Source organism: Aquimarina algiphila (genome assembly GCF_007489275.1).
GTDB classification, from domain to species: Bacteria; Bacteroidota; Bacteroidia; order Flavobacteriales; family Flavobacteriaceae; genus Aquimarina; species Aquimarina algiphila.
Genome location: NZ_VLNR01000059.1, coordinates 1 through 42,632, shown reverse-complemented (window position 1 = coordinate 42,632; position 42,632 = coordinate 1). Strand labels below are relative to the sequence as shown.

Sequence of the window (42,632 nt, the reverse complement as noted above, 5' to 3'; positions counted from 1 at the left end):
TTTCAACTTGGGCAACTATTGCCAATTTAAAGCCTAAATTGTAATCTCGTTGTGTACGCTTCTTCCTTGGTTGTTCTGAATGTTTCATAAATAAGTCAATTTTGTGTCAACTTATTTTAGGACAAGACATTATATCATATTCAAAAGCCTTTCCATTCGGAAAGGCTTTTTTTTGAATAAAAAAGTTGGCTGCAATAAAATTCACGTCAGTCAGAGATATCCAATAAAAATTTTATCCAGCATATAGATTTGACGTAATAAGCTTGCTATGGCCTATCAAAAAGAACTTTGAAAATCAAGGCAGCAGCGAGGGCTTGGGGATGAAAAACTGTTTGAGCGATAGCGAGTTTTTTTCATCCGTGGTTGGGGGTGGCGTAGAATTTTGTTAAGTTCTTTTTGTAAGCCTAGACTTTTTTATTTCTTTTTTTGGCGATGAAAAAAAGAAAAGATGCTCAATCAAAGTGAATTAGATGAAATTTTAATTCATTATATCACTTTGAAAAACAGTATTATATAAAATCCGTCAATGGTAGTGATTTTCGATAGAAAATTTTATATATACAGGCTCAGCAGAACTATCGAAGACAAGTGAATTTTTAATAGAAAGCCTAATTTTGACAGCTTCAATCAAGTTGAAGGAAGGCTAATTTTTCGTCTGTCGTGTCGAGTGGGTAGAGAGGTTGTTGTGAAAAATCATTCAATTTGACAACTTTCTCGTAAATTGGATCCTGAATCAAGTTCAGGATGACATACATACTATGATGAACTATGAACATTTGATATTTTTTATTTTACAAATAAATTAGCTAAACAGCATGATTTTTATCATGAACGTCTTTATTTTTGCACCAGTTCAACGTATTAATTTTTTTGAAATCAAATCATGAATTATATTCTTTTTGATGGTGCTTCACGCAATGCATTACTACCATTTACCTATACACGCCCTGTGGCCGAGATTCGAATTGGGATACTCACTATTCGAGAAAAATGGGAGAAATATTTAGGGTATACTACGTCTACAGTTACAGAAGAGTATCTAAACGAAAAATACCCTATGGTAGAGTTAGAAGAGAATATAATGATCAATGCCTCTTATCTTCCATCAGAAAACCTGGTAGTGGCTATACAAGGTTTACAGCCTAAACAGGCTATTTTTTATAACGAAGAACCCATTGCCTTTTACGTAGAAGAAGATCAAGAGGTCGATTTTGATGACTATGAGATTACTCATTATGATGCAGAGATTTTTACTGTACAGCATACCTGGGATATTTTTTCTAAGAATGAACAAGCGATCAAAGAAGATTTTAAATTATTAACGAAAGACAGAGAAAGTCAGCCTATTCCCAGCAGCAATAATGTCATTGCACCAGAACATATTTTTATTGAAGAAGGAGCAGTTGTAGAATTTGCAAGCCTTAACGCGAGTAAAGGTTCGATTTATATCGGAAAAGATGCAGAAATCATGGAGGGTAGTCTGATCAGAGGGCCTTTTGCACTTTGTGATCAAGCAGTGATTAAGATGGGAGCAAAGATTTATGGGGGTACAACCGTTGGTCCTTATTCTAAGGTTGGCGGAGAAGTAAATAATTCTGTGATCTTTGGTTGTTCTAATAAAGGGCATGATGGTTTTTTAGGAAACTCAGTGTTAGGGGAGTGGTGTAATCTAGGAGCAGATACTAATACATCTAATCTGAAGAATAATTATGCACCAGTAAGACTTTGGAGTTATGAGACAGAGAGTTTTGCGAAAACAGGATTACAGTTTTGTGGATTAATGATGGGAGATCATTCTAAATGTGGAATTAATACGATGTTTAATACTGGTACTGTGGTTGGAGTGAATGCTAATATTTTTGGAACTGGATTTCCTCGTAATTTTGTGCCGAGTTATAGTTGGGGAGGAAGTGGAGGCTTTACAACTTATCTCACTAAAAAAGCTTTTGAAGTAGCTAAAGTAGTGATGTCAAGGCGCAATATAGAATTTACCGAGCAGGATGAGAAAATTCTAGAACATATTTTTGAAGAAACAAAGATATGGCGAAAGAGTTATGAAAAATAGTTCTCATGTGTTTGTATAGTACAACAATTATCACGCTAAATAAGTAGATTTTGTAGAGATGGATGTTTACTATTGTGTCATCCCAGCGTAGGCTGGGATCCATTTTATGTCGTTGTTGTTTAATAGATTCCGTTCTTCAACGGAATGACAAATTAACTCATTTCTTTGTTCTGTAAATTGCTATCGAATTATCTTACTTCTTTTTCTCTTTCCAAACTCGTTTTAAGACCAGAAAATTTTGTGGATTTGTAGTCATGCCTTTCACATTTTTCTGTATAAAATGTGTGACTTGGTCATAATATAAAGGAACAATAGGAGCGTGGGCGATTATTATAGAGTCCATTTTTGCATAATGTTGCTCTCGTACTTTGGTGTCGGTGATCAAGAAACTTTCTTCATATAGTCTATCAAAGGTCTCATTTTTAAAGTGAGTATAGTTTGGACCATTTGGAGTATGGTTTTTGCTGTAATAAGGAGAAAGGAAATTTTCTGCATCAGGATAGTCTGCGATCCAACTTGCTCTAAATGTATCTAGTTTTCCTGCCCATTTCTTTTGACGTATTGTGGAAGAAGGCATAACATCTACTATAATGGTAAGCCCTATTTTTTGAAGCTCTCGTTGTATAAATTCACAAATACTTTGATAATTTGAGTCGGTCGCAATCCTGATAACGGGATCTGTATCTCCTGTTTGTTTGATGTAAGTCTCGACAAGTTTACGAGCTTTCTCTGGATTATATTCAAATCCTTTACTATTACTAAAACCAGGAATTCCTTTAGGAATAAAACCATTAATTGCGGGAGTTCCGATACCATTTTTCAGATACGTTATCATTTTTTTTCTATCAAAACCATAATTAATAGCTTTCCTGATCAATACAGATTGTACTTCCTGACTATCTCCATCTAGATAAAATCCTAGATATTCAGAATTTAGATAAGGGCCTTTAGAAATATGAATACGATCTTTGTAACGTTCTCTTAGCTTTCCTGTAGGGGTAAGTAGTTCGTCTTTGTAAGATGCATCAAGGCTGTTAAGAAAGTCAATATTCCCTTTTGCAAATTGAAGAAATTCACTTTGTTTTTCAGGTAAAAAAGTAATAGCTACAGCTTCGAGGTAGGGGAGTTGTTCTCCTTTCTCATCCTTTTCAAAATATAATTCGTTTTTACGAAGTACTAATTTTACATTCTCTTCCCATAATTTAAACTTAAATGGACCTGTACCTATTGGATTGGATCTAAATTGGTTGCCATAAAATTCTACAATTTCTTTTGGAACAACAGAACAATATCGCATGCTCATTAGTCCTAAAAAAGCAGGAAAAGGTTTCTTCAATTTAATTTCAAAAATAGTGTCATTGATAGCAGTGTATTTCTGCACATTTTTTAAAACCCAGTTTCCTGGAGATGCTACTTTGGGATCAATTAACCTGTTAAAACTATACACAAAATCCTTCGCGGTTACCACTCTGGTACTGTCTTTGGTTTTAAATTGCTCGTGCTTATGAAATTTTACATCATTTCTAAGGATAAAAGTGTAATTCAACATATTTTCTGAAATCTCCCATCTTTTAGCAATGTCAGGTTTGATATGAAGAGAGTCATCAAGCTGTACCAGACTATTAAATAATTGATTTGTAGACCAGATATTGGCAATGTCCCTGGCAAATGTAGGGTCTAATGAACTAACATTTTCATATTGATTATAGCGAAATACTAAATGATCTCTGTTTTCGTGAGAGGATTCCTTACAAGATAATAATACAAGTAAAGAGTAAAGTGTTGTTAAGTAGTGAATTATGGATTTGTTGTGTGCTATTTTCAATTTTAGTAAACGAATTATTGTTGGTATATTTGCACCCTAAAAAAATATCCTAGAACGACTCAATGTTTTTGAGTATAGTTAAGGGTAAATATAAAGAGATTTTCGCCTTTGCGGAAATGACACTTATATTTTATGAGAAAAAAAGTAGCTTTTTATACATTAGGTTGTAAACTGAATTTTTCTGAAACCTCCACGATCGCAAGAAATTTTGTTGATGAAGGTTTTGATCGTGTGGATTTTTCTGAAAATGCAGATATTTATGTTATTAATACATGTTCTGTTACAGAAAATGCAGATAAAAGATTCAAAACTATAGTAAAACAGGCTCAAAAAGTAAATCCAGATGCTTTTGTTGCCGCAGTGGGTTGTTATGCACAATTAAAACCTGAAGAACTTGTAGAGGTTGACGGAGTGGATTTGGTTTTAGGAGCTACAGAGAAATTTAAGATTACAGATTATATCAATGATCTTTCTAAAAATGAATTTGGAGAAGTGCATTCTTGTGAGATTGAAGAAGCAGATTTTTATGTGGGTAGTTATTCTATAGGAGATCGAACTCGTGCATTTTTAAAAGTACAAGATGGCTGTGATTATAAATGTACCTATTGTACAATACCTTTGGCAAGAGGGATTTCAAGAAGTGATACATTAGATAATGTATTAAAAAACGCTAAAGAAATTTCGGAAAAAGGAATCAAAGAAATTGTGCTTACCGGAGTTAATATTGGAGACTATGGTAAAGGAGAGTTTGGCAATAAAAAGCATGAGCATACATTTTATGAGTTGGTAACAGCTCTTGATCAGGTAGATGGTATAGAAAGATTGCGAATTTCATCTATAGAACCAAATTTACTTAAGAATGAAACTATTGATTTTGTTGCAAAATCAAGAACTTTCGTTCCGCATTTTCATATTCCTTTACAGTCAGGTAATGATGAGATCTTAAAATTGATGCGTAGAAGATATCTTACGAATCTGTATGTGGATAGAGTGATAAAAATTAAAGAAGTGATGCCTCATGCCTGTATTGGTGTTGATGTTATTGTTGGTTTCCCGGGAGAAACCGATGATCACTTTTTGGATACTTATAATTTCTTATCTCAATTAGATATATCATATCTACATGTATTTACATATTCTGAGAGAGATAATACGGTTGCAGCAAAATTAGATGATGCTGTTCCTCAAAATGTGCGTAAGAAGAGAAGTAAAATGTTACGAGGATTATCAGCTAAAAAAAGAAGAGCGTTTTACGAAAGCCAGTTGGGAACAGAAAGAACAGTTTTGTTTGAGTCAGAGAACAAAGAAGGATATATTCATGGGTTTACAGAGAATTATGTGAAGGTGAAAATGCCATGGAATCCATCATACGTTAACACCATGCACGATGTGCTACTGAAAGATATTGATGAAGACGGGATGGTGAGATTTGATTTTGTTTAAGAGTAACATTGTAAATATTTGAAAATAAAAAAAATCTGCTCTCAAGCAGATTTTTTTTATTTTTTGGACGAAATAGAGACTATATATTTATTCCTACTGGAAGTAAATCTTTGTATTTCCTTCGGTTTTTACGCATAAATTTAGCGATAATCGGACTTGTAGGTACTAATCTAATGTTGCGTTCCTGAATAACGTTAAATACAGCAACAATAAAATCTTCTCCATGTCCTTTTTCAAGGTGTTCCTCACTCATTACAAGTTTAGTTAGGAAAATTTTTCTTTCCTGTTGAGCGTACTCGATCTTTGCTTTTTGATCTTCAATTGTAGTTTCGAATTGTCTTAGAAATTCATTGTCAATGATTTCTAATTCAACAGCACTCATGTTCTCCATAGTTTTTTTTAATTATGAGATGTATAATCAAGCATATACCAAGGTCTTATGCCTTGCTATTAAAATATAATCTTTGAGGAAGTAAGTATTTTAGGATCTAAATGACAATGATTGACTATCAAAAAAAAGATTCAATTTTACTTTTCCTAACTAAGATTTGTTAGTTCAAAATTTACTTTTATAAAAATTTAACATAGTGTTTCCTTTTTTCTAACATGGGAAAACTATAATTTTGAGATGCAAAGATAAGAAAATTAGAGTTTTAAACTTAACCCTCACTGTTAAAATACCTATGTCGCAGGAAGTTAGCTATGTTTATTTCGTTCCGGGGTTGGCCGCGGATGTCTCTATTTTTGAATATATCAAGTTACCAGAAGATAAATTTGTAACTAAAATGCTTCCTTGGAAAATTCCTTTCAAAGAAGAATCGATCGAAGATTATGCAAAACGAATGTGTGATGATGTAGAGCATAAAAAATGTGTTTTAATTGGAGTTTCTTTTGGAGGTATTATTGTTCAGGAAATGAGTAAATATTTAGAGGTAGAAAAACTAATTATTGTTTCTAGTGTAAAGAATAAGTTTGAGTTACCAAAGCGAATGAAGCTTGCAAGAAAAACAAAAGTGTATAAGTTATTACCCACAAGCTTGGTTTCAAAAATTGATGATTGGGAAAAATTGGCTTTTGGTGATTTTGCAAAAAAAAGAGCGGCAATGTATCAAAAATATTTATCAGTAAGTGATAAAGAGTATTTGGATTGGGCTATTGAAAAAATGGTGTGTTGGGACCAGGAAGAAACTATAGAAGGATTAATTCATATTCATGGGGATAAAGATATTGTTTTTCCTATTACAAATATAGAAAACTGCATAACTGTAGATAAAGGAACTCATGTAATGATTGTGAATAGGGCAAGATGGTTTAATAAACATCTACCCGAAATTATCAATGATAACTTGCATTAGTCTAAGTTTTTATGTTATATTGTATAAATTAAAATTTTATTCCCCAATAAAATCTACTGAAGTAATGAAAACGATTAAGAAATTTTTAGTCCTTCTAGGTGTATTATTTACATTTGGAATTTTAGTTAACGCTACGCAAGAAGCACCCGAAAAGCCGGTTGCGCAGGAAGTCCTCGAAGAAAAGCTGGTAAATGATTACAATGTTTATGCTATCCCAATGCCAGATAATCTCAATTTCTCAGGTGAACTTGTGCCGATAGAGAATCCGGATATAAGAGAAAGAATGGATAGAGAGCTATTGGTCAATACCTACTGGCAATCTAATGGTTTGCTCCTTTTTAAAAGAGCAAATAAGTATTTTCCTATTATAGAACCTATACTTAAAGAACAAGGTGTCCCTGATGATTTTAAATATCTGGCAGTTATAGAAAGTAGTCTTACTCAAGCGGTATCTCCCGCTAAAGCGACTGGCTTTTGGCAAATATTGAAAGGAACAGCAAAAGAACATGGTCTAGAGGTAAATCAAAATATAGATGAACGCTATCATATAGAGAAATCTACACTTGTGGCTTGTAAATACTTGAAAAAAGCTAAAGAACGTTTTGGATCTTGGACACTAGCTGCAGCTGCTTACAATGCAGGTAGAGCTGGTATAAATAAACAATTGGTAAAGCAAAATGCTTCTTCATATTATGATTTGTTATTAGGCCAAGAAACTGGAAGATATGTTTTTAGAATTGTTGCAGTTAAAGAGATTTTAAGTAATCCAAAGCGATACGGCTTTAATTTTAGTAACGATGATTTGTATACACATATTCCTACATTTAATGTATTAGTGGACGAGCCAATTGCGGATTTTAATAAATTTGCTAAGCAGTATGATATAAATTATAAAATTTTAAAGCTTCATAATCCATGGCTTAGAGAAGCACATTTAAATAATACAACAGGTAAAGAATATTTAATTAAAATTCCAAGAGAGGGGTATTATAAAACTGGAGTAGGACAATAAAACTATTCGTGGATTTAATATTTTTGCCTAAGTTAGCTGCTTATTTAAAAAGGCAGTATGAATACTTCAGTACTTATTTCGCTAATCTTAATAGGATTACTTGCAGGTTTTTTTAGCGGCACTTTGGGTATAGGAGGGAGTGTAATTATGATTCCTCTTCTTATCTTATGGGTGAATTTTTCTCAGCATCAAGCTCAGGGAACCAGTTTAGCTGTGTTGGCAGTTCCTGTAACTTTACTTGCTGCATATAACTATTATCAGGAAGGATTTGTAAATTGGAAATATGCCGTAATTATTGCAGTTACATTTATCATAGGAGGATATTTGGGGAGTAAGCTTGCAATTTCTATAAATCAAGCATTGCTTAAAAAGATTTTTGGCGGAGTATTATTGCTAGTTGCTATAAAGATGATATTTGGTAAATAAGTATATATCTAATATGCTACAATAGGCATGAGCTTACCATTTTTCTTCATATATAGTATTTTCCATTCCCATATATAACTATCTTCAGTCCTTTTAAAACTTGTGTAATAAGGCTTGTTTTTATGAGTTATGGTTGCTAGTTTTTTAGAATTAGAAATATGAAACATTACCTCGTCTTTTAGGATGTTTATTGGGATGTATTCTTTTCCTTTTTGAATGGCTTTAAAAGAATCTTTAAGATCATTTTCTATGCTTTTAAAAGAAAACGATAAATGGCCCATAGCATTCATTGTTTTTGCATATTCTTGTATTTCAATTTTGTGAAGGTCAATATACTTTTTTGTTAATCCTTTTTTGATAATCCGATCTCTTTCTACTACAAGAGCTGTAAGTTTTTTGTAATCAGAAGCTTTAAAATCTTCGCCATCATCCCATATGTGAGAGGGAATGTCATTTGTTTCAAAAGTAAAGAAACCGGGTTCATTTTCTTTGAGTTCAATCTTTATGTCTTCATCAGAGAGTTGTCCATGTTCAAGAATTTCATTTTGGTAAACTCCTATTTCATATTTGTTTTTTTGAAAATTTCCAATAAGCTTTATTGTATTGGTACCATTTACTAAAAGTTCATTAATAGGACGTGATTTGGATTTGGAACCTGATAAAGTGTCTGCTGCAGGTCTATGAATAACAGGTATTCCATTTATAAATATACTACCATGAGATTGATAATTAAAATGAATAACAAAGTTATAATTTATCGCTTTGATTTTTTCTGCTTCTGTTTTGCTGTCATTTAACTCTATATCTTTATTTTCTAAGAGAGTTTCTTCTTTTTTTGAAGAAGTAGAAAAGTTTATCAAAATCAGAAACGATAAAATCTTTAATAAATTCATAGTATTGCTATTGGAAATTCAGATATAGGTAATGATCTCTTATTGTAATTTTTGAAGTTAGTTACATTGATTTTTTGTATCTAACTTTCATGGAGAGTTCGTAATAAGGTGATCGGATGGGTAAAGAAAAAGAATAGTGATTAACGATTATCCCTTTTTTTGCCATTTAGAGAATCCTTTTCTCTTTTGTATCGCTCATATTCTTCATCAATATCTCTTTCTTCATCAGTACGTTGATCTTCGTTTTCTTCTGCATTAGCTTCAGGAGAAATCTCTGAGTTTAAATCCAAATCCGCAATCAGAAGAGAAACACCTTTAGATAAGGAGTTAAAGTGAATATTGTAAGAGTTGCTTAAGGTTTCACTAGAGTGATGCGTAACAATTTTTCTGATATCAAGAATTTTTTTATTGTTATCCATAAAATACATCATAGGAAAACCCAATGCATGTTTTAATTTATTTATGATATATGAATCCTGATTGGTTTTTTCATCAATATGAACTAATTGTATATTCTCAGTATATTCTTTTGCTTTTTCTTTTAAGCTTTCTTTGTTGTCCCAGAACAGAACTACAAAATCAATTTGATCATGAAATTTATCTACTAAATCATTTAAAGCTGGAATTTCTCCAATTCCTGGAACGCACCAGGATGCATATGTTATTAAAAATACTGGTTTTTCATATTCTTCTAGTGATATGGGGTCACCTTTTAGTGGATAAACACTAAAATCATCCATATATGTGCCGCTTAAATGATTTGTAACCAAGGAGTCGAATAAAAATTGAGCACGTTCCAAATCCTGATCCTGATATGCAGCGTCGATTCTTTGATTATACTTTGTAATATGAGCTGAAATAGCAACTGAGAAAGGTATTTTTCTTTCTTCTTGCGCAAAAGAACTGCTAAAATATAAAGAGAGTATTCCTAATACTAAAAATTTCTTCATCATAAATAGATTACGGTAGCTAATGTAATATAAAGCCATTAAAAAAAACATTTTTAGGTGTAAAACTTATCCCTTACTCTGATTACAATTGTCTTAATGGCAATACAAAACTATCATTAAACGTAATTTTCTATACAATTAGTATGCCTAGATTTTCTTCATCTGTTGTTTCATCATTGTAATCTGATCTTTCAGCATATTATGTTTATCTAATTTTTTAGCCTCTGTTAATAGCATTTGTGCTTCTCTTTTACGACGTTTGGTCATTGCAATACCTGCTAGGTTTAGTTTGGCAACGGCTAAATCCTGATTCATAGATAATCCTAGCTTAATGGCCTTTTTTAAATATTTTTCTGCCTGCGTAATATTGGTTTGAGATAGCATAATACCAAGAAGGTAGTTGTAGTATCCTTGCTGCTTTGTTGTAAGCGCACTTTCAGGATTTTTAATTCTATCAAGCCATTTTCTAGCTCCATCAAAATCTTGTTTACGAAGCCTCAGAAAAGCAAGAAGAATTAATTCATTTTTAAAATATAAAAAAACGAAAATTGCAGATAGTAAAATAAGCATAATTCCATTACCTATATATCCTTCAATCATTTGCCAAACTGCCACACCAATAATGATTGCTGCGATTATTAATTTTATATTTTTGTTGTACATTGAAATGTTTAATTATTAAGTCCGCGCAAAGGTAATAAAAACAATTAAAAATAATTTGATAATTAGGTTTGTCAAAGTAAAAACTCTTCGTATATTTGCCCGCAGTTTTGGGGAGAGTAAAAAAAACCCGAAAAAATCAAATTTAGATATTTCAAGAAGATTTATAAAGATAGATAGCAATGAAAAGAACGTTTCAACCATCGAAGAGAAAGAGAAAAAACAAACACGGTTTCAGAGAGCGTATGGCTTCTGCAAATGGTAGAAAGGTATTGGCTCGTAGAAGAGCAAAAGGAAGAAAGAAGCTATCTGTTTCATCAGAATTAAGACACAAGCACTAATGTTGATGTGTGTTGAAAAATATTAAGGTGTTACTTTTATCGGTAACGCCTTTTTTTATATCTAATACATAAATTTTTAAGTAAAAACGTCAATACTTTTATTACATGCCTAAAAGAGAAAAACTAAAGAGTATACTAATTATAGGGTCAGGACCAATTGTGATTGGACAAGCGTGTGAATTTGACTATTCGGGAACTCAAGCATTGCGCTCGCTTAGAGAGGATGGAATTGAAACTATTTTGATCAATTCAAATCCGGCAACGATAATGACAGATCCTTCTATGGCTGATCATGTATATCTTAAACCACTAAACACAAAATCAATCATTCAAATTTTAAAGGAACATCCTCAGATCGATGCTGTATTGCCAACTATGGGAGGGCAAACTGCATTAAATTTATGTATAGAGGCTGACGAAAAAGGAATTTGGGATGATTTTGATGTAGAAATTATAGGTGTTGATATTGATGCTATTAATATCACAGAAGATAGAGAACAGTTTAGAGAGCTAATGCTGAAAATAGGAATTGGGATGGCTCCTCAAGCCACTGCAAATTCATATTTAAAAGGAAAAGAAATTGCTCAGGAATTTGGATTTCCATTAGTAATAAGAGCATCGTATACTTTGGGAGGTGCAGGAGCATCTTTTGTGTATAAAGAAGAAGATTTTGATGAATTACTAACCCGTGGACTTGAAGTTTCTCCTATTCATGAGGTGATGATTGATAAGGCACTAATTGGATGGAAAGAATATGAATTAGAGCTGTTGAGGGATAATAATGATAATGTTGTTATTATCTGTGCTATAGAGAATATGGATCCTATGGGGATTCATACAGGAGATTCTATTACTGTCGCTCCGGCTATGACGTTAAGTGATAAGACTTACCAACGTATGCGTGATATGGCAATTCATATGATGCGCAGTATTGGGGATTTTGCAGGAGGTTGCAATGTGCAATTTGCAGTGAGTCCAGATGAAAATGAAGATATTATAGCAATAGAAATTAATCCAAGGGTTTCTCGTTCTTCTGCTTTAGCGTCTAAAGCAACAGGATATCCAATTGCTAAAATAGCAGCAAAATTGGCGATAGGATATAATTTGGACGAATTAGACAACCAAATTACTAAATCTACATCTGCATTATTCGAACCTACATTAGATTATGTGATTGTTAAAATACCGAGATGGAATTTTGATAAATTCGAAGGAGCAGATCGCAGATTGGGGCTTCAGATGAAATCTGTAGGAGAGGTAATGGCTATAGGGAGATCATTTCAAGAAGCATTACACAAAGCAACTCAGTCTTTAGAAATAAAAAGGAATGGACTAGGGGCTGATGGAAAAGGATATAAAGATTATGATCAAATCATAGAGAAACTTAGTTATGCAAGTTGGGATAGAGTATTTGTAATCTATGATGCGATTCAAATGGGTATTCCTCTGAGTAGAATTTATGAAATAACCAAGATAGATATGTGGTTCCTTAAGCAATATGAGGAATTATATAATCTGGAAAAAGAAATTTCGACATATACTATCCAATCACTTACCAAAGATCTCATATTAGAAGCTAAGCAAAAAGGTTTTGCTGATAGACAGATTGCCCATATGGTTGGGTGTTATGAGAGTGAAGTGTATAATAAGAGAGATGAGTTAGGAATTAATAGAGTATATAAGTTAGTAGATACTTGTGCTGCGGAATTTAACGCGGAGACGCCGTACTTTTATTCTACATTCGAGGCCGAAGTAGAAACTCCTCAGGGAGAGGTTTATGTATCAAATGAAAGTGAAGTTACCGATAAGAAGAAAATAGTTGTTTTGGGTTCTGGACCTAATCGAATCGGGCAGGGAATTGAATTTGATTACTGTTGTGTACATGGGGTTTTAGCTGCTGCAGAATGCGGGTATGAAACTATCATGATTAATTGTAATCCAGAAACGGTTTCAACTGATTTTGATACTGCAGATAAGCTATATTTTGAACCAGTATTCTGGGAACATATTTATGATATCATAAGGCACGAAAAACCAGAAGGGGTTATTGTGCAATTAGGAGGACAAACAGCCTTAAAACTTGCCGAAAAACTAGATCGTTATGGAATCAAAATTATAGGTACTAGTTTTCAATCTCTTGATCTTGCAGAAGATAGGGGTAGTTTTTCTAAATTATTACAAGAAAACAATATTCCATATCCAGAATTTGATACAGCAGAGACTGCTGATGAAGCACTTGAGGTTGCAGATCGTCTCGATTTCCCTATTCTGGTAAGACCATCTTATGTCTTAGGAGGTCAGGGGATGAAAATTGTAATTAATAAGCAAGAATTAGAAGAGCATGTTGTAGATCTTTTGCGTAAAATACCAAATAATAAGCTACTTCTGGATCACTATCTTGATGGTGCTATCGAAGCTGAAGCTGATGCGATTTGTGATGGAGAGAATGTCTATATTATTGGTATTATGGAACATATAGAGCCTTGTGGAATTCATTCAGGAGATTCTAATGCAACGTTACCTCCATTTAATCTTGGTGAATTTGTAATGCAACAAATAAAAGATCACACATATAAAATTGCATTAGAATTAAATACGGTGGGACTAATCAATATTCAGTTTGCTATCAAGGATGATATGGTTTATATAATAGAAGCGAACCCAAGAGCTTCTAGAACGGTTCCATTTATAGCAAAAGCTTATGGGGAGCCTTATGTAAATTATGCTACCAAAGTGATGTTAGGAGAAAAGAAGGTGACAGATTTTGATTTTAAACCGCATCTCGAAGGGTATGCGATTAAACAGCCAGTGTTTTCTTTTAATAAATTCCCTAGCGTAAATAAAAAATTAGGACCAGAAATGAAAAGTACAGGAGAAAGTATTCTTTTTATTGATGATCTTAAAGATGATCAGTTTTACGACTTGTATTCTAGGCGTAAAATGTACTTAAGTAAGTAATATAAACATATTAGTAATAACAGAAATATTGAAAAACAGAATAGTGAAAGCTATTCTGTTTTTTTCTTATAAATATTAAAAAAATGAAGCATTATTTTCATTAGAACACTAAAAAAAGCAAAAGTATTGTGTCTACGTTTGGTTGGTTTTTGACTCTTTAAAAACAGAGTATCTGAAATTAATAATACACAATCAATTATGAAAATTAGTGCAATTGTCACTATGCTGTTAAGTGTAGTTTTGTTATCGTCATGTTCTTTTAAAAAACAAGAAATTGAGACTTCTGATCCCATAGATGCGAAAGTTGCAGCACTACTGTCAAGTATGACACTGGAAGAGAAAATTGGTCAAATGACTCAGATCACAGTTACTGCATTGGAGCAAGATGGTAAACCTGGTGTGTTAGATAAAAATAAGTTAAAGAAAGCTATTCATAAATATAAAATAGGGTCAATACTTAATGTCCCAAATCCTGGAGCTCCAAGCCCAGAAAGATGGAACGAAGTGCTGAATGAAATTTTAGAAGAAACAAATCAGACAGATAAAAAGATTCCAATTATTTATGGTATAGATGCTATTCATGGAGCCAGTTATACTGCTGGTGCGGTTTTGTTTCCGCAACAGATTGGCATGGCAGCAACATGGGATTCTGAATTGGTTAAGAAATGTACGGCTATTTCGGCTTATGAAACTAGGGCATCTTCAATCCCTTGGGTTTTTTCTCCAGATTTAGATTTACCAAGAAACCCCGCATGGTCTAGACTTTGGGAATCTTTTGGTGAGGATACATATTTGTCATCTCAGATGGGGGTAGCAATGGTAGAAGGTTTTCAGGGAGATGATATAGGTGAGTCGGATAAAGTTGCTGCTTGTATTAAGCATTATATAGGATATGGTAGTACGACAACAGGAAAAGATAGAACACCAAGTATAATCCCCGAAAGAATTCTTAGACAATATGATTTGCCAATATATGAGAAAAGTATAGAAGCAGATGCCAAAAGTATAATGATTAGTTCTGGCGAAATTAATGGAGTTCCTGTTCATGCAAGTAAGAAGATAATAAATGATCTTTTGAAAGAAGAACTTGGATTTAAAGGCTTTGTAGTTACTGATTGGCAAGATATTATTTACCTGCATACACGTCATAAAATTGCATCTACTATGCGAGAAGCAGTTAAAAAATCTGTCCTGGCAGGTATCGATATGAGTATGGTACCAGATAATTATACGTTTTTTGAAGATTTATTGTCTTTAGTAAATGATGGCGAGGTTCCTATGTCTAGAATTGATGATGCGGTAAGTAGAATTTTAAGAGTAAAATACGAATTGGATTTATTTAGAACACCAGTTACTGATCCAAAAGATTATCCTGATTTTGGTTCTTCATCTTCAATAGCGATGTCTTATATAGCTGCTTCTGAATCTATTACATTGTTAAAAAATACTGATAAAACGCTCCCTATATCAAAAGAAAGTAAAGTCTTGATTACAGGTCCTACAGCAAATAGTATGAAATACCTAAATGGAGGTTGGTCATATACATGGCAAGGAGAAAAAAGTGATCAATACGCAAAAGATAAATTTACAATTTTAGAGGCTTTCCAAAGTAAGATTGGGAAGCAAAATGTAGAATATGCTCCCGGGGTTTCAATTTTTGAGGAAATAGATATTGCTAAATCTGTTTCTTTAGCTAAAAATGTTGATTATATTGTTTTATGTTTAGGAGAGCATAATTATACAGAAACTCCTGGTGATATCAATGATTTGTTAATTACAGAACCTCAGGTTAAATTAGCAAAAGCACTTATGGATCTAAATAAACCAATTATATTGGTTTTAAACGAAGGGAGACCAAGAATTATAAGTCAATTTGAAAAAGGCATGGATGCTGTGTTGCAATGTTACTTACCTGGAAATGAAGGATCCAGGGCATTAGTAGATATCGTTTACGGAGATGTAAATCCAAGTGGTAAACTTCCATACAATTATCCAAGGTATGCTAATTCATTGCAAAAGTATAATAGAAAGTATACAGAGAGTTTAGGTGATGAAGAGCAGAATGATGATGCAGATTATCAAAAAAGTTATTCTCCGCAATATGAGTTTGGACATGGATTGTCTTATACTACTTTTGGATATAAAAATTTAAATTTTGATAAAGTGTTTATCAAAAAAGGAGATGCTATTAATGTGACAGTAGAGGTCCAAAATACGGGTACACGAACGGGTAAAGAAGTAGTGCAATTATATATTAAAGATTTATATGCGAGTATTACACCAGAGGTGAAAACACTTAAAAGGTTTAAAAAAATAGAACTTCAACCGGGAGAAAATAAAAAAGTTTCTTTTACTATTGATACAGACGACTTAAAGTTTGTAAATGAGGATAATAAGTGGGTTGTTGAGTATGGTGAATTTGAGATAATAATAGGAAATCTTAACAAAAAATTTGCATTAGAAAAAGAGTTATAAGTGTTTTTGGTTATATTTATAACCAATATTAATGTTAATTTAATATAAAACACACAATTTTAGAACATCTTTTTTAAGAATTCATAAATATGCAAATTACCTCACATGCAATCTATTAGATCTATTGATTCAATATTATGGACAAAGGTCAAATTGGGAGATTTGAACGCTTTTAATGAGCTATATGACAAATATATAGATTCACTATATGCGTTTGGTATTCAATATACAAATGATACAGGTTACGTTAAGGATTGCATTCACGATCTTTTTTTGGATATTTATAAATATCGAAAGAAACTTTCTGATGTTGATAATGTTAAATATTATCTTTTTACTTCCCTTAAAAGAAAAATTAATAAAAAATTTAAATCTAAACTAAAGTTATTTTCTGCAGATGATAAAAAAGATGAAATTGTTTCTTCATCAAAATCTGCAGAAGAATCGATTATTCAGTCTGAAAACTCCCTAGAAATTAGTGCTAAACTCTCTGTAGCAATGACTTCGCTTTCTAGTAAGCAAAGAAAGGGGCTGTCATTAAAATTTGATGAAAAGAAATCTTATGAAGAAATTGCTGCCATTTTAGGGATTTCGATAGAATCGGTTAGAACTTTAATCTACAGAGCAGTAAAAAAACTACGAAATGAAATAGAAATCGAATAAAATTAAAAAAAAAGTGTTTTTTTTTGTCTATGTTTTTGATTTCACTGCTTTTATATAATAGTAAGGCAATACACGTAACACTTGGTGTATAAAAACCTTACCATAAATATGGTATAATCATATGTTAAAAAGAAGAGTACAAAATATTGTAATGGATAGTAAACTCCCCAAAAAATGTTAACCAAAGAAGAAAAGGACCTTTTAAAATCCAGGATAGGTACATCTATTCTAGAATATCGCAATAAGAGGAGAAAGAGAAGACTTGGCTATATTGTCAGTACGGCAGCAGCTATTGCTATTTTAGTGATTTCGATTAATTATACTAGTGGTTTTTATAATAATTCTTCAAAAATTAAGGATTATGTACATACTACAGATTTAGATATTCATAATAATGGAGATGTAAAATTAGTTTTAAACGAAAAAGAAGAGATAAAAATTACCGAAAGTTCATCAAGTATTACATATTCTAGTACTGGTGATGAGTTAGATATTAATAGTTCAAAAAAAGTTGCTCAGTCATCAAAAAATACATTTAATACTATTATTGTTCCTTATGGTAAAAGGACAAAAATTACACTTTCTGAGGGGACAAAAGTTTGGCTTAATTCAGGGTCAAAGTTAACATATCCAGTAACATTTAATGGAGATAAAAGAGAAGTCCATCTTATAGGAGAAGCAATTTTTGATGTAAGGCACAATGCAGAACAACCATTTTATGTTGTAACTAATGACTATGATATTAAGGTTTTAGGTACCGTTTTTAATGTAAGTAGTTATGAAGATGATTCGTATACTAGTACAGCACTAGAGAGAGGTAGTGTAGAAATTAAATATCAGGGAAATTCTATTTTCGGGAAATCTAGAATTAAAATAAAACCAGGAACTCTAGCTGTGTATAACAGTAAAGTAAAAGGCATGAAAACCAGTAAAGTAGATGTTGCAAAATATATGGCATGGCGTGACGGTAAATTCATATTTAAGAAACAGAGAATGGATTTAATTATCAAGAAGCTTTCTCGATATTATAATGTAAATATTTCAATTGAAAGTGAAGAGCTTAAAAGTCAAACTTTTTCTGGACATCTTGATTTGAAAGAAAGTATAGAAAAAGTAATCGAAGTTATTAAACAATCTACAGATTTAAAATATAAGATAGAAAATGGAAAATTTGTAATTAATTAAAACAATCAACTATATGATATAAAAACATCACACAACCTTTTATAATAAAAAAGTCAGAAAATGCGGCAACATTTTCTGACCTAAATCAAAATATTGCGATATCGCAATACTTAATACGTAAAAAACAAAATTATGAATAAAAAAGCTAACGGGCTTTCTTTTTTATCCAAAAAGAAGAAAATCAATTTTTTATTGACTATTATGAGAGTTTTTATTTTATTCCTGTTCTTCGGATTAACTAGCGTTTATGCTAACAACTCTTATTCACAAACTAAACTCAATATCAATCTTAAAAATGCAACTTTTGAAGAATTGTTTGATCAAATTCATTCTCAAAGTGAATTTATATTCTTTTATAAAGATGATATTATAAAAACAAACAATACAATTACCCTTAGTCTTAAGGAATCTACCATAAATGAGATTCTAAATAGAGCATTTGTAAAAACAGATCTTACTTATAAAATATTGGATAGACAAATAGTAATATCCAAACAAAAAAAAGAAGCAATTACGAAAACGTTTTCAGACGTAGAAGTACCAGTTCAGGATGCTGTTACAGGTAAAGTTACCACAGCAGATGGAGGTCCACTTCCAGGAGCGAGTGTTATTGTAAAAGGAACCAATAGAGGAACTCAAACAGATTTTGATGGGAACTATCAGTTAGAAGTTGCTAGTGGAGAAACGATAGTATTTTCTTATGTAGGGTTTACTACAAAAGAAGTGGTATATTCTGGTCAAACCCCTATAGAAGTAGTTTTGGCTGAAGATGCGAGTGAGCTAAGTGAAGTTGTTGTTACTGGTTATACAAGACAGAATACCAGAAATATTACAGGGTCGGTTACAGTTGTACAATCCGAAGCAATAGCAGCAACGACTCCTACTAGTTTAGAACAAGCTTTACAGGGTCAGGCAGCTGGTGTAACTGTTGGTGTTGAAGGAGGACCTGGTGGGAATTCTGCAGTACGTATTAGAGGGTATGGAACAATTAATGGAAATGATCCATTATATGTAATTGACGGAGTACAAACTGGTCAAGGTCTTAGTGACCTTAACCCTGATGATATTGCATCCATACAAATACTTAAAGATGCTGCCGCAGCATCTATTTATGGAATTGGAGCTGCTAATGGGGTAATTGTAATAACAACAAAAAGTGGTAAAAAGAACAATAAGGTAACTTTTAGTTATAGTGGTTTAACTGGAGTCGATTTTATACCAGAATCCGTATTTCCTGAATTTGCAACACCACAACAGATAGCAGATGCTTATTGGCAAGCTTTGGCAAATGATGGGCAAGCACTTTCTCATCCTCAATATGGTTCAGGAACTAGCCCTGTATTACCAGATTATATTTTACCAGCAGGGGTTTCAGGAACTGTAGATGAAAGTACCTATAGTTTTCCGGATAATAGAATTACAAGAGCAAATAAAGGTGGAACAGACTGGTTTGGTGCATTTTTTGATCCTGCTTTTGTACAACAACATAATATTTCTGCAAGAGGAGGAGGAGAAAATTCTAAATTATATGTAGGTCTGGGAGTACTAGATCAAGAAGGAGTTGGTATTGCAACTAGCTTTGAACGTTATAATTTAAGAGTAAATTCAGAATTTAACATTACCGATAGATTTAGATTAGGAGAATCTGTAAATGTTTCATATTCAGAAAGAATTGGATTTATTGATCCAGTAGGAAGTTCAAGTAATCAGAATAATGAGGGGCAAATTGCTGCACTTTATAGAAGTAATCCTCTTATCCCAGTTACCGATATTGCTGGTAACTTTGCTGGTACAGCTACCATAGGTGGTGTAGGTAATGCTTCAAATGCAATAGGTGCAGCTCGAAGAAATGCTAATAATCCTACAGAAACGATTAGAGCGTTAGGATCTATTTATGCAGAATTTGATATTATGGACGGGTTATTGATTAAGTCTACATTTACAGCAGATATGATTAGCTCTGAATTTTCATTTTTCAGACCAGTAGATGTTGAGAATTCTGCAGCTAGACAAGTAAATTTGTTAAGGGAAACTTCTACTAGTCAGATTAATACAAACTGGTATAATATCTTGCAATATACGAAGACCTTAGGAGATGTACATAGTATTGATGCTTTTGTAGGAACAGAATTTAAAAAGAATAGATTTGAACAATTCTTTGGTCAAATCACAAATTTCCTTGAAGATACTCCTGATTTTACATTCTTAAGTGCTGGTACGGGCGCTCAAACTGTAGGAAGTGGGCAGAATAAATCATCTAGTTTTTCTGTTTTTGGAAAAGTAGATTATGCATATGATGATAAGTATTTGGTAAGTGCAACACTTAGACAGGATAATTCTTCTCTATTTGAAGCTGGTAATCAAGATGCTATTTTTCCAGCCATTAGTTTAGGATGGAGAGTATCTGGAGAAAGTTTTCTTGAAGATTCTTCAATAGTAAGTAATTTATTACTTAAGTTGAGTTGGGGAGAGTTAGGAAATAATTCTATTCCTGCATTTAGAGGAGTAACTTCCTTTGCTTCTAATTTAGATTTTTATGATTATAATGGACAGACAGGCTTTTTCTTAGCTAATATAGGAGACCCAGGTTTAACATGGGAAACAACGACTACCACTAATTTTGGTATTTCAGCGTCTTTATTTAATAGCGCCTTAGATATAGATTTAGATGTTTATAATGCAGTGACTAAAGATATGCTACTTGCTGTACCAACAGATCCAACAGTATTTGGAAATACGATCGGTTCGATATTCAAGAATTTTGGAGAAATGACTAACACTGGTTTTGACTTAGGAATTTCATACTCAAATAATTCGACAGCTGCTTTTTCATACTCGGTTGGAGTAAATATATCTCACTATAAAAATGAAGTGGATTTCTTGGATGAAAATAATTTAGACCAAGTAATAGCGAACCCAAATTTAGGTTCTCAAACAGGTTTCGAAACTACGAATACTGTAGCAGGAGAACCTATTTCTTCATTTGTTGGTTTCACTTGGGAAGGCATTGATCCTGCTACAGGAAGGGCTATTATCACAGGAGATTCTAGAGATATCATAGGTAGCCCTCATCCGGATTTTACATATGGGATCACTTTTGACGCAGAATATAAGAATTTTGATTTGTCTTTACTTTTTCAAGGTTCTCAAGGGAATGATATTTATAACCTAACTAAATTCTGGACAGATTTTTCAAATTTTGAAGGAGCTAGAAGCTTAGATTATATACAAAATTCTTGGACCCCAACAAATACAGGGGGCTCATTACCGGCTTACACACTTAGTGCGAATGAAGCGGTAGGATCTTCTTACTATATTGAAGACGGTTCTTATGTTAGACTCAAAAACATCTCGGTTGGATATACACTTGGAGAAAATATCAGTTCGAAATTAAAAGCAGATAAAATAAGAATCTTTTTACAGGGTAAAAACCTATTAACGTTTACGAGTTACGATGGTTTGGATCCTGAGATCAATTTATCAAACTATACCAATCAACAACAAGCAAACTTAGAAATAGGCGTTGATAGAGGAGCATATCCGGTTTCAAGGTCAGTAAACCTAGGATTGAACGTTTCATTTTAAAAATAACTGTAATGATAAAGATATTTAAATTGTTAAAAGCTAATAAAGCACTAATAGGAATTGGTGTTTTATTACAAATTGCGGTAGTTTTTCAGTCTTGTAAAGATGAACTAGAAATTCCTTTACAAGGACAGGTAAGTGCAGATGTAATTGTATTTGATAGTAATTGGGTAACGCTTCAATTAGCTGCAGCGTATGGGATGTTGGATAGAAACCTAGATACATCTGACTCTTGGCGTTCGGCTCCATCTAATTGGATTTATGGAGAAGTATCATCTGATAATGCCTATAAAGGAAGTGATCCGGGAGATCAGCCTGTTATTGATAATGTAGAAGCGTATACAGCTACGTCTTCTGAAAACAATTATTATGGATATTTGTGGAATGCGATTTTTGAAGGAGTTGCGCGAAGTAATGAGGCTATACGCGGGGTTAAAACAGGTTTAGAAGCGGGTGATTTAACAACTGCAGAAGCTGCTCAATTTGAAGCAGAAGCAAGATTTTTGAGAGCACATTATCATTTTGAAGCTAAAAAAGTGTGGGGTAAGATTCCATTTGTAGATGAAACCGTTGAAGAATCAATAACTAATGAAAGTGTAGATTCATGGGGGCTTATAGAAGCTGATTTTCAATTTGCAATAGATAACCTTCCAGAAGCATCAAGATTTGTTGGTGCAGGGAATAGCTGGGCTGCAAAAGCATATATGGCAAAGGTACATATGTATCAATTAGACTACGATGCAGCTAGACCAATTTTGGATGATGTAATTAATGCAGGACCATATAGTTTAGTAGCTAAATACTCTGACAATTTTAATGCAGAAACAAAAAACTCTAGTGAGTCTATATTTGCAGTACAGCATACCGTAAATGATGGATCATCCCAAGATGATAATTCTAATTGGGGAGAAGCGCTTAATTTTCCAAACGGAGCACCTGTGGGAACTACTGGAGGGGCATGTTGTGGATTTTTTCAACCTTCACAGAACCTAGTGAACGCATATAAAACAGATGCTGGAGGATTACCATTATTAGACACGTTTAATGATTCTGATGTTACAAATGATGATGGTATAGCAGATGCTGATCCTTTTACTCCATATGCTGGAGAATTAGATCCAAGATTGGATTGGAAGATTGGCCGTAGAGGTATAGATTTTAATGGTTGGGGTATTATGCCAGGGCAATCTTGGATTCGTAATCCCGCCAATGGAGGTCCTTATCTACAAAAAGTTTCAGTGTTTAGATTTAGTCAATTTAATAACCCTGCTGTTGACTCTGGAGTTGCGTGGTTTCCTGCGGCAAGTTCAATAAATACAAATATTATTCGATTTGCAGAGATATTGTTATGGAGAGCAGAGATTATGGCGGTACAAGGAGAAGGAGATTTAGGAGTATCATTAGTAGATCAAGTTCGTATGCGTGCTGCAAATACAGAAGATTTTGTAAAAGAATTAGATATGGATGGAATGCCCACGGCTACTCCGGCTGCTAACTATGTAATTAGCCCTTATGGTGCTTTTACAGGTCAAGCACAAGCTATTAAAGCAGTCGCTCACGAATATAGAATAGAAACGGCATTAGAAGGACATCGTTTCTTTGATTTGGTAAGAAGAGGTGAGGCAGCAACGGTATTGACAAATTATTTAGCAGAAGAATCTACAAAAAGATCTCATCTTAATGGGGTATCCTTCTCATTAAGAAGTCAGGTATATCCTATTGCTCAAAATGTAATTAGTGTGAGTGGTGGTGTTATCAAGCAGAATGATGGATACTAAAAATTGTTTATTTTGAATTAGTTTTTAAAGACAACGTGCTTTGGTACGTTGTCTTTTTACATAATAATACATCCATATGATATATAAATGTTTAGTTTTTTTTGTTGGTGTATTCTTTCTTGTTAGCTGCACAGAAAAAGAAAAGACAATAGTAAATACTACTAATAAAGTATTTGAGAATCTGGAAGCTTCCACAACTGGAATTGAATTCAATAATGTGCTTACAGAAAATGATTCTTTAAATTATTTTACGTATTCCTATTTATATATGGGAGGAGGAGTAGCAACAGGAGATATTAACAATGATGGCCTAATAGATATTTACTTTACAGGAAATCAGGTTTCAAACAAATTATATCTAAATAAAGGAAATCTAAAATTTGAGGATATTACAGAAAAAGCTGGGGTCTCGGGAGATGATAGATGGTATACAGGAGTCACAATGGTTGATATCAATGGAGATGGCTTTTTGGATATTTATTGTTCGGTAGGAGGTAAGTTTGGGCCAAAAAATAATCAACTCTTTATAAATAATGGCTCTTCGACAAGCTCAGGACAAGTAACATTTTCTGAAAAAGCATCAGAATATGGTATTGATGATATCGGAAATAGTGTTCAAGGAACGTTTTTTGACTATGATAATGATGGAGACTTAGATCTATATTCAGCTAATTATCCCCCAACAAGTTTTAACGCTCCGAATTTCTATTATACATTTAGAATGAAAAATATAAAAGATCATGAAAGTGATCATTTATATAGAAATGATGGAGGCACTTTTACAAATGTAACCGAAGATGCGAGAATTAAAAACTTTGGACTGACTTTAAGTGCAACCGTAGGTGATCTTAATAATGATGGGTGGTCTGATATTTATGTATCTAATGATTTTAGTACTCCAGATTATTTGTATTTAAATAATCAAGATGGGACTTTTAGAGAAGTAGTAAAAAAAGCAACAGCACATACCGCTTTTTTTGGTATGGGAGTAGATATATCAGATTATAACAATGACGGCAATCTGGATATTTTTCAGGTAGATATGGATGCCCAGTCAAATCGTCGTAAAAAAACTAATATGGCAAGCATGAATCCAAAATTATTTTGGAGCACCGTCAATTCTGGATTTCATTATCAGTATATGCATAATTGTCTACAATCTAATACAGGGGTAATTAAAGATGGAATACCTCAATTTTCTAATATTTCCAGAATAACAGGAACTTCTTCAACAGATTGGAGCTGGGGACCACTTTTTGCAGATTTTGATAATGATGGACGAAAAGATCTATTTATTTCTAATGGTACCAGAAGAGAAGTAAATAACAATGATTATTTTAAAAGTCTAAATAAAACTAAAGACGTACAGGATAGTCTTTTACAAAAAAGTTTAAAGATTCCTTCAGAAAAGATCGATAATTTTATGTTTCGTAATGTAGGAGATTATGGTTTTGAAAAAGTAAATGAGAGTTGGGGAATTCAGTATGAAGGTTTCTCTAATGGAGTTGCGTATGCTGATTTGGATAATGATGGAGATTTAGAGATTATAACAAATAACATAGATGATTATGCGTCTGTTTTTGAGAATAAAAGCTCTGAAAAGAATAATTATATAACGATACAATTTGAAGGTAGCTCCAATAATACATTTGGATTAGGAAATCGAGTATATTTAAAAAATAGTGGAGAAACTCAAATGCAGGAACTTACCTTAACACGCGGATTTCAATCATCTGTAGCACCAGAACTACATTTTGGAGTTAATCAATCAAAAATAATTGAAGAAATAGAAATTGTATGGACAGATGGTAAGTCTCAGGTATTAAAAAATATTAACACAAATCAAAAGCTAATTATAAAGTATAGTGAAGCCTCTGATAAAGAAAAAGAAGTCGATAAAACGACTACGCTTTTTACTTCAGAAGAAAGCGAAATTTTTCCAGAGCATATCCATAAAGAGAATAGCTATGATGATTTTTCAAAGCAAATCTTGCTCCCTCATAAAATGTCAAAATTTGGTCCAGGAATTGCTGTTGGAGATTTAAACAATGATGGTTTAGAAGATTATTTTGTTGGAGGAGCACACAATTATTCAGGGAGTTTATTTTTTCAAAAAAATGATGGATTCGAAAAACAAGTAATTGAAGTTCTGGAAGAAGATAAGGCAAATGAAGATGTAGGTGCTGTTATTTTTGATGTTGATCAGGATGGTGATAATGATCTATATGTGATAAGTGGTGGATACGAGTTTTCTTCAACTTCTGAAATGTTACAGGATAGACTATACATTAATGATGGTAAAGGTAATTTTAGTAAAGCAGAGGTAGGAGTTTTACCTAAGATGATCACTAGTGGCTCAAGAGCGTATCATGCAGATTTTGATAAAGATGGTAAAGAGGATATACTTGTTTTGGGACGTCAGGTTCCAGAAAATTATCCCGCTCCTGCTAGTAGTTATTTATTAAAGAACAGTAGTAAGAATGGTAATGTTAAATTCGAAAATGTAACCGACTCACAAGCCAAAGAATTTATAAATCTTGGTATGGCTACGAGCGCCGTAATTACAGATTTTGATCATGATAATTGGTTGGATATTATAATAGTAGGAGAGTGGATGCCCATTCGTGTTTTCAAAAACATAAAAACAGGGTTTAAAGAAGTATCAGAAGAGTTGGGGTTAACATTAGATACAACCGGGTGGTGGTGGAGTATTAAGGAAGGAGATTTTGATCAGGATGGCGATATGGATTATCTGGTTGGTAATAATGGTCTAAATTATAAGTATCAAGCTACAGAAGAAGAGACTTTTGATATATATGTAAGTGATTTTGATAAAGATAACAAAGACGATATTGTACTTAGCTATTATAATGAAGGAAAACAATTTCCGGTAAGAGGAAGGCAGTGCTCGTCTGATCAAATCCCAGGAATTAAGCATAAATTTAAAGACTACAAAAGTTTTTCTGAAGCAACATTAGTAGATGTCTATACCAAAAATTCTTTGGAATCATCATTACATTATCAGGTAAAATCTTTTGCAAGTGTTTATTTAGAAAATCAAGGCGATACCTTTGTTATTCATAAACTTCCGGCAGAAGCTCAACTTTCATCAATGAATCAAATTTTGATTGAAGATTTTGATAAAGATGGGAACCTGGATGCTATTATAGGAGGAAACTTATATGCTTCAGAGGTAGAAACACCCCGAAATGATGCTGGATATGGATTGTTTATGAAAGGTGACGGAACAGGGAAATTTGAACCAGTTTCTGCTTCTAAAAGCGGCTTGATGTTACAGGGAGATGTTAAAGATTTATCTTCATTGAACGTAAAAGGAACTAAATTTATTATTGCCGCTAAGAACAATGATTATGTACAATTTGTAAAAATTGGCACAGAACATTAAGTATACTTATTTATTCTATTTGTTTTCATAAATCTTTGCCAAGAAGAGTTAAATTTATTCCTATTTGTGTTTCCATTAACAGGGTAATAGTTTTATTATTAGTAAATTATAGTAAAACTATTAACTATGAAAAATATACTATTACTTTGCATGCTTTTTATAAGTGTAACTTCATCATATTCAAATGATTGGAATGGCGAAAAAAATACAACAACAAATGATAATACATTTGAGTTTGATATTCAAGCTACCTCTACTCCTCAATTTTTAAATATTGTTACGAATAGACCCAAAGAGTCAATTGAAGTAAAAATCATAGATAAATCTGGTTTTATCAGGATTAGAAGTAAATTACATCTCGAAAGAGAGATTGATATTTCAGAACTAAGAGTAGGTTTATATTTGATTAAAATATATTCAGGAAATCATATGGCGATAAAAAGATTTTATAAGGGAAGAGATGTGGTAACTAATAAATAGATGGATGAAATTTTAACGCAAATAGAAAAAAGATGCTTGGGAGAGCATCTTTTTTATTTAAAAAGCGATTTATTCATATTAAATGAATTAGTGTTTTTATAATATGAAGAAAATTTTGGGAGGACTTTTTTAGTGTATTATTACCGTAATTCTTCTTTTTGAACTATCCTATAGATTTTCTATTATAGATTTTTATAAATCAGAACTAAAAGCTTTAAATACAAATCTAATCGACTCGCCACCTGAAGTAGATTTTTTAGTTTTTAGAGATTCTTTTTCTGCTTCGAAGGATAATTATATAGATTTTTTACGTGATTCGATTAATAAAACCTTTATAAATTCTAGTATCCCTGGAACGGGTATTAAACAATTAAACCTTTTTTCTTCTAGAAGGTTAAAAAAAATTAAACCTAAAAATATTATATACCAAGTTTATGTGGGGAATGATCTTATCGATGTAAGCCATTTCACAAATTTTAGAACTTTGCCGATAATAAGAAACCTTTATTGGAGTGTGTCTAATAAAATATTAAATTATAACCATCAATGCAAAATGACTTCTGCTGATTGGGTTTCGAGTGCTCTTTCGATTAAAAAAGGTATATAAATTCATCCAAAAACATTTCTATATAGATTTATAACAAACGCATTTATAAAATATTTACTATGATTATTTATTTTTTATCTTTAGCTTAATGAAAACGGTATTTATAGACAGAGATGGAGTTATTAATGAGGAGGTCAAATATTTACATAAAATACAAGATTTTAAATTTATTGATGGAGCTTTAAGTAGTTGCAAATATTTGCAGAGTAAAGGATTTCATTTAATCTTGGTTACCAATCAATCAGGTATTGGTAGAGGATATTACAAAATGAAAGATTTTAATATTCTTAATGAGTGGATGTTAAGTAAGTTTGATAAACAAGATATTAATATTTTGGATGTTTTTTATTGCCCTCATATACCTGAAGATAATTGTTGTTGCCGAAAACCAAAAACAGGTATGTTTGATGAAGCCAACAAAAAATATCAAATTGATAAGAACAATTCTTGGATGATCGGTGATAAAGAAAGTGATATTAAGGCAGCGCATGATTTTGGTATAAGAAATACTATACTTGTTGAAAGCGGGCATAAAATTGAAAAAACAAAAAGTAAAGCCAAATTTATTTTGCCGTCAATCAGAGAGGTAAATAATTATATTTTATGACATTAGTTTAATGGAGATAAACTTTAATAATAAAACTATTTTGATAACCGGTGGTGCGGGATTTATTGGTTCTAACATTGCTTTTTATTTGCAAAAAAATTATCCAGACAGTAAAATTATAATTTTTGATGTATTTAGAAAGGGGGAGACCTTTGATAATGGTAATTTAAAAAGTTTTGGTCATTATAAAAATTTGATAGGCTTTAAAGGTGATATAATTTGTGGAGATATCAAAGATGAAGAAGATTTAAATAAGCTTAAATTTTATAAATTAGACTTTATTTTTCATTATGCAGCTATTTCTGATACACGAGTCTATGACCAAGAAATTATTATGAAAACTAATGTTAATAGTTTTTATAATTTATTAGAGGTTGCTAAAAAAAATGAAGCAGGAATGATATACGCAAGTTCTGCTGCTACATATGGTTCAAGTCCATCACCTCAAAAAATTGGTGATGATTCTCCTGAAAATGTTTATGGTTTTTCTAAGTACGCTATGGATCAGATAGCATATCGATACATGAAAGAATACTCAAATATGCATATCGTGGGGCTTAAATTTTTTAATGTTTATGGAGAAAAAGAATACTTTAAAAATAAGACTGCATCTATGGTAATTCAACTAGGGCATCAAATTATAGCAGGCAAGTCACCACGTTTATTTATAGGGTCAGATAAAATTATGCGTGATTTTGTTTATGTCAAAGATGTTATTCTTGCTAATATTTTAGCATGTTTTACTAAAAAAAATGGAATCTATAATATTGGTAGTGGGGTTCATCGTAGTTTCTATGACATTGTGAATATTTTGCAACAGGAATTGAATACAAATTTAAAAATAGAATATTTTGAAAATCCTTATAAAGGGTATCAGATGCATACCAGAGCTGATATTAGTCTAAGTCAGGAATTTTTAGGTTATAAGCCAAATTACACTTTAGAACAAGGTATTAAAGAATATATTCCTTATATCAAACAAACATTTAATTGGGATAAAAAACAATGAAAAAAATTTTGGTAATTGGTGATATTATGATAGATAAATACTTAATAGGTAGTATTGAGCGTATATCACCAGAAGCTCCTGTTCCGGTAGTTGATATAAAAGAAGAGAAATTAGTTTTAGGTGGTGCAGGTAATGTAGTTAATAATTTGTTGGCTTTTGGAGCTGAAGTTAATATTATAAGTGTAATAGGTGATTGTGAAAATACTTCGATTATGTATAATTTGTTAGAAGAACAAGGTATACTTACGGATTATATGGTTATTGAAAAAGATAGACTAATAACTAAAAAAACTAGAATACTATCGTCGTCTAATCAACAAATAGTACGTTATGATAAAGAAACTACAAAAGACATTAATGAAGATAGTACAAATAAGGTTTTTGACATCTACAGGAACATTATTAAAAGTCACGAAATAATTATTCTCTCTGATTATGGGAAAGGAGTATTGACAGATAATGTCACCAAAAAAATTATAAAGTTAGCAAACGAAGAAAAAATTAAAATATTAGTTGACCCTAAAGGTAGCGATTATTCAAAATATACTGGGGCTTATTTATTGACTCCAAATAAAAAAGAAGCAAGTATTGCAACAAACTTTGATATTAATAACAATCAATTGGAGTATGCTATTCGTACACTTAAATCAAAATATAAATTAGCGATTTCTGTTATTACACTTAATCAAGATGGTATTGCCGTTTTTGATGAAGAATTAAGAATATTCCCAACTAAAGCAAAAGAGGTTTATGATGTTACTGGAGCAGGAGATACTGTTATTGCTGCGATAGCATATAAATTAGCACAAGATAGTCATATTGATGATGCTATACAATTTGCTAATTTAGCAGCTGGTATTGTTGTTGCAAAAATTGGGGTGGGAACCGCTACAATTGATGAAATTTATGCCAAAGATCATAATATAAAAACAATAGATGAAATCAAAACAATTGTTAATGACCTAAAAGAACAAAATAAAAAAATAGTATTTACCAATGGTTGTTTTGATATCCTTCACTTAGGACATATAAAATATTTAGAAAAAGCAAAAAAACTAGGAGATGTTTTAATTGTGGGAGTAAATACTGATAATTCAGTGAAAAACATAAAAGGGAATAAACGCCCAATTAATCCCGAACTAGATAGGGCCTATTTATTAAATGCTCTGAAATCTGTTGATTATACTGTATTGTTTAACGAAAATACGCCTTATGAATTAATTAAATCTATAAGACCAAATGTTTTGGCAAAAGGTGCTGATTATAAAAATAAGGAGATTATAGGTAGTGATTTTGCAGGAACTACAAAATTAATCGAGTATATAGATGGAAAAAGTACAACGGGTGTAATCAACAAAATAAAACAATGATCTCTGAAAATTTAAAAGAGCATATTCAAGTAATAGAGCAAACCATTAGCAAATATGAAGATGATATTAATTTTATAGCAAGCAAGTGTATAAAACGTTTAGAAGCTGGTGGAAAAATTATTATATTCGGTAATGGAGGAAGTGCTGCAGACGCACAACATATGGCGGCAGAATTAGTTGGAAGTTTTAGTGATAAAAAGAGACCTGCCCTAGCTGCAATAGCTCTAACCACAGATACATCTACTCTTACTTCGATTAGTAATGATTATTCTTATGACGAGGTTTTTTCTCGTCAATTAGAGGCTTTTGCTTCAGAAAAAGATGTAGTAATAGGTATTAGTACTAGTGGTAAAAGTAAAAATGTTATAAATGCACTTCAACTTGGGAAGGAAAGAAAAAGTTTTGTTGTGGGTTTAAGTGGTAATGATGGAGGCCAAATGAATGCAGTTTGTGATAAAAATATTATTGTTTGTTCGAACCACACCTCGAGAATACAGGAGACACATATATTTATCGAACACAGTATTTGTGATATACTTGATAAACATTTTTTAAAATAGATATATATAATTATAATAATTTCTATTTATAGTAAAAGATCTATAATAGAATAACGTTAAACTTATCCATCACTTTTGAAATCGGATGACAGTTAAAACCTTTATTATTCAATGAAATATCAGTTTTTAATCTTTATCGATGGATTGGTCAAACCATTTTACATGATGATGAATGCATTGAAATGGAGAGGGAAAATGAAAAAAAAGGAGCAACATTTTATTGTGCTAAAGTTTTTTGGATTAGGTAGTATAACTCGAATTGTTCATGTTATGAATACGATAGGTATCGAAAAGAAGCAGGTTACATTTGTTACATTATATAGTAACAAAGCGGTGATTGATTTGCTAGATTTGAACGTCATATACGTTAAAACAAAACATCCTTTCGTTTTAATGATTAGTTTATTTAAGCTTGTATTACAAATTTGGAAACAAAAAACCACCACAATATTGGATATGGAACGAGTTTCAAACCTGTCTGGCCTGTTTAGATTAATAGTTGGAATTGGAAAACATTGTAGCTCATTCTATTTTAAACCCAAGAATAAAAATACAAGAGTACAATCTTTTGTGTCGTTACAAAACAAACCTGCTACAAATGCTATTGCAGAAATGTTTAATAAAACCTATGCCTGCCCTTCAGTAAAGTATAATACAAAAGAGGGAGGTAATAATAAAATATTTATTAACATCAATGCAGGTAATTATCTTTTACAACGTAGGTTTACTTTATCAAAATATGCTTCCTTAATTAAGGAACTTCATGATAAAAATCCGGATTGGCATTTTTATTTGACTGGTGCAAAACCTGAATTTACATTTGTAGCATCGTTTGAAGAACGATTAATAAATCTTGGGGTTACGTCAAAAAAAATCTCAAATATAGCAGGTCAGCATAATTTATCCGAATTTGTTGAATGTTTAAAAGAAACAAAACTATTTATTACAAATGATTCAGGTCCTCTACATTTAGCCTATTTATTTGGGATAAGAACAGTAGGGATCTGGGGACCGACTTCATCAAAATTGGTAGGATATCAAGAAAACGAACAGATGCTCAATTTAGAATTGGATATGAGTTGTTCTCCTTGTTTTATTCATCCGAAATCACAAATAGCAAGATATTGTCAGGGAGATGTAACTTGCTTTAAATCTATGAATCCAAAGGAAATGGCTTCAAAAATAATTAGATTCGTTGAATCAGAAAAATATAAAGTCCTAATTGAATGAGTTCATCTAAGCGTATATTGTTTCTGAACCCTCCAGGAAAGAAAATCTATATTAGAGATTATTATTGCTCAAAAGTATCAAAAGCATACTATTTACCTCAACCTGTCGATTTATTAATGCAGTCCGCATTTTTTAATGAGCCAGATTATAAAATATTGGTAATGGATTGTATTGCTGAAAAGATATCAGAAACTAATGCTTATAAAAAAATAAAATGTTTCAAACCTAATTATATAATTGGTCAAATAGGTGCTGTTTCACTGATTGAAGATCAGCTTTTTTATAATATTGTTAAAAAAGAAAACCCAAATACTATAATCGCTTGCTCAGGAGATGCATTATTAGAAAAGTATGGAGAGAAATTTCAAAAATATAAGTGGTTAGATGCAATTATTACAAATTTTTTTAAGAATGGGTTTAGGCAATTAATAGAGGGGGGAGAAAAAATAGAAGGACTGGTTTATCGACAAGAAGGAGAATTTGTTGTTAAAGATAGCAAACGATCCAAACCCATGGATATGGCAGTACCTAAACAACATTTTTTTATGGGTAACTATAGAATGCCATTTGCTAATGCGTTTCCAATGGCGACAGTTCTAACGAATTATGCATGCCCTTATCCTTGTACATTTTGTATTATGTCTACCTTGCCTTATACAACAAGAACTGCAGCTTCAATTATAACTGAATTAAAAGAACTAAAAGCAAAAGGATACAAATTTATTTATTTCTCAGATCAAACTTTTTTTCAATCAAAAACAATTACTAGAGAAGTTTTAGAGTGGATGATTGAAGACAACTATGGTATAAACTGGATGTGTTTTTCGAGAGTAGATGTTTTAAATGAAAAAGAACTAAGGTTAATGAAAGCTGCTGGATGCACTTTAATTATGTTTGGAGTCGAATGGGCAGAAGATGATTTATTAACCCATTATAAAAAACACTATACAACCCAACAAATTGAAAAAACGTTTGCATTATCAAAAAAAATCGGAATAAAACGTTTAGGTACTTTTTTAATTGGTGTACCAGGCCAATCAAAAGCATCCATATTAAACACGATAGCATTTGCAAAAAAAATTGATGCAGACTATGCTTCATTTAATGTAGCTGTACCACGAAGTAATACTTCCTTCAGAACTGAAGCATTAAAAGAAGGGCTGATTGATGATTCGTTAGAGGTTATGGATCAGTCAGGAAACGAAGTCACAATAGGCACAGGTTTGTTGAGTAGAAAAGAATTACAACAGTTAAAAAATAAAGCATATAGGTCTTTTTATTTTAGACCTAAATATATTTTGAAAAGATTACTTAGCTTAAGAAACTGGACTGAACTTAAAATTCATTTTAAAGAAGGATGGTATATTCTTAAATCCCTACTTAATTAGTTTGTTTATTGGATCAAACAATAATCAGTATTCTTTTTTTAATTATAAATCAATTGTTTGGTTACCATTTTTTCTTGGCATATTAGTAGTTGTTACTGTTGTGTTTTATCTTAATTTTCCATCTGGTTATAATCAAGGGATATACCATTATCAAGGTTTAGTTATAAAAAATGGTGGTTTACCATACACAGGTTTTATTGAAAAAAAAGGACCCATGGGTTTGTTAACTTATTCTCTAGCTGCTATTCTTTTTGGAGAAACGGTCATAGCGTATCGTGTTTTTGATTTAATCATTTTAGTAATCACCGGTTATTTTTTGTTTCGTTTAGTTCGATTGAATTATTCAAAGTTAACCAGTTGGTTAGTGAGTGTTTTTTGGCTTCACCATGTACTTATTGATGGACCAGGAAATACAGGAGATGTTACTAATATAATTACTGCATGTTATGTAGCTCTGGCTTACCATTTATTAGCCCCCAAGACAAAAAAATATTGTTTGGTTGCGGGAGTACTAATTGCACTAGCTTGTTGGGTTAAACCTACAGCATTACTTATAGCGATGCCACTTATTTTTTTATGTTTTGATAAAGATAAAATATGTAATTTTAATCAGAGTCATGTACTCAAATTTCTATTAGGGATGCTTATCCCGACTATTATTTTTATACTATATTTATTAATTTCTGGTACTTTTTATGGTTTTTGGGAGTCTGTGGTTTTAGATACTATTTTTAATTACACGGGTTACGTATCGCGATTTAGTGCTAGAACAATATTAAAAACAGGATGGACATTCCTCAATGATCCGGTTTTAAGAATTGGAGGTGTATTGAGCTTGTTTATATTTTCTAAGAATTCAATTATTAAATTAATAGTTGCAGGAATTGGTTTGATGCTATTTGTTGAAGGACGATTATATCCTTATCAATTTAGTATATTATGGCCCTTTTTAACAATAGGAATAGTTGAAGGTTTTATAGTTTTAAGTCAGAGTTTTTCTGAAAAAAAACAAAAAATATTAGTTGTCTTATTTTGTATTATCATGACTTTTCCAGCTTTCAAAATCGGTTCGACTTTTATACAGGCAGGATTTCTAACAAGTAATTTTGATGTAGCCCAAACATTTATTTTTCCGGATTTTAGAGATATGTATAACCATAGAAAGTCCGTTGTTTCTTATTTAAAAAAAGAACTGAATACAGAAGATGAAGTATTAGTGTTGGGGCAAGATCCAAATATTTATTTGGAACTAGGTGTAATTACCACTTGTAGACTAGCAAGAGATGGGGCTGCACTTACAGGAAAGTTAACAGCCAGTACTCCATCTCATTTAATCGCATGGCAGGAAGAATTATTGAAATATATGAATGAAGTAAAGGCAGACTGGATAATAGTCTCTAAAACTCTTCCAAATTTCTGGATTGACTCTTACAAAAAGAGAATAAATAGTATCTTTTCTGAAAAATATCAATTAGAATATGAAACAGATGGGCATCTAATTTACAAAAAACGATACTATAAATGATAAGCTCTGAACCAATAGTAATATTATCTCCATGTTACAATGAAGAACTAAATATTGTTAATTTTCTTCATTCTCTTGAAAACGTTTGTAATGCGTTAGATTCTCTATTTGAAGTAGTCATTGTAAATGATGGGTCAATAGATAAAACTTCTGAATTATTAGATGGTTTTTTCTTTGAATCTAAAAATATCAGCTTGACTGTATTAGAATTAGATTTTAATGTTGGGCACCAACAGGCAATTTTTCAGGGACTTATTTATGCAAAATCTACAAATTCAAACCAATTTATTGTTTTAGATAGTGATGGACAAGATGATGTAAAACTAATTCCATCCATGATAGAACAAAAGGATTGTGATGTTGTTCATATCGTTAGAAAAAAAAGAAAAGAATCCTTTTTATTTCGATTTAGTTATAAAATTTATAAAATGATTTTTAAGACTATTACTGGGCAATCTATACATTTTGGTAATTATTGTTTAATAAATAGAAATATATTAAATAGGATAACAATGGTAGGTTTTGTTCATTTTCCAGCTTTTCTTTCCAAATTTGCATTGCGCAAAAAATATATTGAAGCTGATCGACAAAAAAGAGATAATGGAAAATCTAAAATGGGTATAACAGATTTGTTAGATCATGCGATTAAATCGTTTGTTCAATATGCAGAACAATTATTAGTTGTTTGTCTTTGGATATTTATATCTTTAGTAATAATACTAACAATTTTTGCAGGATATGTCTTATATAAAAAATTGTTTACAGATAGAGCAATTTTAGGATGGGCAAGCACTATTATTTTAGGATTATTTAACGGTGCGTTAATCGCATTAAGTGCCTTTGTTATAGGAACACAATTATTAAAAAACTCTTACAGTAATACTATAAAATTTACAGCTTCTACGGTAAAAAAGAATGGAAAATCTATAAATAGACGTAGTGAAGAACATAGTTGAAACATTAAAAACAATAAAATTTAAAAGTGCAATCATCGTTAAAGTATGGATTGTTATTGCTATAGGGATTGTATTACTTAAAGGAGTTATAGCAGGGTGGAGCAATACCGCTTCTGATTTTAATAATTACTATTTATCCGCCAAACTGGTTTCTGAAGGAACACCAATTCATCAGTTTTATGATAACGATTGGTTTACTAATAAAGCATATCAAATAGGTATTAAAGAAGGTGCTAAATTTTCACCTTTTCCTCCCATTACTGCCTATGTTTATTTACCCGTGACGTTTTTTAAACCACTGATAGCAAAAAGAGTCTGGTTAGTATTTAATGCTTTGATATTAATTGTTTTACCTTTTAGAATAAGAAAAATAACAAAGTGGTCTTTAAGTCAAACAACTCTATTTTTATCATTATTTATTATTCCAATATCAAGTTGTTTAAACTTTGGACAATTGTACTTGTTAATTGGTTTTTTATTACTTGAGTCATTAGGACAACTCTATATGCTTAGTAAGCCAAAGATATTGGGTTTTTTTATTGGTGTTTTGGCATCTTTAAAATATTTGCCTATTATTTTTTTAGGCTATATTATCCAACATGAAAAAAGGTATCTTATTCTAATTTTTACTTTTTTGGGAATAATTATACCTTCTTTAATTATCTATATGATAGATGACCAGGTACATGACATCTTTTTTCTAGATTTTATATCTCACCTAGAAGGTAACTTACCTGGACAAGGTAAGTATGCGGTGGAGTTTCAATCAATTGATTCCTTACTTAATAATTTATTTGTCTATGATCAATTTAAAAACCCGTTTCCACTTTTAAACCTATCGATTTTGAAACCAATTATTAAATATTCATTATTGGGAGTAACTATGGTGTTGTTATTTTATACTTTTAAAAGGAATCACTATCAAGTCACACCAATTATAATCTCGATTGGTATTATTGGAGTTTTTGTAATGATACCAGCATCAGCGTCATACCATTTTTTACTGTTGTTATGGCCAATACTGTGCATAATTGAATGGCTTATTTCTTTTAAATCAAAGAAAGCACTGGTTATTATTTCGATAATGATATTCTTAACTTTTACAATACAACAATATCATATTCCAAATTTAGATCAACTCTCTACAATCAATTTATTACTTCATTATCCAAGGTTTTGGAGCTTATTATGTGTATTTTTATTACTTAATTATTATCATATCAAAATACTTAGGAAGAACTATGGCTAAATTATTATTTCTTCAAAATTTGGATTATGAATTTCTTGGACCAATGTACATCTCATCTATGTTGAAAGATCATGGTCACGAGTGTGAATTGGCTATAGGCCAAACTTTCGAAGATTTTGAAGAAAGGATAGAAAAATTTCAACCAGATCTAGTTGGTTTTTCTATTATGAGTGGCAGTCATTATTGGGGAAAAAATCTAGCTGGGAAGATTAAGGAGAAATACGGAATAAAAAATATTTTTGGTGGCGCTCATCCTACTTTTTTTAAAGAGTTTATAGAAGAACCAGAAGTAGATTATCTAGTAAGAGGAGAAGGAGAAGAGACTATGAAAGAAATAATGGATAGGATAGATGGAAATGAGTGTTTCCATAATACTCCAAATTTATCGTTTTCTCAAAACAATGAAAAAACTCATAATCCGTTAAGAAATTTAAGACCTGATTTGGACGAATACCCGTTCCCAGATCGTTCTCTTTATAATGATTTAGATAAACTGGGAGAAAGAAAAGTACGAAATGTAATAACATCTAGAGGCTGTCCTTTTCACTGCTCTTTTTGTTTTGAAGATGCTATGCGTGACATGTATAAAGGAAAAGGTAAATATGTTAGAATAAGAGAAATAGATAGAGCTATAGAAGAATGCAAAAGACTTCTAGCAGAAACTAATGCTGAGATTATATATTTTGCAGATGATGTTTTTGGAATGAAAAAACAATGGCTTTATGATTTCTTAGAAGTTTATAAAAAAGAGGTCAATGTAGAGTTTATTTGCTTAGTGCGAGCAGATATTGTAGCTTCTGATGAACAATATGCTTATAAATTGGCAGAGGCAGGTTGTAAATCTGTTTTTTTCGGCATAGAGTCTGGAAACGAGCAGTTGAGAAATAAAGTGCTCAAAAAACAATTAACAGATGATCAAATTTTAAAAGCAGCTAAGTTACTTCATGATGTTGGAATAACGTTTAGAACGTATAATATAGTTGGCCTGCCAGATGAAACATTGGAAGATGCTTTTTCTACCGTAGAGTTAAACATAAAAATTAAAGCAGATTACCCATGGTGTTCTATTTTTTCTCCTTTTCCAGGTACAGAATTAACAGATTACGCTTTTAATAAAGGGTATCTGGGTAAAGAATTTGATTATGATTCTTTAGATAAATCGTTTTTTTTAGAAACCAAATTAGAGATTCCGCATAAACGAGAGATTCAGAATTTGCAAAAATTTTTCCAAACTGCCGTTTTATGGCCTTGGACTTATCCACTTATCAAGCGTTTGATTAAATTACCATCTAACGTAATTTTTAGAGCGTGGTTCGGCTTTATTTATTTTTTAGTATACATTAAATCCGAGAAGCGTAATTTTTGGGAAACTTTTAAATTTGCTATTAAAAATTATAAGCACGTTTTAGTAAAGGAATAGTATTAAGTTTAAAAATTAGAAATAAATCTTATGGCTATTGTCAATTATAAGATTGATATCATCATCATACTCTTATTTGATTTTTAAATTATATACAAAACTCAAAATAATCTCCAAAACAATTATGTAATTAATATATATCTGAATATAATACTGATGTATTTTAATTTACACCCCCATGTTGTATTATTTTGAAAATATAATTTTTTTCGCCGATTATTTTCTTCTCAAACTGGACATCAAAAATCAAGTCGAACTGTAAAGCAATATTTTTTATTTTTTTTATTTCACAATCTTCTGATAGAATCATGTAAGTATTTGTATTTTCCGAAATATAATTGGGAAGCTGTTGAAAAAGTCTTTTGAAATACTCAAAATTATTTCCACAAAACCAAGCCTTTTCTTTTATGTTTTTCGGTGTTTTAGGGTAATATGGAGGATTGATAAGTATATAATCAAAAGCCCTGTTCTTTAAGTTGTCAAATAGATCAGAATTCACTATTTCTATTGCTAATTGGTTTTTAGTAGAAGCTTTGTCTAAGTATTTTAGAGCAATGGGATTGATATCTGAAGAAGTTGTGGTAGCTCCTTTTTTTGATGTATATAATGAAATGATCCCTGATCCACAACCAAGTTCTAGTACTGTTTTTTTGTTTAACTCTATTGGTTTTAAAAAATCAAGGAATATCTTAGTACTTAATGTGAGGTGAGGAGGAAATACATCGGGGTGTACAATTACTTCAATACCTTCATAACTATATTTTCTAGGCTTCACATAATATAGCTGTAAGCCTAATCTTAGAAAAGGATGCGTTATTTTCTTAAGTAAATTTCTCATTATTCTGAGTAAAACCCTTGTATTTCTGGTTGTCGATATTTCCAGATTTTATGTAGAGCTTTTATTTCATAGGGATATTTGTATATCTGATTTTGATAACGCACCCCTGCAATGGTACGAAGTATTTTTTTCTTTAGTCCTCTAATTCTAAAATCTGAGGCGGTAGGGTAGTATCCATTAAGAACGGTTTCAAAATTTTTAATTTTGTCAACCATTTCAGGAGTAAGCCAAGGAGTCAAAGGATTTTTACGAAGATCAAATTTTTCCCACTCTGGATTTAACCAATCTTCAAGTTTTTTTGGAAAACTAAAACCTGCTTGTTGAATTTGTTCATATAATTCAGAACCTTCAGTAGCTACAGGACTATAGAGATAAATAATTATTTCAGAGGCAGGATTAAGGTCTTTAATCTCTCTTATAAATTTGATATCCCATTCAATCTGAGCCATTACTTTGTCTGGGGAATCTGCAGGCATCCCTAATACAAAAGAAAATTCCGGAATAATACCAATCGGAGCTAATCGCTTTGCGAAATCTTTAATAGTTTGTCCGGTTTGCGTCCCCCCTTTATTCATTTGTTTCAGGATATCATCATTACCGGTCTCTGCACCTAAAAATATCATTTTACATCCCGCTTTTTTCATAGTAATAAGATCTTCATCACTATATTTATTAATAGTGTCAATTCTACCTTCTCCCCACCAGGTGATACCATCATTCATAACCAAATTGGAAAACTCCACAACTCTTTTTCTGGAAGTGAAAAAGTTGTTATCATGAAATTCTATAGCATCGATACCATACGTATCTTTAAAATATTTAACATCATTATATACCGTTTGAGCAGATTTGGCCTTCCATCTTCCTTCGTAAATAGGAACAACGGCACAGAAAGAACATGTAAATGGACAGCCTAAACTGGAATGATAAGAAAATGTTTTTTCTCCCAAAAAAGTTCTACTGAGGTAATGTTCGAGATTATAAAACTGGTTTAAATGCTGATATGGGAGCGGAGGAAGAGTATCCTGTTCTAATAATTTTTCTTTAGGAGTCTGAATTATGATTCCCTCTTTATCCTGATAAATCAAATTTTTAATGGTATTGATTTCTGAATAATTATTATCCTCTAAAGCATCTAATAATGAAGGGAAAGCTATATCTCCGGGGCCATTTACAATATAATCTACAAAGTCAGATTCTATACAAGCTTTGAATTGATTAGAAGCAAAATAGCCACCCCATATGGTAATACATTTAGGGAACAGCTCTTTTATATTTTTTGTATAAGGAATTGCTTGTTTAAGTTGTGGTCCTGGCATTACAGTAGAACAGAAATATTTGAAATCCCCTGTATCAAAGTAGCTTTTGATTTTTTTCCATGGATCACTTTCCAAATTCCCATCAACAAAAACAAAATCATGTTTTCCATAAATCGAAGCACCAACCTGAAGTATAGAATTAGGAATTCTATGCTTTGCATTTGCACTTCTAGGGTTGAATATTAGGATTTTATTTTTCATAAATTTTTCACAAAAATATTACCATGTAATCTATGAACAGGGAGTTTCTTAACAATGTTAATCATTTCGCTACAAGAAATCCAATCTTTTAGTTCAAATTTAGGTTTTTCATTCAAATTAAAATTATAAATAGTTTTGGTTTTGTCAAGAAGTTTAATAATTTCTAGAGTGTTTTCAATGAACCCTCCAGTAAATTCAAATTCAATCATTGGGATTGTATAATCTAAATCAGAAAAAATTTCTAACTCATATCCTTCTACATCAACTTTACAGAAAAGGGGAACTCCAAAGGATTCAATTAAGGTATTTAATTTTTTGACAATAACTTTCTCAGTATGCTTCCATTGTAATGAATCATTTTGGAAATATTTAACGAATTCATTAGAGAATGTAGCAACTTCAATATGATTGGCCAATTGCAGTTCTCTAATCTCATTTTTGCTTCCTACAGCGTGCAAGTGATAGGTGAAATTAGTGTGTTTTATATTTTCTAAGTAGCTTTTGCATATAGATTGGGGTTCGAAAGCAATTACCTTAGCACCAAGTGATAGATATATTTTACTTTTCCCTCCTTTATTAGCTCCTATGTCAAAGCATAAATCGTTTTTTTTAATAAATTTAGAGTAAAACCTTCTTTGTCTAAATTTGTTTATATAGTTATTTATTTTTTTCACTCTATAAAAGTAATTGGGACCCTAAAATAAACCTAAAAACATAAATGTATTTACCCGTTGTGCATTTAGAAAAAGTTGCGCAAACTGCTAAAAGGCAGTAAATTGTAGTTACGACACTATAATTCATATGCACAACTTTCAAGCAAATTACGATAAAATACTCAAGGTTTTAAAAGGAT

The 42,632-nt window shown here is 31.6% G+C and carries 32 protein-coding genes; 24 read left to right on the top strand and 8 right to left on the bottom strand.

Annotated elements, in window-relative coordinates; translation table 11 throughout:
- The first annotated feature begins 883 nt into the window (after positions 1-883).
- Positions 884-2,065: a GlmU family protein gene (locus tag FOF46_RS22580; RefSeq protein ID WP_143918017.1), complete on the top strand. Its 1,182-nt coding sequence runs from the start codon at positions 884-886 to the stop codon at positions 2,063-2,065.
- A 193-nt stretch (positions 2,066-2,258) separates the two neighbouring features.
- On the opposite strand, the gene FOF46_RS22575 is transcribed toward FOF46_RS22580, so the two are convergent.
- Positions 2,259-3,884: an ABC transporter substrate-binding protein gene (locus FOF46_RS22575; RefSeq protein ID WP_143918018.1), complete on the bottom strand. Its 1,626-nt coding sequence runs from the start codon at positions 3,882-3,884 to the stop codon at positions 2,259-2,261.
- Between the two features lie 138 nt (positions 3,885-4,022).
- Between FOF46_RS22575 and mtaB the strand changes: the two genes are divergently transcribed.
- Positions 4,023-5,333 carry a tRNA (N(6)-L-threonylcarbamoyladenosine(37)-C(2))-methylthiotransferase MtaB gene (mtaB, locus tag FOF46_RS22570; RefSeq protein WP_143918016.1) on the top strand — a complete coding sequence of 437 codons (1,311 nt, stop codon included), beginning with the start codon at positions 4,023-4,025 and terminating at the stop codon, positions 5,331-5,333.
- Positions 5,334-5,412: 79 nt separating this feature from the next.
- Here the strand turns inward: mtaB and FOF46_RS22565 are convergent, their stop codons facing one another.
- A complete protein-coding gene (locus tag FOF46_RS22565; protein WP_143918015.1) occupies positions 5,413-5,715 on the bottom strand; it encodes an N-acetyltransferase in 303 nt (100 codons plus the stop codon).
- A gap of 301 nt (positions 5,716-6,016) precedes the next feature.
- Here FOF46_RS22565 and FOF46_RS22560 point away from each other — a divergent pair, with 301 nt between their 5' ends.
- The 3 genes from FOF46_RS22560 to FOF46_RS22550 all read left to right on the top strand — a co-directional run bounded on the left by FOF46_RS22560 (position 6,017) and on the right by FOF46_RS22550 (position 8,126).
- Entirely contained in the window at positions 6,017-6,688 is a 672-nt protein-coding gene (locus tag FOF46_RS22560) for an alpha/beta fold hydrolase (protein ID WP_143918014.1), read from the top strand.
- A 64-nt stretch (positions 6,689-6,752) separates the two neighbouring features.
- The gene (locus FOF46_RS22555; protein WP_143918013.1) at positions 6,753-7,700 is read left to right on the top strand and encodes a lytic transglycosylase domain-containing protein; all 948 of its coding nucleotides are present in this window, start codon (positions 6,753-6,755) and stop codon (positions 7,698-7,700) included.
- A gap of 57 nt (positions 7,701-7,757) precedes the next feature.
- Positions 7,758-8,126: a sulfite exporter TauE/SafE family protein gene (locus FOF46_RS22550; RefSeq protein WP_109436898.1), complete on the top strand. Its 369-nt coding sequence runs from the start codon at positions 7,758-7,760 to the stop codon at positions 8,124-8,126.
- Positions 8,127-8,134: 8 nt separating this feature from the next.
- Here FOF46_RS22550 and FOF46_RS22545 read toward each other — a convergent pair whose 3' ends face one another.
- The 3 genes from FOF46_RS22545 to FOF46_RS22535 all read right to left on the bottom strand — a co-directional run bounded on the left by FOF46_RS22545 (position 8,135) and on the right by FOF46_RS22535 (position 10,632).
- Complete coding sequence (locus tag FOF46_RS22545; protein WP_143918012.1) at positions 8,135-9,019, bottom strand: hypothetical protein; 885 nt, start codon at positions 9,017-9,019, stop codon at positions 8,135-8,137.
- A gap of 140 nt (positions 9,020-9,159) precedes the next feature.
- Positions 9,160-9,969, bottom strand: a complete 810-nt coding sequence (locus FOF46_RS22540; RefSeq protein WP_160114215.1) for a TlpA family protein disulfide reductase — start codon at positions 9,967-9,969, stop codon at positions 9,160-9,162.
- A 147-nt stretch (positions 9,970-10,116) separates the two neighbouring features.
- On the bottom strand, positions 10,117-10,632 hold the full coding sequence (locus tag FOF46_RS22535; RefSeq protein ID WP_109436895.1) for a hypothetical protein: 516 nt from the start codon (positions 10,630-10,632) through the stop codon (positions 10,117-10,119).
- A gap of 179 nt (positions 10,633-10,811) precedes the next feature.
- On the opposite strand from FOF46_RS22535, the gene rpmH reads away from it, so the two are divergent.
- The 19 genes from rpmH to FOF46_RS22440 all read left to right on the top strand — a co-directional run bounded on the left by rpmH (position 10,812) and on the right by FOF46_RS22440 (position 39,421).
- A complete protein-coding gene (gene rpmH, locus FOF46_RS22530; protein WP_081414554.1) occupies positions 10,812-10,970 on the top strand; it encodes a 50S ribosomal protein L34 in 159 nt (52 codons plus the stop codon).
- Between the two features lie 105 nt (positions 10,971-11,075).
- Entirely contained in the window at positions 11,076-13,928 is a 2,853-nt protein-coding gene (gene carB, locus FOF46_RS22525) for a carbamoyl-phosphate synthase large subunit (protein WP_143918011.1), read from the top strand.
- 198 nt (positions 13,929-14,126) lie between these two features.
- Positions 14,127-16,403, top strand: coding sequence for a glycoside hydrolase family 3 N-terminal domain-containing protein (locus FOF46_RS22520; protein ID WP_143918010.1), 2,277 nt, complete (start codon positions 14,127-14,129; stop codon positions 16,401-16,403).
- A gap of 105 nt (positions 16,404-16,508) precedes the next feature.
- Positions 16,509-17,066, top strand: coding sequence for an RNA polymerase sigma factor (locus FOF46_RS22515; protein WP_109436892.1), 558 nt, complete (start codon positions 16,509-16,511; stop codon positions 17,064-17,066).
- Between the two features lie 174 nt (positions 17,067-17,240).
- Positions 17,241-18,251 (top strand): FecR family protein, encoded by a 1,011-nt coding sequence (locus FOF46_RS22510; protein ID WP_143918009.1) that lies wholly within the window; start codon positions 17,241-17,243, stop codon positions 18,249-18,251.
- Between the two features lie 132 nt (positions 18,252-18,383).
- The gene (locus FOF46_RS22505) at positions 18,384-21,836 is read left to right on the top strand and encodes a TonB-dependent receptor (protein ID WP_143918008.1); all 3,453 of its coding nucleotides are present in this window, start codon (positions 18,384-18,386) and stop codon (positions 21,834-21,836) included.
- A gap of 11 nt (positions 21,837-21,847) precedes the next feature.
- Positions 21,848-23,614, top strand: coding sequence for a RagB/SusD family nutrient uptake outer membrane protein (locus FOF46_RS22500; RefSeq protein ID WP_109436889.1), 1,767 nt, complete (start codon positions 21,848-21,850; stop codon positions 23,612-23,614).
- Between the two features lie 76 nt (positions 23,615-23,690).
- On the top strand, positions 23,691-27,020 hold the full coding sequence (locus FOF46_RS22495; RefSeq protein ID WP_143918007.1) for a VCBS repeat-containing protein: 3,330 nt from the start codon (positions 23,691-23,693) through the stop codon (positions 27,018-27,020).
- Positions 27,021-27,146: 126 nt separating this feature from the next.
- Positions 27,147-27,500 (top strand): T9SS type A sorting domain-containing protein, encoded by a 354-nt coding sequence (locus FOF46_RS22490; protein ID WP_143918006.1) that lies wholly within the window; start codon positions 27,147-27,149, stop codon positions 27,498-27,500.
- Positions 27,501-28,195: 695 nt separating this feature from the next.
- On the top strand, positions 28,196-28,714 hold the full coding sequence (gene gmhB / locus FOF46_RS22485) for a D-glycero-beta-D-manno-heptose 1,7-bisphosphate 7-phosphatase (RefSeq protein ID WP_109436886.1): 519 nt from the start codon (positions 28,196-28,198) through the stop codon (positions 28,712-28,714).
- Positions 28,715-28,724: 10 nt separating this feature from the next.
- Complete coding sequence (rfaD, locus tag FOF46_RS22480; RefSeq protein WP_200825118.1) at positions 28,725-29,723, top strand: ADP-glyceromanno-heptose 6-epimerase; 999 nt, start codon at positions 28,725-28,727, stop codon at positions 29,721-29,723.
- Positions 29,720-31,093 carry a D-glycero-beta-D-manno-heptose-7-phosphate kinase gene (rfaE1, locus tag FOF46_RS22475; RefSeq protein WP_109436884.1) on the top strand — a complete coding sequence of 458 codons (1,374 nt, stop codon included), beginning with the start codon at positions 29,720-29,722 and terminating at the stop codon, positions 31,091-31,093. Before rfaD ends, rfaE1 begins: the two co-directional genes overlap by 4 nt.
- On the top strand, positions 31,090-31,653 hold the full coding sequence (locus tag FOF46_RS22470; protein WP_143918005.1) for a D-sedoheptulose-7-phosphate isomerase: 564 nt from the start codon (positions 31,090-31,092) through the stop codon (positions 31,651-31,653). Before rfaE1 ends, FOF46_RS22470 begins: the two co-directional genes overlap by 4 nt.
- A gap of 111 nt (positions 31,654-31,764) precedes the next feature.
- A complete protein-coding gene (locus FOF46_RS22465; RefSeq protein ID WP_143918004.1) occupies positions 31,765-32,883 on the top strand; it encodes a glycosyltransferase family 9 protein in 1,119 nt (372 codons plus the stop codon).
- On the top strand, positions 32,880-34,271 hold the full coding sequence (locus FOF46_RS22460) for a B12-binding domain-containing radical SAM protein (RefSeq protein WP_109436881.1): 1,392 nt from the start codon (positions 32,880-32,882) through the stop codon (positions 34,269-34,271). The genes FOF46_RS22465 and FOF46_RS22460 overlap by 4 nt, the downstream gene beginning before the upstream one ends.
- 214 nt (positions 34,272-34,485) lie before the next feature.
- Positions 34,486-35,796: a glycosyltransferase family 39 protein gene (locus FOF46_RS22455; RefSeq protein ID WP_167571915.1), complete on the top strand. Its 1,311-nt coding sequence runs from the start codon at positions 34,486-34,488 to the stop codon at positions 35,794-35,796.
- Positions 35,793-36,752 (top strand): glycosyltransferase, encoded by a 960-nt coding sequence (locus FOF46_RS22450; RefSeq protein ID WP_109436879.1) that lies wholly within the window; start codon positions 35,793-35,795, stop codon positions 36,750-36,752. The genes FOF46_RS22455 and FOF46_RS22450 overlap by 4 nt, the downstream gene beginning before the upstream one ends.
- On the top strand, positions 36,736-38,001 hold the full coding sequence (locus FOF46_RS22445) for a glycosyltransferase family 87 protein (RefSeq protein ID WP_167571914.1): 1,266 nt from the start codon (positions 36,736-36,738) through the stop codon (positions 37,999-38,001). The genes FOF46_RS22450 and FOF46_RS22445 overlap by 17 nt, the downstream gene beginning before the upstream one ends.
- Entirely contained in the window at positions 37,994-39,421 is a 1,428-nt protein-coding gene (locus tag FOF46_RS22440; RefSeq protein ID WP_143918001.1) for a B12-binding domain-containing radical SAM protein, read from the top strand. Before FOF46_RS22445 ends, FOF46_RS22440 begins: the two co-directional genes overlap by 8 nt.
- A gap of 163 nt (positions 39,422-39,584) precedes the next feature.
- Here the strand turns inward: FOF46_RS22440 and FOF46_RS22435 are convergent, their stop codons facing one another.
- From FOF46_RS22435 to FOF46_RS22425, 3 genes are read right to left on the bottom strand one after another with little or no spacing between them, the layout of a single operon-like run.
- Positions 39,585-40,259: a methyltransferase gene (locus FOF46_RS22435; RefSeq protein ID WP_143918000.1), complete on the bottom strand. Its 675-nt coding sequence runs from the start codon at positions 40,257-40,259 to the stop codon at positions 39,585-39,587.
- Entirely contained in the window at positions 40,259-41,779 is a 1,521-nt protein-coding gene (locus FOF46_RS22430) for a B12-binding domain-containing radical SAM protein (protein WP_143917999.1), read from the bottom strand. Before FOF46_RS22430 ends, FOF46_RS22435 begins: the two co-directional genes overlap by 1 nt.
- Entirely contained in the window at positions 41,776-42,453 is a 678-nt protein-coding gene (locus FOF46_RS22425) for an FkbM family methyltransferase (RefSeq protein WP_109436874.1), read from the bottom strand. The genes FOF46_RS22430 and FOF46_RS22425 overlap by 4 nt, the downstream gene beginning before the upstream one ends.
- Positions 42,454-42,632: the final 179 nt, after the last annotated feature.

Bases quoted from the DNA above. Each gene is read 5' to 3' on its own strand.
- rfaE1 (WP_109436884.1), top strand. From the start codon at position 29,720: ATGAAAAAAATTTTGGTAATTGGTGATATTATGATAGATAAATACTTA.
- FOF46_RS22470 (WP_143918005.1), top strand. From the start codon at position 31,090: ATGATCTCTGAAAATTTAAAAGAGCATATTCAAGTAATAGAGCAAACC.
- FOF46_RS22450 (WP_109436879.1), top strand. From the start codon at position 35,793: ATGATAAGCTCTGAACCAATAGTAATATTATCTCCATGTTACAATGAA.
- FOF46_RS22455 (WP_167571915.1), top strand. From the start codon at position 34,486: ATGGGTTTGTTAACTTATTCTCTAGCTGCTATTCTTTTTGGAGAAACG.
- FOF46_RS22535 (WP_109436895.1), bottom strand. From the start codon at position 10,632: ATGTACAACAAAAATATAAAATTAATAATCGCAGCAATCATTATTGGT.
- FOF46_RS22440 (WP_143918001.1), top strand. From the start codon at position 37,994: ATGGCTAAATTATTATTTCTTCAAAATTTGGATTATGAATTTCTTGGA.
- FOF46_RS22545 (WP_143918012.1), bottom strand. From the start codon at position 9,019: ATGAATTTATTAAAGATTTTATCGTTTCTGATTTTGATAAACTTTTCT.
- FOF46_RS22430 (WP_143917999.1), bottom strand. From the start codon at position 41,779: ATGAAAAATAAAATCCTAATATTCAACCCTAGAAGTGCAAATGCAAAG.
- FOF46_RS22510 (WP_143918009.1), top strand. From the start codon at position 17,241: ATGTTAACCAAAGAAGAAAAGGACCTTTTAAAATCCAGGATAGGTACA.
- FOF46_RS22550 (WP_109436898.1), top strand. From the start codon at position 7,758: ATGAATACTTCAGTACTTATTTCGCTAATCTTAATAGGATTACTTGCA.
- FOF46_RS22460 (WP_109436881.1), top strand. From the start codon at position 32,880: ATGAGTTCATCTAAGCGTATATTGTTTCTGAACCCTCCAGGAAAGAAA.
- FOF46_RS22580 (WP_143918017.1), top strand. From the start codon at position 884: ATGAATTATATTCTTTTTGATGGTGCTTCACGCAATGCATTACTACCA.
- FOF46_RS22515 (WP_109436892.1), top strand. From the start codon at position 16,509: ATGCAATCTATTAGATCTATTGATTCAATATTATGGACAAAGGTCAAA.
- mtaB (WP_143918016.1), top strand. From the start codon at position 4,023: ATGAGAAAAAAAGTAGCTTTTTATACATTAGGTTGTAAACTGAATTTT.
- FOF46_RS22520 (WP_143918010.1), top strand. From the start codon at position 14,127: ATGAAAATTAGTGCAATTGTCACTATGCTGTTAAGTGTAGTTTTGTTA.
- FOF46_RS22555 (WP_143918013.1), top strand. From the start codon at position 6,753: ATGAAAACGATTAAGAAATTTTTAGTCCTTCTAGGTGTATTATTTACA.
- FOF46_RS22490 (WP_143918006.1), top strand. From the start codon at position 27,147: ATGAAAAATATACTATTACTTTGCATGCTTTTTATAAGTGTAACTTCA.
- FOF46_RS22505 (WP_143918008.1), top strand. From the start codon at position 18,384: ATGAATAAAAAAGCTAACGGGCTTTCTTTTTTATCCAAAAAGAAGAAA.
- FOF46_RS22565 (WP_143918015.1), bottom strand. From the start codon at position 5,715: ATGAGTGCTGTTGAATTAGAAATCATTGACAATGAATTTCTAAGACAA.
- rfaD (WP_200825118.1), top strand. From the start codon at position 28,725: ATGGAGATAAACTTTAATAATAAAACTATTTTGATAACCGGTGGTGCG.
- FOF46_RS22495 (WP_143918007.1), top strand. From the start codon at position 23,691: ATGATATATAAATGTTTAGTTTTTTTTGTTGGTGTATTCTTTCTTGTT.
- gmhB (WP_109436886.1), top strand. From the start codon at position 28,196: ATGAAAACGGTATTTATAGACAGAGATGGAGTTATTAATGAGGAGGTC.
- rpmH (WP_081414554.1), top strand. From the start codon at position 10,812: ATGAAAAGAACGTTTCAACCATCGAAGAGAAAGAGAAAAAACAAACAC.
- carB (WP_143918011.1), top strand. From the start codon at position 11,076: ATGCCTAAAAGAGAAAAACTAAAGAGTATACTAATTATAGGGTCAGGA.
- FOF46_RS22540 (WP_160114215.1), bottom strand. From the start codon at position 9,969: ATGAAGAAATTTTTAGTATTAGGAATACTCTCTTTATATTTTAGCAGT.
- FOF46_RS22465 (WP_143918004.1), top strand. From the start codon at position 31,765: ATGAAATATCAGTTTTTAATCTTTATCGATGGATTGGTCAAACCATTT.
- FOF46_RS22560 (WP_143918014.1), top strand. From the start codon at position 6,017: ATGTCGCAGGAAGTTAGCTATGTTTATTTCGTTCCGGGGTTGGCCGCG.
- FOF46_RS22500 (WP_109436889.1), top strand. From the start codon at position 21,848: ATGATAAAGATATTTAAATTGTTAAAAGCTAATAAAGCACTAATAGGA.
- FOF46_RS22435 (WP_143918000.1), bottom strand. From the start codon at position 40,259: ATGAGAAATTTACTTAAGAAAATAACGCATCCTTTTCTAAGATTAGGC.